This is a genomic window from Murinocardiopsis flavida (assembly GCF_003014485.1).
Classification (GTDB): domain Bacteria; phylum Actinomycetota; class Actinomycetes; order Streptosporangiales; family Streptosporangiaceae; genus Murinocardiopsis; species Murinocardiopsis flavida.
Genome location: NZ_PYGA01000028.1, coordinates 1 through 57,671 on the forward strand (window position 1 = coordinate 1; position 57,671 = coordinate 57,671).

Annotated in this window: 46 protein-coding genes and 1 pseudogene (1 of these 47 running past the window's edge); 28 read left to right on the forward strand and 19 right to left on the reverse strand. The window is 73.2% G+C overall.

Features of this window, described 5'->3' with window-relative positions:
• Positions 1–245: 245 nt before the first annotated feature.
• Together CLV63_RS28280 and CLV63_RS28285 are read right to left on the reverse strand one after the other, a co-directional pair.
• Entirely contained in the window at positions 246–896 is a 651-nt protein-coding gene (locus CLV63_RS28280; protein ID WP_106586300.1) for an HNH endonuclease family protein, read from the reverse strand.
• Between the two features lie 317 nt (positions 897–1,213).
• Positions 1,214–2,110 (reverse strand): alpha/beta fold hydrolase, encoded by an 897-nt coding sequence (locus tag CLV63_RS28285; RefSeq protein ID WP_106586301.1) that lies wholly within the window; start codon positions 2,108–2,110, stop codon positions 1,214–1,216.
• A gap of 210 nt (positions 2,111–2,320) precedes the next feature.
• Here CLV63_RS28285 and CLV63_RS34785 point away from each other — a divergent pair, with 210 nt between their 5' ends.
• Positions 2,321–3,160, forward strand: coding sequence for a hypothetical protein (locus CLV63_RS34785; RefSeq protein WP_106586302.1), 840 nt, complete (start codon positions 2,321–2,323; stop codon positions 3,158–3,160).
• A complete protein-coding gene (locus CLV63_RS28295; RefSeq protein ID WP_170134358.1) occupies positions 3,147–3,812 on the forward strand; it encodes an ArsR/SmtB family transcription factor in 666 nt (221 codons plus the stop codon). Before CLV63_RS34785 ends, CLV63_RS28295 begins: the two co-directional genes overlap by 14 nt.
• A gap of 48 nt (positions 3,813–3,860) precedes the next feature.
• Here the strand turns inward: CLV63_RS28295 and CLV63_RS28300 are convergent, their stop codons facing one another.
• Entirely contained in the window at positions 3,861–5,048 is a 1,188-nt protein-coding gene (locus CLV63_RS28300; protein WP_211301515.1) for a M20/M25/M40 family metallo-hydrolase, read from the reverse strand.
• A gap of 273 nt (positions 5,049–5,321) precedes the next feature.
• Between CLV63_RS28300 and CLV63_RS28305 the strand changes: the two genes are divergently transcribed.
• The 8 genes from CLV63_RS28305 to CLV63_RS28340 all read left to right on the forward strand — a co-directional run bounded on the left by CLV63_RS28305 (position 5,322) and on the right by CLV63_RS28340 (position 14,283).
• On the forward strand, positions 5,322–6,089 hold the full coding sequence (locus CLV63_RS28305) for a GNAT family N-acetyltransferase (RefSeq protein ID WP_106586304.1): 768 nt from the start codon (positions 5,322–5,324) through the stop codon (positions 6,087–6,089).
• Positions 6,086–6,760, forward strand: coding sequence for a MurR/RpiR family transcriptional regulator (locus tag CLV63_RS28310; RefSeq protein ID WP_106586305.1), 675 nt, complete (start codon positions 6,086–6,088; stop codon positions 6,758–6,760). Before CLV63_RS28305 ends, CLV63_RS28310 begins: the two co-directional genes overlap by 4 nt.
• A 4-nt stretch (positions 6,761–6,764) precedes the next feature.
• Positions 6,765–7,904: an o-succinylbenzoate synthase gene (gene menC, locus CLV63_RS28315; protein ID WP_211301516.1), complete on the forward strand. Its 1,140-nt coding sequence runs from the start codon at positions 6,765–6,767 to the stop codon at positions 7,902–7,904.
• Positions 7,901–9,421 (forward strand): Na+/H+ antiporter NhaC family protein, encoded by a 1,521-nt coding sequence (locus CLV63_RS28320; protein ID WP_211301517.1) that lies wholly within the window; start codon positions 7,901–7,903, stop codon positions 9,419–9,421. Before menC ends, CLV63_RS28320 begins: the two co-directional genes overlap by 4 nt.
• A gap of 61 nt (positions 9,422–9,482) precedes the next feature.
• Complete coding sequence (locus tag CLV63_RS28325; protein WP_106586306.1) at positions 9,483–11,069, forward strand: N-acyl-D-amino-acid deacylase family protein; 1,587 nt, start codon at positions 9,483–9,485, stop codon at positions 11,067–11,069.
• A 305-nt stretch (positions 11,070–11,374) separates the two neighbouring features.
• Positions 11,375–12,052 (forward strand): hypothetical protein, encoded by a 678-nt coding sequence (locus CLV63_RS28330; RefSeq protein WP_146165681.1) that lies wholly within the window; start codon positions 11,375–11,377, stop codon positions 12,050–12,052.
• A gap of 461 nt (positions 12,053–12,513) precedes the next feature.
• A complete protein-coding gene (locus CLV63_RS28335; RefSeq protein ID WP_281260775.1) occupies positions 12,514–13,437 on the forward strand; it encodes a lactate/malate family dehydrogenase in 924 nt (307 codons plus the stop codon).
• Positions 13,438–14,283 carry a DUF1275 family protein gene (locus CLV63_RS28340; RefSeq protein WP_106586309.1) on the forward strand — a complete coding sequence of 282 codons (846 nt, stop codon included), beginning with the start codon at positions 13,438–13,440 and terminating at the stop codon, positions 14,281–14,283. It abuts the gene before it with no gap.
• A gap of 349 nt (positions 14,284–14,632) precedes the next feature.
• Here the strand turns inward: CLV63_RS28340 and CLV63_RS28345 are convergent, their stop codons facing one another.
• Positions 14,633–15,181: a VOC family protein gene (locus CLV63_RS28345; protein WP_106586310.1), complete on the reverse strand. Its 549-nt coding sequence runs from the start codon at positions 15,179–15,181 to the stop codon at positions 14,633–14,635.
• A 281-nt stretch (positions 15,182–15,462) separates the two neighbouring features.
• On the opposite strand from CLV63_RS28345, the gene CLV63_RS28350 reads away from it, so the two are divergent.
• From CLV63_RS28350 to CLV63_RS28365, 4 genes are all read left to right on the forward strand, one after another.
• Positions 15,463–16,710 (forward strand): DUF6745 domain-containing protein, encoded by a 1,248-nt coding sequence (locus tag CLV63_RS28350; RefSeq protein WP_211301518.1) that lies wholly within the window; start codon positions 15,463–15,465, stop codon positions 16,708–16,710.
• A gap of 100 nt (positions 16,711–16,810) precedes the next feature.
• Positions 16,811–17,257, forward strand: coding sequence for a hypothetical protein (locus CLV63_RS28355; protein ID WP_106586369.1), 447 nt, complete (start codon positions 16,811–16,813; stop codon positions 17,255–17,257).
• A gap of 141 nt (positions 17,258–17,398) precedes the next feature.
• Complete coding sequence (locus tag CLV63_RS28360; RefSeq protein WP_106586311.1) at positions 17,399–19,201, forward strand: HSP90 family protein; 1,803 nt, start codon at positions 17,399–17,401, stop codon at positions 19,199–19,201.
• Positions 19,198–21,747 carry a hypothetical protein gene (locus tag CLV63_RS28365; RefSeq protein WP_106586312.1) on the forward strand — a complete coding sequence of 850 codons (2,550 nt, stop codon included), beginning with the start codon at positions 19,198–19,200 and terminating at the stop codon, positions 21,745–21,747. The genes CLV63_RS28360 and CLV63_RS28365 overlap by 4 nt, the downstream gene beginning before the upstream one ends.
• Positions 21,748–23,643: 1,896 nt before the next feature.
• Here CLV63_RS28365 and CLV63_RS28375 read toward each other — a convergent pair.
• Complete coding sequence (locus CLV63_RS28375) at positions 23,644–24,249, reverse strand: TetR/AcrR family transcriptional regulator (protein ID WP_245929129.1); 606 nt, start codon at positions 24,247–24,249, stop codon at positions 23,644–23,646.
• Positions 24,250–24,526: 277 nt separating this feature from the next.
• On the opposite strand from CLV63_RS28375, the gene CLV63_RS28380 reads away from it, so the two are divergent.
• Together CLV63_RS28380 and CLV63_RS28385 are read left to right on the forward strand one after the other, a co-directional pair.
• Positions 24,527–27,103: a molybdopterin-dependent oxidoreductase gene (locus CLV63_RS28380; RefSeq protein WP_245929131.1), complete on the forward strand. Its 2,577-nt coding sequence runs from the start codon at positions 24,527–24,529 to the stop codon at positions 27,101–27,103.
• Positions 27,100–28,059 (forward strand): FAD binding domain-containing protein, encoded by a 960-nt coding sequence (locus tag CLV63_RS28385; protein WP_106586316.1) that lies wholly within the window; start codon positions 27,100–27,102, stop codon positions 28,057–28,059. Before CLV63_RS28380 ends, CLV63_RS28385 begins: the two co-directional genes overlap by 4 nt.
• A gap of 36 nt (positions 28,060–28,095) precedes the next feature.
• Here the strand turns inward: CLV63_RS28385 and CLV63_RS28390 are convergent, their stop codons facing one another.
• The 3 genes from CLV63_RS28390 to CLV63_RS28400 all read right to left on the reverse strand — a co-directional run bounded on the left by CLV63_RS28390 (position 28,096) and on the right by CLV63_RS28400 (position 32,608).
• Positions 28,096–30,690, reverse strand: coding sequence for an outer membrane protein assembly factor BamB family protein (locus CLV63_RS28390; protein WP_146165683.1), 2,595 nt, complete (start codon positions 30,688–30,690; stop codon positions 28,096–28,098).
• Positions 30,691–30,975: 285 nt separating this feature from the next.
• The gene (locus CLV63_RS28395; protein ID WP_106586318.1) at positions 30,976–31,839 is read right to left on the reverse strand and encodes an alpha/beta fold hydrolase; all 864 of its coding nucleotides are present in this window, start codon (positions 31,837–31,839) and stop codon (positions 30,976–30,978) included.
• A gap of 154 nt (positions 31,840–31,993) precedes the next feature.
• Positions 31,994–32,608: an HAD-IA family hydrolase gene (locus CLV63_RS28400; protein WP_106586319.1), complete on the reverse strand. Its 615-nt coding sequence runs from the start codon at positions 32,606–32,608 to the stop codon at positions 31,994–31,996.
• A 313-nt stretch (positions 32,609–32,921) separates the two neighbouring features.
• Between CLV63_RS28400 and CLV63_RS28405 the strand changes: the two genes are divergently transcribed.
• The 3 genes from CLV63_RS28405 to CLV63_RS28415 all read left to right on the forward strand — a co-directional run bounded on the left by CLV63_RS28405 (position 32,922) and on the right by CLV63_RS28415 (position 36,392).
• Positions 32,922–34,118 carry an acyl-CoA dehydrogenase family protein gene (locus tag CLV63_RS28405; protein ID WP_245929133.1) on the forward strand — a complete coding sequence of 399 codons (1,197 nt, stop codon included), beginning with the start codon at positions 32,922–32,924 and terminating at the stop codon, positions 34,116–34,118.
• Positions 34,115–35,311 (forward strand): acyl-CoA dehydrogenase family protein, encoded by a 1,197-nt coding sequence (locus CLV63_RS28410; protein WP_106586321.1) that lies wholly within the window; start codon positions 34,115–34,117, stop codon positions 35,309–35,311. Before CLV63_RS28405 ends, CLV63_RS28410 begins: the two co-directional genes overlap by 4 nt.
• Before the next feature lie 259 nt (positions 35,312–35,570).
• Complete coding sequence (locus tag CLV63_RS28415; RefSeq protein WP_106586322.1) at positions 35,571–36,392, forward strand: SDR family oxidoreductase; 822 nt, start codon at positions 35,571–35,573, stop codon at positions 36,390–36,392.
• Between the two features lie 97 nt (positions 36,393–36,489).
• Here CLV63_RS28415 and CLV63_RS28420 read toward each other — a convergent pair whose 3' ends face one another.
• The 3 genes and pseudogenes from CLV63_RS28420 to CLV63_RS35325 all read right to left on the reverse strand — a co-directional run.
• On the reverse strand, positions 36,490–36,675 hold the full coding sequence (locus CLV63_RS28420; RefSeq protein ID WP_394339817.1) for a DUF397 domain-containing protein: 186 nt from the start codon (positions 36,673–36,675) through the stop codon (positions 36,490–36,492).
• Positions 36,662–37,231, reverse strand: a complete 570-nt coding sequence (locus CLV63_RS28425) for a DUF5753 domain-containing protein (protein ID WP_245929135.1) — start codon at positions 37,229–37,231, stop codon at positions 36,662–36,664. Before CLV63_RS28425 ends, CLV63_RS28420 begins: the two co-directional genes overlap by 14 nt.
• A gap of 48 nt (positions 37,232–37,279) precedes the next feature.
• Positions 37,280–37,483, reverse strand: a pseudogene (locus CLV63_RS35325) (helix-turn-helix domain-containing protein); the annotation flags it as partial.
• Between the two features lie 374 nt (positions 37,484–37,857).
• On the opposite strand from CLV63_RS35325, the gene CLV63_RS28430 reads away from it, so the two are divergent.
• The 5 genes from CLV63_RS28430 (at position 37,858) to CLV63_RS28455 (ending at position 45,506) form a co-directional block, all read left to right on the forward strand.
• Positions 37,858–38,289 carry an ATP-binding protein gene (locus tag CLV63_RS28430; RefSeq protein ID WP_170134359.1) on the forward strand — a complete coding sequence of 144 codons (432 nt, stop codon included), beginning with the start codon at positions 37,858–37,860 and terminating at the stop codon, positions 38,287–38,289.
• Positions 38,290–38,291: 2 nt separating this feature from the next.
• Positions 38,292–38,579 carry a hypothetical protein gene (locus CLV63_RS28435; RefSeq protein ID WP_106586326.1) on the forward strand — a complete coding sequence of 96 codons (288 nt, stop codon included), beginning with the start codon at positions 38,292–38,294 and terminating at the stop codon, positions 38,577–38,579.
• Positions 38,580–38,756: 177 nt separating this feature from the next.
• Positions 38,757–39,797 carry an RNA polymerase sigma factor gene (locus tag CLV63_RS28445; protein ID WP_170134360.1) on the forward strand — a complete coding sequence of 347 codons (1,041 nt, stop codon included), beginning with the start codon at positions 38,757–38,759 and terminating at the stop codon, positions 39,795–39,797.
• Positions 39,798–41,593: 1,796 nt separating this feature from the next.
• Positions 41,594–43,069: a mannitol dehydrogenase family protein gene (locus tag CLV63_RS28450; RefSeq protein ID WP_106586329.1), complete on the forward strand. Its 1,476-nt coding sequence runs from the start codon at positions 41,594–41,596 to the stop codon at positions 43,067–43,069.
• Between the two features lie 142 nt (positions 43,070–43,211).
• The gene (locus CLV63_RS28455) at positions 43,212–45,506 is read left to right on the forward strand and encodes a molybdopterin-dependent oxidoreductase (protein WP_106586330.1); all 2,295 of its coding nucleotides are present in this window, start codon (positions 43,212–43,214) and stop codon (positions 45,504–45,506) included.
• Positions 45,507–45,580: 74 nt separating this feature from the next.
• On the opposite strand, the gene CLV63_RS28460 is transcribed toward CLV63_RS28455, so the two are convergent.
• Positions 45,581–46,795: an acyltransferase family protein gene (locus tag CLV63_RS28460; RefSeq protein ID WP_106586331.1), complete on the reverse strand. Its 1,215-nt coding sequence runs from the start codon at positions 46,793–46,795 to the stop codon at positions 45,581–45,583.
• A 176-nt stretch (positions 46,796–46,971) separates the two neighbouring features.
• Between CLV63_RS28460 and CLV63_RS28465 the strand changes: the two genes are divergently transcribed.
• A complete protein-coding gene (locus CLV63_RS28465) occupies positions 46,972–47,562 on the forward strand; it encodes a TetR/AcrR family transcriptional regulator (protein ID WP_106586332.1) in 591 nt (196 codons plus the stop codon).
• A gap of 807 nt (positions 47,563–48,369) precedes the next feature.
• On the opposite strand, the gene CLV63_RS28470 is transcribed toward CLV63_RS28465, so the two are convergent.
• Together CLV63_RS28470 and CLV63_RS28475 are read right to left on the reverse strand one after the other, a co-directional pair.
• Positions 48,370–48,894 (reverse strand): SRPBCC domain-containing protein, encoded by a 525-nt coding sequence (locus CLV63_RS28470; protein ID WP_106586333.1) that lies wholly within the window; start codon positions 48,892–48,894, stop codon positions 48,370–48,372.
• Between the two features lie 235 nt (positions 48,895–49,129).
• Positions 49,130–50,002 carry an SDR family NAD(P)-dependent oxidoreductase gene (locus CLV63_RS28475; RefSeq protein ID WP_245929138.1) on the reverse strand — a complete coding sequence of 291 codons (873 nt, stop codon included), beginning with the start codon at positions 50,000–50,002 and terminating at the stop codon, positions 49,130–49,132.
• An 83-nt stretch (positions 50,003–50,085) separates the two neighbouring features.
• Here CLV63_RS28475 and CLV63_RS28480 point away from each other — a divergent pair, with 83 nt between their 5' ends.
• The gene (locus tag CLV63_RS28480) at positions 50,086–50,499 is read left to right on the forward strand and encodes a winged helix-turn-helix transcriptional regulator (RefSeq protein ID WP_106586334.1); all 414 of its coding nucleotides are present in this window, start codon (positions 50,086–50,088) and stop codon (positions 50,497–50,499) included.
• Positions 50,500–50,526: 27 nt separating this feature from the next.
• Here CLV63_RS28480 and CLV63_RS28485 read toward each other — a convergent pair whose 3' ends face one another.
• Entirely contained in the window at positions 50,527–51,696 is a 1,170-nt protein-coding gene (locus CLV63_RS28485; protein WP_106586335.1) for a homogentisate 1,2-dioxygenase, read from the reverse strand.
• A gap of 164 nt (positions 51,697–51,860) precedes the next feature.
• Between CLV63_RS28485 and CLV63_RS28490 the strand changes: the two genes are divergently transcribed.
• A complete protein-coding gene (locus CLV63_RS28490) occupies positions 51,861–52,559 on the forward strand; it encodes an IclR family transcriptional regulator (RefSeq protein WP_106586336.1) in 699 nt (232 codons plus the stop codon).
• A gap of 86 nt (positions 52,560–52,645) precedes the next feature.
• Here CLV63_RS28490 and CLV63_RS28495 read toward each other — a convergent pair whose 3' ends face one another.
• The 3 genes from CLV63_RS28495 to CLV63_RS28505 all read right to left on the reverse strand — a co-directional run bounded on the left by CLV63_RS28495 (position 52,646) and on the right by CLV63_RS28505 (position 55,852).
• Positions 52,646–53,839: an MFS transporter gene (locus CLV63_RS28495; protein WP_146165685.1), complete on the reverse strand. Its 1,194-nt coding sequence runs from the start codon at positions 53,837–53,839 to the stop codon at positions 52,646–52,648.
• Entirely contained in the window at positions 53,836–54,540 is a 705-nt protein-coding gene (locus CLV63_RS28500) for an HAD family hydrolase (RefSeq protein ID WP_170134361.1), read from the reverse strand. The genes CLV63_RS28495 and CLV63_RS28500 overlap by 4 nt, the downstream gene beginning before the upstream one ends.
• 301 nt (positions 54,541–54,841) lie before the next feature.
• On the reverse strand, positions 54,842–55,852 hold the full coding sequence (locus CLV63_RS28505) for a TetR/AcrR family transcriptional regulator (protein ID WP_106586339.1): 1,011 nt from the start codon (positions 55,850–55,852) through the stop codon (positions 54,842–54,844).
• A 251-nt stretch (positions 55,853–56,103) separates the two neighbouring features.
• Between CLV63_RS28505 and CLV63_RS28510 the strand changes: the two genes are divergently transcribed.
• Positions 56,104–57,294: a DUF418 domain-containing protein gene (locus CLV63_RS28510; RefSeq protein WP_106586340.1), complete on the forward strand. Its 1,191-nt coding sequence runs from the start codon at positions 56,104–56,106 to the stop codon at positions 57,292–57,294.
• A gap of 97 nt (positions 57,295–57,391) precedes the next feature.
• On the opposite strand, the gene CLV63_RS33820 is transcribed toward CLV63_RS28510, so the two are convergent.
• Positions 57,392–57,671 carry the 3' portion of a hypothetical protein gene (locus tag CLV63_RS33820; protein ID WP_170134362.1) on the reverse strand. It continues 224 nt past the right edge of the window, so 280 of the gene's 504 nt are visible here — the last part of the coding sequence; its start codon lies beyond the right edge, outside the window; it ends in the stop codon at positions 57,392–57,394.

A 57,671-nucleotide genomic window follows, 5' to 3' on the forward strand; every position in this document is an offset into this window, starting at 1 on the left:
GCGGTCGGCGTGAATGTCGCAATCCACACCGATACCGGAGGCCCTCTTGTGTCGTGTCGGCTGGGTGGGTGTAACCAACCTCAGTGGTCAGTACAGCTAACCCCCGGCGGCAGAGTGCGGCACCCCCGCACCGAGCGGATTCCCCGGCGCCCGGGTTGACCGTGTCGGCAGCGGGCATCGGGCTGCGGGGCGCGGGCGGTCCTTTGGGGCGGCGCGGTGGTGGGCGCCGCCCCGCAGGGTGGGTGTCAGGCCGGGTTGACCTGGATCCGCTCGTTCGGGCAGGTGGCGGCGCGCTCGGTCAGCGCGGTCTTCTCCGGCGCGTCGGCCTTCAGCTTCCAGCGGTGCTTGACCGCCGTCCATTCCGCGATGTAGCGGCAGTGCGCGCTTTGCGACGGCGGCAGCCACTGGGCCGGGTCCTGGTCCGCCTTGGACTGGTTGTGGCGGTCGGTGACCGCGACCAGCGCGCGCGGGTCGTCGAGGTCGTTGGCGTAGCGTTCGCGCTGCTTCGGTGTCCACTCGGCCGCGCCGGAGTCCCACGCTTCGGCGAGCGGGACCATGTGGTCGATGTCCAGGTCGGACGTCTTGGTCTGGGGTTTCTCGTCGTAGTAGGAGACCCACTTCCCGCCCGTGAGCTTGCAGCGGGCTCCGACGGTGGGCGCGTCGACGGCCTCCTCGATGAGGACCTCGGCGCGGGTGGTGCAGCCGTCCTTGTCGGCGTCGGTCCAGTGCTTGAACGCGTCGCGCTTGTAGCCGGTGCGGTTCTCCGTGCCGTCGGGCAGGGACGCCACTGCCTCGCGCAGTGGGATCGACGCGGGTTCGGCCCAGGCGGTTCCCGGGGCGAGCAGCAGCGGTCCGGCGACGGCGCCGGCGGCGAGAACGGGCAGGAGACGCTTCACGCGTCCTCCATTCGAGATCGGGGATACGAACAGCGCCAGAGGGCATGTCCTACGCCCTGACCTGCGAAACCGCACCCCGTTGCGCGCGGGCGCGCGCACCGCGCGCAACGCCGCAAAGCGGGACGACGCGCCGAGCGGCGATCCTGGTTACGGTCGGACCGTGACCCCCGAATGGGCCGCGCCCCGATCCCCCGACCTGGCCGGGCCGTGCCCGCTTCCGTCCGCCGCGCTCCCCTTTGTCCGCTGATGCCGACGGTGTGCCGCTCCGCGAACGCGGCGAAGCACTACCGGGCGGCACGGAGGAACGCCGCGAAGCACTACCGGGCGGCGCGGAGGAAGGCGGCCAGGCGGTCCGCCGTCGCGTCCGGGGACTCCTCGGGGAGGTAGTGGTCGCAGGGCAGGGCCTCGCCCCGCACGTCGTCGGCGTACTCGCGCCACGCGGCGAGGACGTCGTGGCTGCGGCCCACGAAGCTGTGCGCGCCCCACAGCGCCAGCAGCGGTGCCGCGACCCTGCGGCCGGCCGCCGCGTCGGCGCCGTCGTGGACCAGGTCGATCCCTGCCGCGGCCCGGTAGTCCTCGCAGGACGCGTGGACGGCGGCGGGGTCGGAGAAGCAGCGCACGTACTCGTCCAGGGCCGCGGCGGAGAACGGGGTGCCTCCGTGGTGCCGCGCGCCCATGCGGGTGCGGATCCAGAATTCCGGGTCCGCCCCGATGAGGTGCTCGGGGATGCCGTTGCCGGCGGCGAGGAAGAACCAGTGGTAGTAGCCGCGGGCGAAGTCGGCGTCGGCGTGCGCGAAGGCGTAGCGGGTGGGGACGATGTCCAGGACCGCCAGCGCGCGCACCGCGTCCGGGTGGTCGAGCGCGAGGCGGTGCGCGACCCTGCCGCCGCGGTCGTGCCCTGCGACGGCGAAGCGCGGGAAGCCGAGTTCGCGCATCACCAGCAACTGGTCGCGCGCCATCGCCCGTTTGGAGTAGGGGGCGTGGTCGGCGTCGGAGGGCGGCTTGTCGCTGTCGCCGTAGCCGCGCAGGTCGGTGAGGACGACGGTGTGCTCGGCCGCGAGGAGGGGTGCCACGCGGTGCCAGATCAGGTGGGTCTGCGGGTACCCGTGCAGCAGGAGGACCGGCGGCCCCTCCCCCGCGACGCGCACGTTGATCCGCACGCCCTCGGCGTCGACGGTCCGGCGGGTGAATTCGGCGGGCAGCAGCTGCGTCATCGGCCCATTCCAGCAGCCGGCCGTGGACGGTGGAGGGCCGACCCGCGGCACGTGGACGGCCGACCCGCGGCACGTGGACGGCCGACCCGCGGCACGTGGACGGCCGACCCGCGGCACGCCTGCCGGGCGGTGGCCGGATCCGGTCGGCACGGCCCGGCCTTTCTATTCTAATAATCGTTAGAGTTCTAGAAAAAGAAAGGCGAACCCCCTATGAGCGACCACTCCGTCTGGATCTGCCCCACCTGCGGCGGCCACCACGCCGCAGCCGACGCACCACCCCCCGCCTGCGTCATCTGCGAGGACGAACGCCAGTGGGTGCCGCCCACCGGCCAGCGGTGGACCACCATGGCCGAGCTGGCGGCAGCGGGCTACCGCAGCGACGTGCGCGAGCTCGAACCCGGCCTCATCGGCATCGGCACGCAGCCCGACATCGGCGTGGGCCAGCGCGGCCTGCTGGTGCGCACCGCAGAGGGCAACCTGCTGTGGGATCCGCCCGCCTTCCTCGACGAGCAGGCGGTCCAGGCGGTCGAGGACGCCGGGGGGCTGCGCGCCATCAGCTCCAGCCACCCCCACATGTACGGCGCGATGGCCGACTGGGCGGCGGCGTTCGACGCCGAGATCCTGCTGCCCGAGGTCGACGTCCCCTGGCTCAACCGGCCGGTGCCGCGGCTGCGCACCTGGTCGGGGTCGCTCCCCGCCCTCCCCGGGGTGACCCTGGTGCAGTGCGGCGGGCACTTCCCCGGCAGCTCCGTCCTGCACTGGGCCGAGGGCGCCGAGGGCCGCGGCGCGCTGTTCACCGGCGACACCATGCTCGTGACCCCCGGCGCCGACCGGGTGACGTTCATGTGGAGCGCGCCCAACCGCCTGCCGCTGCCGGAGCGCGACGTGCGCGGCATCGTTGCGGCGGTGCGCCCCTATGCCTTCGACCGCATCTACAGCGGCTGGTGGCAGCCGGTGCTGCCCGCCGACGCGGCGCGGGTGGTGGAGTCCAGCGCCGAACGGTACATCCAGTTCCTGCGCGGTGAGGCGGTGCCGGGTGGAGTTCGCTGAGAAGCCCATCTACGCGCAGCTCGCGCGCATCGGAAAGGAGCTGTCCAGCCCCATCCGGCTGCGCCTGCTCGACCTGCTCGACGCGCGCGAGCGCACCGTCGAGCAGCTGGCGGCGGAGTCCGGCGTCCCCCTGAAGAACACCTCCGCCCAGCTCCAGCGGCTGCACGCCGCCCATCTGGTCACCGCGCGCAAGGAGGGCACCCGGGTCTACTACCGGCTGGCGGACGACCGGGTCGCGCAGTTCCTCGACGCGTTCCAGGGCTTCGCCGAGGAGCGGCTCGCTGACCTGCGCGACACCGTTGCCGCCCACCTCGGCGACCCGGCGGAGCTGCGCCCGGTGGCGGCGGCGGAACTCGCCGAGCGGCTGGCGGACCCGGGGGTGCTGGTCGTCGACGTCCGCTCGCCCGAGGAGTACGCCGCCGGGCACGTGCCCGGCGCGGTCTCGGTCCCCATGGCGGAGCTGCGCGCGGGGACGGCCGACCTGCCGTGGGACGTGCGGATCGTCGCCTACTGCCAGGGCCCCTACTGCGTGGTCTCCCCGCAGGCCGTGCGGATCCTGCGCGCGCGCGGCCACGACGCGCGCCCGCTCGACGGCGGGTTCACCCGCTGGACCCGGTCCCGCCACGCCACCGGGCCGGCGGGCCGCGCGTAAGGGGACGGCCCTGCGCCGCTCGGGGCGGGCGGTGGGGTTAAGGCGGGGTCACACGGTGGCGATGGCGGCGGCGACCAGGGCGGCGCGTTCGGGGAGGCTGTCCAGGACGGCCTGCTCGTGGTCGGCGTGGGCGCCCGCGCCAAGAGGCCCGAACCCGTCGAGGGTCGGTACGCCGCGGGCGCCGACGGCGTTGGTGTCGGCGGCGCCCGCGGCGGGGGCCGCGCCGATGTCCTGGCCGACGGCGCGGGCCGCCGCGCGGACCGCGCTCAGCAGCGCGTCGCCCTCGTCGCCCGGTGCCCAGGTGGCGCGCCGCGACAGGGTCTCGACCTCGACGGCGGCGCCCTCCCGCACCGCGCGCAGGGCGCGGATGCCGTCGAGGACGGCGGTCTCGGCGCCGGGGTCGGCGAAGCGCAGGCCGATGTCCGCCGCCGCGGCGTCGGGGACGACGTTGGTCTTGCCCGGGGCGTCGATCGCGCCGACGTTGCACAGGACGGAGTCGGCGTGGTCGGCGACGAGCGCGCGGACCGCGATGAGCTGGTCGACCAGCTCGTCGATCGCCGAGGCGCCCTTCTCCGGGTCGAGGGCGGCGTGGGCGGCGCGGCCGCGGACGCGCAGGCGCAGCCGGGTGCTGCCGCGGCGGCCGTGCTTCAGCGCGCCGTCGCCGTGCGGCGACTCGAAGCCGAGGGCGGCGGCGACCCCTTCGGCGCAGCGCGCGACGAGCCCCTGCGAGGTCGGCGAGCCGATCTCCTCGTCGGCGACGACGACGGCGCGCACCGGGCGGTGCCCGATGCCGGTCTCGCGCAGGAGGGCGAGCGCGGTCTCCAGGACGACGAGGCCGCCCTTCATGTCGAAGACGCCGGGGCCGAACGCGGTGGTCCTGCCGTCGGCGGACTCCTCGACGCGCCACCGAACGGGCCCGGCGAGGCGCAGTTTCGGCCAGACGGTGTCGTGGTGACCGACGCACAGCAGCGGCGCCGAGTCGGCGCGCTCGCCGCTGCCGGAGAACTCGGCGACGACGTGGTCGCCGGTCGGCGCGGGTTCGCGCCGCGCGGTCGCCCCGAGCGCGGTGTAGGCGTCGATGAGGAGGTCGGCGAACGCGTTGAGGGCGGGGGCGTCGCCGGTCGGCGTCTCCAGTTCGACGTAGCCGCGCAGCCGCTCCGCCATCGTGCCGGCGCGCGCGTGCGCCGCCGTTCGCAGGCGGTCTCCGGCGTGCTCCGGGAGGGTCGGGTCGGGCATGGTTGCGGTCCCCTTCGCTGTCGCTCGCTGCCAGTACGGCAATGATACGGAACGTATAATTGCACGCGGTGACGGCCGACGCCGATCCGACCTGGCCCTGTTACCAGCAGATTTCAAGATCATATTGCGTATTGACAGCGCATGATGGGTGTTGATACCCCTAGCTCTCGACAGTCTTACGTAGCGAATATCAGTGGCAGGCGGTCCGGGGACGCTCTCAGTCGCGTCCCCCGTCGACCGCCGCCCGTCCCACCCCGGAGCACCGTGACCCACATGCAGCCACTCGGCGAGATCGTCGTCAGCCCCATCGGCACCCCCGAAGACCTCCGGTCGGCGGACGCGCTGTACCGCCTGGTGTTCCGCTACGAGGACCCCGCGCACGGCGTGAACCCGCGGCTCATGCGGTCGCTCCTCGCCTACGGCGGGTCCGTCGTCGGCGCGAAGGGGCCGGACGGCGACCTCGTGGCCTTCGCGTTCGGGTTCCTCGGGACCGACGGCGGGCGGCCCTTCCACTACTCGCAGACCGCCGTGGTCCACCCCCGGCACCAGGGCCGCGGCCTGGGCCGGGCGCTGAAACTCGCCCAGCGCGACGTCGCGCTCGAATGGGGCACCACCACCATGCGCTGGTGCTTCGACCCCGCGCTGGCGCGCAACGCCCACTTCAACCTCGACGTCCTCGGCGCGGCCGGCCGCTGGTTCCACCGCGACTTCTTCGGGCCGGGCACCGACCGGATGTTCGTCGAGTGGGAGTTGAGCCGCACCCCCGGGCCGCGCGCCGCCGACAGCGAGCCGCCGGCCGCCGCCCGCCCCGCAGCGGCGTGGGCCGAACCGGTCGAGTCCGCCGACGGCGTCTGGCTCCCGCTGCCGGCCGACATCGGGGCGCTCGCCGCCGACGAGGCGCGCGAGGTCCGCGCCGGGCTGTCCGATGCGCTGGAGCGCCTCACCGCCGCGGGGCACGCCGCTGTCTCCTGCCGCCGCCTGTCCGAGCACACCAGCGCCTACCTGCTGCGCGCGGACGCCCCCGGCGGGGGCGGGCGATGAGCGGGGACGACCCCCGCTCCGACGCCGAGCGCGGGCACGCCGAGAACCGGCGGCTCGCCAGCCCCGGCGACCGCTTCGGCGCGCGGCTGCAACGCCGGTCCTCGGCGGCAGCCCTCCAGGCGCAGCTGGTCGAGCAGGAGACCCGCAACCTCGCCGAGGCGCTCGACCGGGTCGTCGCCGACGGCTCGGTGGCGCAGGCCGCCGCGACCGTCATCGCCGCGCGCCGCCGCTTCATCACCGGCTCCGGCAAGTCGTTCGCCTACGCCTCGCTGCTCGCCACGGACCTTTCGGCCGGCCTGTCGCAGGTGACCCTGGTCGACGGCGCGGTGGTGCGGCCCCTCGACATCCTCAGCGAGGTCCGCGAGACCGACGTCCTGGTGGCGGTGTCGCTGCGCCGCTACCGGCGCGAGACCGTCGTCATGGCCGACCGGTTCCGCGCGGCCGGCGGCACGGTCGTCGGGGTCACCGACGCCGACGGCGCGCCGCTCGCCGCGATCGCCGACGAGGTGATCGTCGTGCCCACCGACAGCGCGTCCTACGCCGACTCCCCCACCGCCGTCGCCGCCGTCCTCCACCTGCTCGCCACCCTGACCACGGCCAGCGCCAAAGGCGCCCGGCGCCGGCTCGCCGAACGCGACCGGCTCAGCCGCGAACTCGGCATCTACACCTAGAAGGGTGAGACCCCTGCGCATCACCGAAGCCTCACTGCATCTCGTCCGGCTGCCCCTGGTCCACCGGTTCCAGACCAGCTCGCACCGCAAGAGCCACCTCGACCACATCCTGGTCCGGCTGGTGGACGAGTCGGGCGCGGAGGGCTGGGGCGAGATCGCCTCGCCCTCGGACCCGTTCTACTCGCCCGAGACCGTGGAGAGCTGCTGGCACATCGCCGAGCGGTACCTGCTCCCCGCGGTCCTCGGCGCACAGTGGTCGCACCCGGGCGAACTGCCGCTGCTGTGGCGCAAGGTCCGCGGCAACCGGTTCGCCGCGGCGGGGGTCGACGCCGCCGGGTGGGTGCTGTGGGCGCAGCGCGAGGGGGTTCCGCTGGCCCGCGCGCTCGGCGGCGACCGCACCGAGGTCGTGGCCGGGGTGTCCCTCGGCATCGAGCCGACGATCGACGAGCTGCTCGCCCAGGTGCACCGCCAGGCCGACGCCGGGTACCCCCGGGTGAAGCTGAAGATCGCGCCGGGCTGGGACCTGGAGCCCGTGCGCGAGGTGCGCCGCGCGTTCCCCGACCTGTCGCTGCACGTCGACGCCAACGGCATCTACGGCGGCACCGCCGCCGAGATGGACACCCTGCGCGCGCTCGACGGCTTCGGCCTCGACATGATCGAGCAGCCGTTCGCACCGCGCGACCTGCTGTCCCACGCCGAACTCCAGCGCACCACCGAGACACCGGTGTGCCTGGACGAATCGGTCGACACCGTGGCCGACCTGCGCACCGCGCTCGCGCTCGGCGCCGTGGGCGTCCTCAACATCAAGGTCTCCCGCATGGGCGGGCTCACCCCCGCGATGGCAGCCCACGACCTGGCCCGCGAGAACGGGGTTCCGGTGTGGTGCGGCGGGATGCACGAGTTCGGGGTCGGGCGCGCCGTCAACGTCGCGCTGTCGAGCCTGCCCGGGTTCGTACTGCCCTCCGACGTCTCCGCCTCCGCCAAGTACTACGCCCAGGACATCGTCGCCCCGCCCGTCACCGCGGACAGCGGTGTCGTCCAGGTCCCCACCGCCCCCGGGCTGGGGCACCGCGTCGACACCGACTTCCTCGCGGCGAACCGCCTGCGGGAGACCACCCTTCGAGCAGATCAGGATCCCCAATGAGTGCTGCACCGCCGGACGGCTCCTCCCCGGAGCGGCCCGAACCGTCCGCCGCCGCGCAGGCGACCGCCGCGGACGGCACTGCCGGCACGGCTGACTCGACCGGCAAGGCAGAGGAGAGCTCCAACGCCTACGACGTCGACATGAGCCCGGGCCGGCGCCGCCTCGTGAACGCCATCGCCGCCGTGGGCGTCCTCGCCTCGGTCGGCGCCGGCTTCCTCGGCGGCGCGCCCACACTGTGGGGCCTGCTGCCCATCGTGCTGTACGCGGTGCTGTGCCTGCTCGGCATGGACATCGTGATCGCCACCATCGTCGCCCTCGTCTCCGGCCTGGCCGTGGCCCAGATGGCGCCGCTTGAGATCGGCGAGCTGCTCGGCGCGTCACTGGCGGACCAGGTCACCGTCATCGGCCTGGTCATCGTCCTGGGCGCGGGGGTCGGCGAGGTCCTGAAGGTCACCGGGGCCGCGGGCACCATCGTGCGCGGCGTCATGCGGGTCGTCGGCGACCGCAACCGCACCGCTGTCACCTTCGGGATGATGCTGGCCTGCCTGGTCCTCGTGGCGAGCCTCGGCACCCTCGCGGGCGCGCTCGCCATCGCCGCTCCGATCCTGCTGCCCATCGCGGCCCGGCTGGAGTTCACCCGGTCGGCGACCGCGTCGGTGATGTTCATCGGCGGCTGCGCCGGGCTCGCCGTCGCGCCGTTCGCCGGGTCCAACGTCGCGATCATGGACGCGGCCGAGGTCAACTACCTGCACTACCTGGGCTACGGCGCCGGGCCGATCGCCGTCCTGTCGCTGGTCGCGGGCCTGGTCGTGGTGCCGTGGATGCAGCGGCGCACCGCGGGCACCGGCGACTACTACTCGGCAGCCGAGGTCGGCGCCGGCGACGACGCCCCGGTCAAGAACGCCGGGCGCAGCACGGCCGTGTTCCTGGTGCTGCTGCTGTGCAGCGTCGTGTACGCGACCATCACCAACGCGGGGACGAACTTCCCGCTGCTCGCCCTGCCGCTGCTGGGCTTCGCCACCGGGTTCGCCGGCGGGCTGGACGCCAAGGCGATCGCCGGGCTGATCTACCGCGGCGGCGCCCGGCTCATCAGCATCCTGCTGCTGTTCTGGCTGCTGGCCGCGCTGTTCATCCTCATCGACAAGCTCGCTCCGTTCCAGGTCATCCTGGACACCTACGGCGCCAGCCTGGCGCACAGCTCCCCGTTCGTGTTCAGCATCGCGATCGCGATGCTCGGCTGGGTGGGCGTGCCGGGGGCGACCGCCGCACAGGTGGTCCTGCTCGACAAGGTGTTCGGCGACCTCGGCGCGAGCATCGGGGTGGGCGCGAGCTCCTGGGTCGTGGTGCTGCTCTTCGCGTCCAAGGCCGACACCTACGGGCCGTTCCCCAACGGCAACATGGTCGGCGCCATGGGGCTCGCGCGCTCGTCGAACCTCAAGAACATGATGATCACCGGGTGGGCGCTGCTGATCCCCGCGTGCGTCATGTACGCGCTGATCCTGTACTTCACCACCTGAGCGGCGCACGATCGGGCGCGCGACCGCGCCGGGGCACACAACGGGAAGGGCGGGGGCACCCGTGGCAGAGTACGAGTACGTGATCAGCGGAGGTCTGCTGGTCGACGGCACGGGTGCGCCCGGGGTCGAGGGCGACCTCGCCGTGGACGCGGGGCGGATCGCGGCCATCGGCGGCACCGGAACGCTGCGCGGCCGCGACACCGTCGACGCTACGGGCCGGATCGTCGCGCCCGGCTTCATCGACCTGCACTCCCACGCCGACTTCAGCGCGGAGGGCTGGCCCGAGGCCACCACCCAACTCCATCAGGGGGTGACGACCCTGGTCACCGGGAACTGCGGCTGGTCGCCGTTCCCGGTCGGCTCGCTGGAGGGGCTGCGCGCCGCGACGGCGTTCCTGCACCCGGAGATCTCGTGGCGGTGGACCGGCGCCGGGGACTTCGCCGACGTGGTCGACGGCGCGGCGCCGGCGATCAACCTCGCCCTCCAGGTGGGCCACTCGTCGCTGCGCCTGGCGGCCATGGGCGACGCCGACCGCGCGCCGACCCCGGCCGAGTTGGACGCGATGCTGGCGCTGCTGCGCCGGTGCGCCGCCGACGGTGTGTTCGGGTTCTCCACCGGGCTCATCTACGCGCCCGGCGCGTTCGCCGCCGCCGCGGAGGTCCGCGCCCTGGTCGCCGAGGCCGCGGCGGCGGACCTGCTGTACTCCACGCACATGCGCAACGAGTCGAGCGCGCTCATCGACGCCGTCGTGGAGGCGATCGCGGCGGCCGAGGACACCGGGGCGCGGCTGGAGGTCTCCCACCTCAAGGCGATGGGCCCGGAGAACCACGGCGCGGTCGTCCGCGCGCTGGAGCTCATCGACGCCGCGCGGGAGCGGGGTGTGGACGTCACCGCCGACGTCTACCCCTACACGGCGTCGAGCACGACCCTGACCTCCCGCCTCGCGACGTGGGCGATGGACGGCGGGACGGACGGGCTGCTGCGGCGGCTCGCCGACCCCGGGGAGCGCGAGCGCGTCGCCGACGCGCTGCGGGCCCGGTTCGGGCGCGACGTCGACCCCGAGGGGGTGGTGCTGGCGGCGCTGCCCGACGGCCCGTACTCCGCCGATGTCGGCAGCAGCATCGCCGACATCGGGCGCAGGGACGGCGTCGACCCCGCCGAGGCGGCGCTGCGGGTGCTCGCCGCGCACCAGGGCGCGGTGTCGATCGTCAACCACGCCATGAGCGAGGCCGACGTCACCGCCGCACTGCGGCACCCGCAGGTGTCGGTGGCCAGCGACGGCTGGGTCATGCGCCCCACCGGCGAGGGGCGGCCGCACCCGCGCAGCTTCGGCACGTTCACGCGCGTGCTCGGGCACTACGTCCGCGACAGCGGTGTGCTCGACTGGCCCGAGGCGGTCCGCAAGATGACCGCCCTTCCAGCGGCGCGGCTCGGCCTCACCGACCGCGGGCGGCTGGCGCCCGGGCTGGTGGCCGACATCGCGGTGTTCGACCCAGCCACCGTCGCCGAGCACTCGACCTTCGCCGACCCGTGGCGGCTCTCGACCGGGTTCGACACGGTGCTCGTCGCCGGCCGCCCCGTCCTCGCCGACGGCGTCCCCACCGGCGAGCGCCCCGGCGCGGTCCTGCGCAAGTCCCGGAACCGGTAGCGGCCGCCCGTTCCATTCGTGGGCACGCGCGACGCGGCATTGTTCGCCCCATTCGCATTTGGTACAATCTTCAACATCTGCCTTTGGCAATGACCCTCCCGCGTGTCTTGAGTGCGCACCGGAAGGCGGATAGCGAAGCCGACACATTCCCGCACGTCGAATCTTCTTTCAAGAGCGTTCGATCATGAGAATCGAATGGGATCCTGTGCGAACAGGGTCGATTGTTCAGTGCGTCGCCAGCGGCGGCCCGGATCCAAACGATTGGAAAGAGACGCGCCGGATATCCCCCCTGCGCGGCCGCGATCATGCGAAAAACCAAGAATCTCACCCCCACTCTTGCAGCCACCGGCGCATTGGTACTTCTCGCCCTCACCGGATGCTCTTCTCTCGGTCAGGGCGACGTCTACGACTTCACTCGGTTCGAAGGCGAGCTGCCTTCCGAAAAGATCACCATCGGGTTCTCCGAAGAGCTCCTGGAACTCGCCAAAGCAGACGGGGTGAACCCGCTCATTACCTCCGTGACGGTGACCGGCCGTGAGCTCGAAGGGAGCATGTGCGCGGCGGACGTCGAGTTCACCTACGCCGACGGCGGTCTCGACCGACTGGCGGACGCCAGTGATGACAAGAATTCCAATAACGAGGGCAAGTCACCACAGGAGATCGTCGCCGGGCGAACCGTCCAGGGACCAGGCGACGGCTTGACGGAGGACAAATTCGACGAGTCCAAACCCGAGGAGGGCACCTACATCTCGGAAGACTTCACCACCGCCGTTCTCGTCGCCCCCTGCGCCGAGTCTCCGACCGACGAGGACAGGAACCTCAAGCTCAAATTTCCCGATGAGGAAACCTATCCCGGATACCCGGTGCACTTCGCCGAGGCATCCATAACATTCCTGAACGACGGGACGATCGGCCTCATCCAGGACGAGAGCGAAGTCAAGGAGTACCAGCCGGACAGCAACGACCAGTGGATCAGCGACTGAATTTCCCGTCGCTGCCGACACGACCCCCGAAGGGATTACCTCGGGGGTTCTCTTCTTCCGCGCGACTCCCTCTTCCGGCATATCCGGGCACCGGCCGCCCATTTCCCTGGCCCTCAGTTCCCTGCCGCGCGCGGACATCACACGGACAGGGCCCGCGCAGCCGCCGCGAACCCGCCCGCACCGACGACCGGCCGCAGCCGGATAGCGGACGGCCGGCGGCGGGGGCCGATGGGCCCGCGGTGGACCGCGCTCCCGGCCGCCGTCCCGACCGCGGTCCCACCGGCGATCCGCGGCGGCCACATGACGCCCTGATCGGCCCGGATTCCGGCGGGCGGCGGCGCACGGGCCGCGGCGCCGGTGCGCGACCCACCGCATGCGATCAGACACTATGGGTACTGGCAGATCTACTGTCGGTGATCGTCGTTGCGGTGCGGAGCCTTGGAGGCGCGGTGAAGGTGGGAGTGGTGGGGGTCGGCGCAGTCGGGGCCGTGGTGGCGGCCGTGACCATGCGCCGCGGGCTGGCCAGTGAGATCGTCCTCGTCGACGCCGACGAGCAGCGCGCGAGCGGGACGGCCCTCGACCTGGGCTACGCCGCTCCGCTGGGACCCGCCGTCGACATCCGCGCCGGGTCGGTCCAGGACCTCGCGGGCGCCCGGCTGGTGATCGTGACCGCCGGGGAGAACGAGCAGGCCGGCGGCACCACCGACCGCTCCGACCCGAAAGGGCGGCTGCGCCTGCTCGACCGCAACGCCGCCGTCTACCGCGACCTGATCCCGGAGATCGCCCGCTGGGTGCCCGACGCGACCGTCATGGTGGTCACCGACCCCCCTGACCCGCTGGCGGAACTGGCGCGCTCGCTCCTGGGCCACGAGCGGGTGTTCTCCACCGGCACGGTCATCGACGCCCTGCGCTTCCGGTCGCATCTCGCGCGCTCCTTCGGTGTCGCCCCCAACGACGTCCACGCCCAGGTGGTGGGCGAGCACGGCACCACCGAGGTCTTCCTGTGGTCCTCGGCGACCATCGCGGGGATCCCCGTGTCCTTCCTCGCCGAGCAGGAAGGGCACGACCCCGCACGGTTCCGGTCCGGCATCGAGCAGGCCGTGCGCTTCGCCAACATCGACATCATCGAGGGGATCGGCGCCAGCCGGTACGGCATCGGCGCGGCGGTGGGCGCCCTTGCCCAGAGCGTCACCCGCGACGAATGCCGGGTGTTCCCGGTCTCCGCGCACTCCACGGCGTGGGGCACCACGCTGTCCCTTCCCTCGGTGGTGGGCGCCCGCGGCGTCCTCCGGTCCTTTGAACCGCCCATGGACGACACCGAGCGCGCGGCGATGGCGGCCGGTGCGCGGGCGCTGCGCGACGCCGCGTCGACCGTCCTGGCCTGAATGCCGACCGCGCGACCGTTCCGGCGGCGGGGGCCGATGGGCCCGCGGTGGACCGCGGTGCTGCTCGCGCTGCTCACCGCCTGCGCCGGCGGGGTCGACCTCCTCTCCGTCGTGGTCCTGGGCGGGGTGTTCAGCGGGGTCATCACCGGCGACCTCATCCACGTCGGACACGGCCTCGGGACAGCGGCCTGGGGAGCCGCGGGCACGGCAGCCGCCGCCATCGGCGGATTCGGCGCCGGTGTCGCGGTATGGACCCGGATCGTGACCCCACCCCTGACCGCGCCCGCGAACACGGGCGCGGATACCGGCGCGCGCACGAGCGCAAGTGCAGGTGCAGGTCCGGGCGCGGGCACAGGTGCAGGTGCAGGCGCGGATGCGAGTACGGACGCGAGCGGGGGTGAGAACACGGCCGTGACCAGGGACGGGCAGCCGACCGCGCGGCACGTCACCGGCGCGCTGATCGCCGAGGTCGCCCTCCTTGCAGCGTTCACCGTCGGGTGGGCCCTGGTCGCGGGGCGGCCCGGAAGTACGCCCGCCCAGATCGCGCTGCTGGTGACCGCCGCTGTGGCGATGGGCGGGCAGAGCGCGCTGGCACGCGTGCTCGGCGGCTCGACCACGTACCTCACCGGGACCTTCACGGCGGCGATCGCGACCCTCGCCACCGGCGGCCCGGCCGCAGCCGTCCTGAACCCGCTGGTGCGCCCGGCGTCGCTGCTGCTGGGAGCGGTCGCCGCCACCCTGGTGCTCACCGCCGCACCGTGGGCCGCAGCCCTGGTACCCATGGCATGCGTTACGGCAGCCCTCCTATGGCGCTGCGCCCGCCCCCGCCAAGAAGGCGGCGATTGAGCAGGGCCACGGTCGCGTGGCCAGCCTCCGCAAACGAAGGAAGCACCAACGGCAGGCGGAGAGCCGAGCCCCGGCGGGGCCGAACCGCATTCTCGGTGGCGAACAGCACCACCAGCGGGGGCGAGGGGCCGGGGCCCGGTTACTTCGGACCGGATTCTGGGTTCGGTCCGCTCGCTTAGCGGCCTTGCCGCAGTGCCGCGTACGGGCGGTCAGTGGTCCTTACCTTGGTGATCGGTTCGGTCCAGCCGTTCGTAGGGTTGGACCGTCCGAGGTTGTAGGTGTTCTGAGCGGCGTAGACGGCCCATTGGGTGCCCAGGTGGGGATCGGGCCGGGTGGCGACGTCCGCCGATCAGGTTCCCGGAGCCGGCGGTGTGGCGCCCCGCGGGTCGGTCAATGTGCGCATCGCCTCGACCAGTGTCGTATACACCGGGTCAGGTTCTGTGCTCTCCCAGTCCCCGTCGCTCTCATCCCAGTTCTCATCGGGATCGCCGGGCTTGGCCGGTGCGAACAGCCACCACAGGTTGTGCCACGGGTCTCGGAACCGCGCGATTTCGTAGCCGCCGTAGAAGGGGGACACGTCCGTGATGACGGTCGCTCCCCGCTCGCTTGCCCGGGTGAGCACGGCAATGGGGTCGGAAACGTACACCTGCGTGAATGCGGGGGTGAACGGCCAGTCCGCCTTCCTGTCCGCGACCATCAGGAGAGAGTTCCCGATCTTGACCTCTGCGTGGATCAGGGAGCCGTCACCTGCGACATAGTCGGGGGTCCGCGCCTCCGGGTCTTCGACGGCGTCGAAGACGTACTGGAGGAACTCGATGAGATCGGCCGCGTGGTCCGTGATCACGAAGCCGTTGACGATGTTCTGTCCTTCAGGTTCTGGCGCCTGGATGTCGTTCATGTAGGCACCGTAGGACGCCTTGTGGTCAACCGATGTCCGCAATCACGGGTCCGATACGGCATCTCTTTCACCCCATTTGGCGATGCTTTCCTCATCGGAAACCGAAACGACGATCGCGGATATGGGCCGTGGCCGAAGTGCCGACCCGTTCGCCCCCGGCGCCTACCGGGTGCGCGGTCCCGTTACCGCCGCGCGGGGGCCTTGGCGGTCTTGCGCGGTGGCGGCGGGGTCTGTCAGGATCCCGCCATGTTCGAAAGCAAAGGCGGCTTCGCCTCCGCCCGTTGAACGGGCGCAACGGGCCTTCAGACCCGATCATCGATCTCCTGGCGCTGCGCAGGGCGGTGCAGGCCCGCGATGAATGGCTCGACCATGGGCTTTCCACCGCACCCGCCGACCGCGCCACCGCCGAACACGCCATCTCCGGCCTGTACCGGCTGCTGAACCGCGAACCTCCCCGCTTCACGTGGGTCGACTCACCGGGGGCCATGCTCGCCCCCGATCCGCCCGTCGCACCGGTCGTCCCCGGCCCATGGCTGCGCGACGCCCTCGCCCTCGACCCGGATCCCGACACCGCTCCACCGGTCGCGGCGCAGCTCGCGACACTCGTGTCGTCGCTGCGCAGGACCCTCGACCGCCGAATCGACCAGCGGTTCAAGCTCTGGGCATCCCGGTTCTCGGCCCGCGACTCCGCTGCCGCACGGCTCCAACCGCCGGAGGCCGCCCTCCGCGACGGCGTCAACGGAGTCCTGCTCCTGAAGACCACCGTCGACGAGTCCCTGCACGGGTCCCTGCACGACGCCGTCCGGGCCCCGCTCCGACGCGCCTTCGCCCAGCAGGGCGGCGGGCCCAGCGACCTCGCCTGGTTCGGGCAGCACGACGCCCACTGGGTCGCCCGCTACGACGTCGTCGACCGCCTCGGCCTGCTCCCGATCTCCGGTGCGGAGCGCTACCAGCTGGACCTGTGGTGCGCGCTGGCGCGCTCGTGCGGGTGGTGGTGGCCCGGCGAGGACGTGTGCGTGATCTCCGAGCGGCCCACCGCTCTGCACTACGAGCCGGTGCCCAACGACGCCCACGGCGGCGTCCGGCTGCACCGCGACCACGGCCCGGCGGTCGTGTTCGCCGACGGCTGGTGCGTCCACGCCCTGCACGGCACGCACGTGCCGGCGTGGGTCGTCAGCGTGCCGACCGTCGAGCGGATCACCGCCGAGCGCAACGTCGAGGTGCGCCGCACGGCGATCGAACGGATCGGGTGGGACGCCTACATCGACCGGGCCGGGCTGCGCCTCGCCGCGGAAGCCCCCGACCCCGGCAACCCGGGGTTCTCCCTCCGCCTGTACGACTCGCCGTCCGAGGAGTGGGGGACGCCGACGCGGGTGCTGCTCGCCGTCAACGGATCGGTGGAGCGCGACGGGCGCCGCCGCAAGTACGGGCTGACCGTCCCCGCCTCCTTCGACGACCCGGTCGCCGCCGCGGGCTGGTCCTACGGCCTGACCGGGACGCTCTACGCGCGGCTCGCCCGCCGCACGTGACCGCCCGACGTCCCTTTCCCATGCGCGCCGCGACGGACCGCGACGGACCGCGGCGCGCGCCCTTGACCACCCGCCCCACGAGCAACCCGAGGTGATCGCCATGCCGCATAACCTGACCCTTGCCGACCTCACCGAACGTTCCGGCCTCGACGTCCTGGACCACTTGGAGCGCGCGGTGACCGTCCCCGTCATCGACGGGCTCCAGGCGCAGGGCGACCTGATCGTCGTCCCCTACGCGCTGCTCGACGCCGTCCAGACCGCGCCCGGGGCCCGCTGGCGGCCCGTGCCCGTCTCGGGGGTGGAACTGCTCCGCAGCGCGTCGGGCGGCAACCCGCACTCCCTTGTCGCCGACCCGGGCGGCTGCCGGTGGACGACCGACGTCCGCGACCCCTCGGGGCTCGCATTGGGAGTGCTGGACGCCACGGGCACCGCCTACCTGATCCACCCCGAGCACGGCGGTACCGGCATCGCGCCCGGGACCTACGTGATCCGCCGCCAGCGCGAAGGCGCCGCCGAGTCCCGGAGGCGGCGCCTGATCGCCGACTGACAGTGAGGATGTACGTGAGCGTTCCCCCATGCCGCGCGCGTGGGGGAACGGGGCCGCGGTGTGCCGACCCGCCAGGTCGAAACGGGTGCTTATGGCACCTATGATCGCTACGCCGTTCACGTCGAGAGCCGAGGAGGAGTGGTGGAGGAACGTGCGTTCCAGGTCGATTTGCGGGGCGTGGTCGACCTCCTCAGCCACCACCTGTACACGGGCCCCCGGGTGTACGTCCGGGAGCTGTTGCAGAACGCGGTCGACGCGATCAGCGCGCGCCGCCTCGCCGACGCCGGCGCGTCGGCGTCGGTGTCCATCGAGCCCAGGGAGCACACCGGCGACGGCACCCTGCGCGTCCACGACACCGGGGTCGGGCTGACGGAACCCGAGGTGCACGAACTCCTCGCGACCATCGGGCGCAGCTCCAAACGGGACGACCTCGGGTTCGCCCGGCACGAATTCCTCGGCCAGTTCGGTATCGGGCTGCTGTCGTGCTTCCTCGTCGCCGACGAGGTGCGGGTGCACACCCGCTCGGCCCGCGGCGGACCTACCGTCGCGTGGACGGGCTACGCCGACGGGCGCTACACGGTGACGCTGCCCGACGCGCAGCGCCCCGAGCCGGGCACGACCGTCACCCTCGTCCCGCGGCGCGGGATGGAGCACTGGCTCGGCGCCGAGGTGGTGACCGGGCTCGCCGCCGACTTCGGCGGCCTGCTGCCGATCCCGGTGTCGGTCGCCGGGCGCCCGGTGACGACCGACGGCGTCCTGCCGTGGCAGCGCCGGCACGCCTCCCCGGCCGACCGGGCGGCGGCGCTCGCGGCCTACTCCGAGAAGCTGTTCGGGTTCGCACCGTTCGACACGATCGACCTGAACGTGCCCGAGGCGGGGCTGTCCGGTGTCGCCTTCGTACTGCCGATGGCGGCGAACCCCGCGAGGCAGGCCGGGCACCGGGTGTACCTGCGCCGGATGCTCCTCTCCGACTCGGTCGACAAGCTCCTGCCCGAGTGGGCGTTCTTCGTCCGCTGCGTGATCGACACCAGCGAGCTGCGGCCGACCGCGAGCCGCGAGGAACTGTACGAGGACGACCTGCTCGCGGACGCCCGCGACGCCATCGGCACCCGGATCCGGGACTGGCTGGTGGAGCTGGCGGCCACCGACCCGCACCGGCTCCAGCGGTTCCTGGCGGTCCACCACCTCGGCGTCAAGGCGCTGGCGCTGCACGACCTCGCGATGCTGCGCGTGGTCGACCAGTGGTGGCCCATGGAGACCAACATGGGCCCGATGACGCTCGCCGAGTTCCGGCGCCGCCACCCCGTGGTGCGCTACACCGCCACCGCCGACGAGTTCCGCGCGCTGTCCGCCGTGGCGGCCGCGCAGGGCATCGGCGTGATCAACGGCGGTTACGCCTACGACGTCGAGATCATGAAGCGCCTCCCGTACCTGGACCCGGCGATCCAGGTGCGCGCGCTGGACCCGGGCGAGCTGACCACCCGGTTCCTGCCGCCCGACCCCGAGACCGAGCATCGGCTCCACCCGTTCCTCGCGACGGCGGCGAGCGCGCTGGAGCCGCTGGACTGCTCCCCACTGCCGCGGGCGTTCGACCCGCCGACCCTCCCCGCGCTGTACTTGGTGAGCAGGGGCGCCATCCAGGCCGAGGAGATGCGCGCGGCGCGGTCCTCGGCGAACGACCTGTGGTCCGGCGTGCTGTCCGCTGTCGACGCCGGGGCGGGCGCCGACGACCGGCCGCAGCTCGTGCTGAACCTGCGCAGCCCCGTTGTGCGCAAGGCCATCGAGCTGCCCGACCCCCAGCTCGCGCGCCTCGCGGTCCAGACCCTGTACGGCCAGGCGCTACTGCACGGGCACCACCCGCTGCGCGCCCAGGACAACGCCCTGTTGAACCAGTCCTTCCTCGGCCTGCTGGACTGGGCGATGCGAACGGACCCCACACGATGAGCCGCCCCGAGCCCGAACTCCGGGCCGCGCTGGAGAACGCCCGGCAGATGGGCCACGGCGAGGCGCAGCAGGCCCTGATGGAAGACGTCATCCGGCACGCCGACGCCGGCGGGTTCCCCCGCCTGGCGTTCTCCGCGCGCCGCAGCCTCGCCAACGCCTACAGCGTGGACCGGCAATGGGACAAGGCGTTCCCGCTGTTCTCCCGGTGCCTCAGCGAGCACGACCAGCGTCCGGAGGACTTCGGCCCCGAGGAGGACTGGTCGCTGCGCCGCTGGTACACCAGCATCACGCAGTCCATGTCGGAGTTCCCCGAGATCTCGCTCGCCCAGATCTACGGCGCGTGCGACGACATGGAGCGCCGGTTCAAGGCCGGCGGGCACAGCCTGCGCAAGGTGTACGCCGCGCGCCGGTGGATCGCCCAGCTCGCCTGCGACTGGGACGAGGAGGAGCGCTGCTACCAGGCGTGGATCACCGCGGGCGGCCCGCAGCACGGTTCGGTGTGGGACTTCGAGGAGGAGGTCGAGCGGCTGGTCCTGCGCGGTGACGACGCCTCGGTGGCCCGCGCGTTGGAGCTCGCCGAGCCCGTGCTCTCGGGCGACGTCGGCTTCACCGAGCCGGCGGCGCCGATCCAGTGCCGGATGCTGCTGCCCCTGGCGCGCGCCGGGCGGCACGAGGAGGCCGCGCTGGCGTACAAGCGGGCCGACCGGGTGCTGGAGCACGGCGTCTACCGCTACGAGTACCGGAGCATGCAGATCGAGTTCTGCGCGCTGACCGGCAACGAGGACACCGGGCTGAGGCTGGTCAAGGAGCGCATCCACGGGTGGTACAGCCTGAACCGGCCGAGCGGCAAGATGGAGTTCTCGGTGGCTGCCGCGCTGCTGCTGGGCCGCATGGCCGCGGTGGGCCGGGGCGCGGAACAGGTCACCTGCCACTGCAACGAGCACCCCCCGGTACCCGCCACGGTGCTGCGCGACCAGATGACCCGCACCGCCTTGGAGCTCGCCGCGCAGTTCGACGCGCGCAACGGGACGACAGCGCAGGGCGACCGCATCCGGGCGATGCTCGCCCAGCGGCCCGTCGCCGACTTCCTGCCCCTCACACCGACCAGCCGCAAGCCGGTCAGGGCCGCCGCCACCGAGGGCCTGGCGCCCGAGCAGCTGCTCGACCGCGCGGAATGGCACCAGCGGTGCCAGGAGGACGACACCGCGCGGGCCTACCTCTCCGCCGTCCCGGAGCCGCCCCCGCCGCACCTGGCCGGCCGGGTGGTGGAGCTCCGGGCGCTGCTGGACTGGGGTCCGGGGACCGAGGCCGCGCTGCGGTGGGCCGCCGAGGCCCACCGCCACAACGGCGACACGCGCCGGTCCCTGCTCTGCCTGTGCTGGCTGGGCCGGTGGCTGACCGAGGAGAACCGCGGCAAGGAGGGGATGGCCATGGTGAACAAGGCGGTCCGCGACCTGCGCGCGGCCGACGACTCCTGGGCGGCGGCCTGGGGCGAGCTGCGCCTGGCACAGGTGCTGGTCCTGCTCCAGAAGCCCGGGGAGTACTACGCGATCCAGCGCGCGGGCGCGCTCGCCGCCGCCAGCGGCGACCCCCTCGTCCTCGGCATGATCGCCGCGGACGAGGCGTCCTGGCTCAAGCAGGACGGCGCCGACCCCGCCCGCGTGATCAGGCTGGCCACCACGGCGCTGGACGCGCTGATCACGGCCGGTGCGGCCGAGAAGGCGGTGATCGCGCTCGACCACCTCCGGACCGCCTACGAGCGCGCCGGCGCCGACGCCGACTTCGTCACGATGGTGCGGGCCCGGCTCGCCGCCCCCCGCCCCGGCACCCCCGCTGGGGTCCACGCCCGGCTGCGCTACGAGCACGGCAGGGCGCTGCTCGGCGAAGGGCGGCCCGAGGAGGCCGTCACCGACCTCACCGAGGCTGTGGGCCAGGCCCATGCGCTCGGTCTCGACCGGGCCGAGCAGTGGTACTTCCTCGCGGTCGCCTGCCATTCCACCGGGCGGTTCGAGGAGGCCGTGCACGCCGCGGCGGAGGGCGCGAACTGGCTCGCCCACCTGCGCCGGAACGAGTGGCTGGACCACCCGGTGCTCGCCGACCACTGCCGGATGATCCTCGCCGACAGCCACCACGAGATCGGCGAGACCGAGGCGGCGCTGGAGCAGTACGTCCGGCTGGTCGAGGACGCCGGGGAGGTCGGCAACGCCCCGGTGGTCGCGGTCGGGCAGGGCAAGGTCGGCGTCGTGCTCGCCGAACTGGGCCGGTACGCCGATTCGGCCGCGATGTACCGCGAGGCGGCGCAGGGCTTCTGGGCGCTCGGCGACGTGCCCACCGCGGTCCGCTCCCGGTGCGGCGAGGCGGCGTCGTGGCTGCGTGCGCGCGACCCGCAGTCGGCACTGGCCGCGGTGGGCCTGGCCCAACAGGCCGTCCCGGCGATTCCCGCCCACTTGGCCGAGGAGCGTGCCGCCCTCCAGCAGGAGGTCGCCGAACTCCACGCCGCCATCACGGGCTCATTCGACGGCGCGAATCCGCGCGGGCGGGCGTGACCGCGGTGCCCCAGCGTCGGCGGTGAGACGCGCCCCGGTCAGCGGACCGGTTGGAGGCGGCGTGTCACGGATCCATCCCCGCGGGCGCGGGGAGCAGGCGCCCGCCTACGCCGCCGACGACCCGGCCTGGGGTCCATCCCCGCGCCCGCGGGGAGCAGGGTCTGCCGGCGGCGTCGAAGTAGGGCAGGTTGGGTCCATCCCCGCGGGCGCGGGGAGCAGATGCGCTGGAGTTCGCGCTGGTGGGGGTAGCGGGATCCATCCCTGCGGGCGCGGGGAGCAGTGCGCCCGGGTCAGTCCGCGGATGCGGTACCGGGGTCCATCCCCGCGGGCGCGGGGAGCAGTCGGAGGTGCCGCGCAACGCGGAGATCACCAAGGGTCCATCCCCGCGGGCGCGGGGAGCAGTCTTGTTGACCTCGAACGTTACCGCGCCATACCCCTGATTCTGACCACTTCTCAAAATAGGGAAAAGCGAACCAATTCCACGCTACTCGCCTGAACGGGCATGAAAACTGAGGAGCCTATCCACCAGAGAAGCGCCGGACGGTGCTCCGACCGGGCTGTGGTGCTTAGCGCCGCTCGGTGGCCGTTGGCTTTGAGGGCGGGTTTCGGCCTTTGGGCCTCGGCTTCATACCGGGGGTGAGTGCCGAGAGCGTCCTTGCCCCCAGCGGACCTGGGCAAGGCTGCCGGGCAGCCTGGCTCCTGTCCCCTGGGGTCACGGACGCCCTTGCCCCGGACTCTCGCCTTGGGACGCCCCCCGGGCGCCCTCCCCCGGGCGCCTGCGCCCGCCCCGCGTGCAGGTGATCTGTGACAACAACCCGCAGCAACGGCGGGCGGGCTCCGGGCCTCGGCGGAGTCGAACCGGGTGCGCGGTGGAGAACAGCGGCACCAACGGCGGCGAAGGGCCGGGCTCCGGCGGGGGTCGTGCCCGGGTTCTGGGGTCGGTTCGTCTGCTGGGCGGCCTTCTCGCCGTGCCGCGTGCAGGTGGTCTGTGGCAACAAGCGGCAACGACGGCGGGCGGGGTCCGGGCCTCGGCGGGGTCGTGCCGGGTGCGCGGTGGAGAACAGCGGCACCAACGGCGGCGAAGGGCCGGGCTCCGGTTGGATCGGGTCGGGTGTGCGGGGGCGAGGCGGGGGTCGGACAGCGCAGACGGTGGTGGGCCAGGGGCGCGGTCGATGGCGGGATTCCCGGGGCCGCCCGCGCCTACCCGCGTCCCCGGCAGCGAAAAGCACGGCTACCTGCGCAGATCCGCACCCGCGGCGAGTGATTAGCGGCGTATGTACCTTTTGGTCGCGTGGTTCGCGGCGAAGAGGCGCCGGTTCGAGCCCCGCGCCAAGATCATGTCCATCATGCGGACGGGTGATCGGCCGAGGCCGCTTTCGCGCGCCCGGATTGCGGCGTGGTGTCCGTTTTTCACGGGCGGGGCGGGCCCGGCGGGTGGCGGGGTGCCCATCCAGACGTCATTCGGGTGCCGTCTGGGTTGTCCCTCTCAGTGAGTTCTCACGATGTGAGACGCTCGGGGTGGTGAGGTGCAACGCCCGGACCGCTGACCTGCCCTTTTGTGCGGGGATCCGCAGAGCGGCGGCTGAACGGCCTCCGCCCGATACGGCGCGGTGGCCGATCGCGCGCCTCCGGCCCGCCACCGGCCGTCGCCGCCCCGTCGCCCGCCCCGGCCCCTGCGCACCCCTGACCGAGGCAACCGGGACCCGGCCCCTCGCCGCCGTTGGTGCTGCTGTTCGCCACCGCGCACCGATCCGATACGGCCGAGGCCCGGATCCCGCCCGCCGTTGTTGCTGCTTTTGACCGCAGACCACCGGTACACGGCCCGGCCACAAGGCCGCCCAGCGAACGGACCGGCTCCCGACGCCAACTCGATGCCGCCGACGCCCGGGCCCGCCGTCAGGCGGCGAGGCCGTGGACCACCTCGTCGATCAGCCGGTCCAGGGCCTCACGGAACTCGCCCCCCGGCTCTCCGGCGCCGCTGTCGGCGTTCAGGTGCGCCGACAGGGTGAACGTCACCAGGCCGTGCAGGAACGACCAGGTCAGCAGCGAGAAGTCGGACGGGTCGCCCGTGCGGAGCGCTCCCGCGCGCTGCCCGGATTGGATGACGGTGGCCGCGAGCCCGAACAGGCGGTCCGCCGCCTCCCGCAGCGAACCGGACTGGGGGCCCTCGGCGTGCTTCTGGGCGAGCACCCAATCGCCGAACATCATGCGGTAGTGGCGGGGCTGGTCGAGCGCGAATCCGACGTAGGCGCGGCACGCGCCGCGGAGGGCTTGGGCGGGGTCGTCCGCCGCGTCGACCGCGTCGCGCATGCGGTCGTGCAGCCGCTCGAACGCGCGCACCGCGACAGCCCGCAGGAGGTCGTCCTTGTCCTGGAAGTGCCGGTAGGGGGCGGTGCGCGAGAGGCCGGTGCGGCGGCCCACCTCGCGCAGCGTCACCGCGTCGGGCCCGCCTTCGCCCAGCAGCTCCCACGCCGCGGCCACCATCCGCTCCCTGGTCGGCACCGCAGCCCCGGCGCCCCCGGCCCCCGCGGCTCCAGTCCCCCCGGCCGCAGCCTCCGCGGCCCCGGTCCCCGCGGTCCCCCCGACTCCAGTCCCTTCGGCCCCGGTCTCCGCGGCTCCGGAGCGACGCGGACCGGGCGACGACACGCGGTCGCCTCCGTCGGATCCGTTTCCAAGGCCGTGAGCAGCGAACATGGCAGAACCGTATGCTGGTGGCGTTGACAGCGTCAACTCCTCCGTTTACGTTGACGACGTCAACATCGATCTCGGGAGTCAGGCTTTGGACACCACCGTCAACGGCGAGCGGACCACCGTCACGCCCACACCCGACACCACCGCCGCCGAGACCCTTCGCGACGAACTCGGGCTGACCGGCGCCAAGGTCGCCTGCGGCCAGGGCGTCTGCGGCACCTGCACGGTGCTCCTCGACGGCGCCCCGGCAGCCTCCTGCCTGCTGCCGAGCACGGCGCTCGAAGGCCGGTCGGTCACCACCGTCGAGGGCCTGGGCGGCGACCACCCCGTCCAGCGCGCCTTCGCCGCCCACGACGCCATGCAGTGCGGCTACTGCACCCCCGGCTTCGTCGTCGAGGCCGCCGCGTTCACCGAACGCTGGCGCGCCGAGCACGGCGACACCGCGCCCACCCGCGCCGACATCGCCGACGCACTGGCCGGGCACCTCTGCCGCTGCGGCGCCTACGAAGGGATCTACGCCGCTGTCACCGCCGCGTGCACCGGGGCGTTCGACACCGACACCGGTGTCGAGCCGACGCGCGCCGAGGCCGTCGCGAAGGCGACCGGACGCGCCCGCTTCACCACCGACGTCCGCCCCGACGGCTGCTGGGAGGCGGTGGTGGTACGCGCCCGGGTGCCGCACGCCGTCATCGGCCGCCTCGACACCGGCGGCGCCGTCCACGTCGACCTGCTCCCGGCCGACCGCACCGTCCGCTACACCGGGCAGCCCGTCGTCGCCGTCGCCGCCCCCACCCTGGCCGCGGCCCGCGCCGCGGCCGACGCCGTCGAGATCGAGTACATCGAACGCGATGCCGTCCTCGACACCGGCACCGCCCTGCGGCCCGGCTCCCCGACCGTCTACGCCGACGCCGCCGAACGCGGCGCAGCCCCGAGCAGCAGCGAAGGCGTGACGGTGCCCGGACGCTGGGACGGCAACCTGCGCGGCCCCTTGTCGCTCGGCCTGCGGCGCGGCACCGCGGTCCGACGCATCAACGACGCCCACCGCAAGGGCGACGACCGGCTCTTCGCCGCCGAGTTCAGCACCGCCGTCCAGGCCCACACCGCCCTCGAACCGCACGCCTGCGTCGCCCGCTGGGACGACGACGGCCTCCACCTGCACGTCTCCACCCAGACCGTCACCGGGGTCGCGAAAGAGGCCGCCAAGCACTGGGGGCTGGCCCCCGACCGGGTCCACGTCAGCGCCCACCACGTCGGCGGCGGGTTCGGCGCGAAAGCCGGGCTGGGCACCGAGACCATCGCGGCCGCCGAACTGGCCCGCAGCGCCGGCGCGCCGGTGCGGCTGGTCTTCGACCGCTCCGCCGAGCTCACCGACGCCGGGAACCGCCCGGGCACCCGCACCCGGATCGCCATGCTCGCCGACGCCGAGGGCCGCCTCTCCGCGCTGAGCATCGACACCTGGGGCGACGGCGGCGTCTCCGTCGGCTCCGCTGTCGCGGCGATGGGCATGCTGATCTACGGGCGCGCGCCGCGCCGCGTACGCGACTACGACGTGGTCACCAACCGCCCGCCCGGCCGCCCGTTCCGGGGCCCCGGCGGCGCGCCGATGGCGTGGGCGCTCGAACAGGCCGTCGACGAGATCGCGGTCCGGCTGGGCGAGGACCCCATCGCGCTGCGCCAACGCTGGGACGGCAACCCCAAGCGCCAGGCCCTGTACGCGCAGGCCGCGGCGCTGCCGCTGTGGCGCGACCGGGAGCGCGGGCCGCGCACCGGCCGCTTCCGCCGCGGAGTCGGTGTCGCCGCCGCCAACTGGCCCTACCTGCTCGACCCCAGCGCCGAGATCGAGCTGGTCGTCGAGGACGGCCAGGTCGTGGCGCGCACCGCCACCCAGGACATCGGCACCGGCATCCGCACGGTCATCACCCGGATCCTCCGCGCGGAACTGGAGCTGGACGCCGACCAGGTGCGGGTCGACACGGGCGACAGCGGCCCGGTCCCCGGCACCGGGTCGTTCGGCAGCCGCACCACCACCTCGCTGGGCCCCGCGACGACCGAGGCGGCGCGCGAGTTGGCGTCCCTGCTGCGCGGCGGCGCCGCGTCGGGCGGGCCGCCGTCCCGGGAGGCGCTGAAAGCGGCCGAAGGGCTGCGCGCGACCGGGCAGCGCAAGCGCGACCGCCGCGGGTTCATCACCCCGGTGCCGCGCAGCTCCGAAATCGCGCTCGGGCGCGGCATGGCCGGGGCGGTGCACATCATGGAGGTCGAGGTCGACACCCTCCTCGGCTCGGTGCGCCCGCTGCGCTGCTGGGCGGGGGTGGCGTCCGGCCGCATCTACGCCGAAGTGCCCGCCCGCAACCAGGCGGTGGGCGGCGTGGTGCAGGGCATCGGCTACGCCCTGTACGAGCAACGGGTGACCGACCCCGCGACCGGCACGGTGCTCAACGACAACCTGGAGGACTACCGGCTGCCGGGCATCGGCGACGTCCCCGAGGTCGACGTGTACTTCCATGAGCAGGGGTGGGAGCACGTGCCCGGCGGCGGCGTCGGGCTGGGCGAGGTGAGCACCGTCGGCGTCTCCGCGTCGGTCGCCAACGCCGTGCGCGACGCCGTCGGCTGGCGGCCGCTCGACCTGCCGATCCGTCCCGACCGACTGCTTGAGGGGATCCGATGACGACGACCATCCCGACGGACATCGCCGAGGCGGCCGCCGCGCTGCGCGAGAACGGCGGGGAGGCGCGCGCCGGCGGCACCGACGTCATGGCGCGGGCCAACGCCGGGCTGGCCGCCGGCCCGTTCACCGACCTGGCCCGGGTGCGCGCCCTGGGCGGCATCGCCTGGGGCGCCGACGGCGGCGCCCGGATCGGCGCGACGGCGACCATCGCCGAGATCGCGTCCGACCCGCTGCTGGCGGCCGCCTACCCCGCGCTCACCGCGACCGCCCGCGCGCTCGCCACGCCGCAGGTGCGGGCGGTGGGGACGCTGGGCGGCAACCTGCTCCAGCGCAACCGCTGCTGGTACTTCCGCAACCCGGCGTTCTCCTGCCACCAGGACGGCGGCGACGGCTGCCCCGCGCGTGCGGGCGACCACCGGAACGGGACGGTGTTCGACACCGCCCCGTGCGTCGCGCCGCACCCGTCCTCGATGGCCCTGGCGCTGCTGGTCTACGACGCCGAGGTGGTCGTCGCCGGTGCCGACGGGGCCGAGTCGGCGCCCCGGCCCGCGCGCGACCTCTACGACGCCGCTGACCCGACGCGCGACCACGTGCTCGCGCCCGGCGAGCTGCTGACCGGCGTCCTGCTGCCGCCGCCGTCGCCCGGCGAGACGGCGGCGTACCGCAGGGCCACCGCCCGCTCGCGCGCCGAGTGGCCGCTGGTGGAGGCGGTCGCCCGGGTGGTGCGGGAGGACGGCGCGGTGACCCGGGTCGCCGTCGCGGCCGGCGGTGTCGCGCGGACCCCGATGCGGCTGGCCGCGGTCGAGGACGCCCTCAGCGACGGCCCGGCCCCGTCCGACGCCGCCGATGCCGTCGCCGGGATCCCCGGACAGTGCACGCCGCTGCCCGGCACCGCCCACAAGGCCGAGCTGATGCGCGGCACAGTCCTGGACGTGCTGGAACGCGCACTGGCCTGACCGGTGGCGGTCCGTCGCACCGTCCGCCGCCCGGGCTCAGCCCCGGCGGTGGACGGTCAGTGTCGCGTCCTGCCCGGCCCAGTCGCCGAGCCTCCCGGCGAGCAGGACGACGTGATCGTCGTCGGCGGCGATCGCCGCCCCGGGCAGGCCGCCGCCGACCGGGCGCCCGCGAGCGTCGAGCATCTGGAACGGGCCGGGGTGGCCGCCCCAGGTCTTCGCCCCGCCGGGTTCCGGCTCGTACCGCGGGTACTGCGCGAAGGCCCACTCCTGGAATCCCCGGTACTGCGAATGCCCGGAGAGGGCGGGCAGCAGGCGGATGGTGGCGCGCCCGTCGGCGACCTCGACCGTGGCGGGGAACGGGGCCTCGTTGGGCGACTCGTCCTCGCCGACGCCGCAGACCAGCAGCGGATCGGCCGATCCCGAGCAGTTGTGGAGGCGGGCGGGGGTGCCGTCCAGCTCCTTGCCGGTGGCCGGGTCGAGCACCGCCGTGCCGTCGGCGTGCGCCAGCACGAGGGCCGACCCACCGGCGGTGCGGGAGATCCGCGGATCGGTGTAGCGGTCGCCGAGCGCCCACTTCTCCTTGCCCGAGCGGGCGTCGAACGCGACGATGTCGGCGGGATCGGCCCGGTACAGGTCCTTGGCGGGGAGGTCGTAGCGTTCCGCGACGACGGTCCCGTCGAACTGGGTCGCGGGATCCGTCCCCGCCACCGTCCGGAGCTTCCGCCGGGTCTTCAGGTCATAGACCTCGGTGCGCTGCTCGACCGTGCGGTCGCCCTCGTTGGTCGAGACCTCGACGGTGAACGTCGTCTCGTCGGCGGTCGCCAAATGGCTGAAGGTCCGCTGACCCGGCGCATCGGGGCGCTTCCAGCGCACGTCGCCGTCCTTGACGGAGACCGCGGCGATGCCGCCGGAGTCCCCGTCCGAATACTCCACGAGCAGCAGCTCGTCGTCCTTGCCCGCGAGCTCTCTGCCGCTGAACTCCGAGATCTCGGCGCCGCCGCCGAGCCCTCGGTCGCCCTCGATCTTCCAGTGCTGCTTGCCGGTGGCCGGATCGAGCGCGGCGAAGCGCGTTCCGTTGTCGGTCTCCCCCGAGTACAGCAGCTGGCCCGCCGCCATCTCGACGCTGTAGAGGCGGTCCAGGTCGACGTCCTTGAGCTTGCCGGCGGGGGGTTGCTCGTCGCCCGTGGCCAGCCCCCACAGCGGCCGCTTCGCAACGGGCAGCGGCGGCTGCTCCGGCCTGCCCGGGCGCTCGGCGGGGGGCGGTTCGGTGCCCTCGGCGACGCGGTGGACCCGCACCGTGCCGCCCCCGCCCTCCGGCCCGGTGCGCACGGCGACGTGCCGCTTCGAGGCGGCCACCACCGGGCCGGAGAACCCGTCGCCCAGTTCCGCGCCCGACCTGTCGACGGCGGTGTAGCGGGTCTTCGGCTCTTCGCCGTCGCCCTCCTCGGCGCCGCTGAGGTAGATCCGCCCTTGGCCGACGGCCTCCAGGTCCACCTCCTCGGGGTCGTCCCCGAATCCCGCCACCTCCGCCCGCATCGACTTGTCGCGCTTGCCCGCCCGGATGGTGACGAGGAAGGGCTCGCCCAGGTCGAGGCAGGCGAGCAGGCCGCGGCCGTCGGTGGCGCAGTCGAAGAACCCGGCGTCGGTCTCCAGGTCGCCGAACCCCTCGGCCTTCCGTCCGGTCTCGGTGTCGATGACGATCCCGCGCGTGTCGGTGTAGCTTCGCCCCTCCTCCTTGCTGCCGACCTGCACCACGGCCTTGCCGTCGACCGCGCCTTGGAGCGCCGAGCCGTCGTAGCGGCCGTCGAGGTCCCACTTACGCTTCCCGGTCGCCGCGTTGAGGGCGAACAGCGCGTGCCCTTCCCGCACCGAGTCGACGCCCGGCTCCCAGTACTCCGGGCCGCTCTTCTCCCCCAGGGCCGTGTCGCCCGCGAGCGCGTACACCCAGTCGCCCTCGTGCTTCCACAGTTCGCGCCCCTCGCGTCGGGCGTCGAGGGCGTAGGAGGTCACGGGGCCCTTGTCGGTGCCGTCCTTCGACTTCGTCGCGCCCACCAGCACTTTCCCGCCGTCGGCCGCCAGGGGGCGCGGATGGCCGGGGAGCTTCTTCTTCCACTGGACGGTGCCGTCGCTGACCGAGAGCGCGGCGATACCGCGCTCGCGCACGTCGTCGAGCGTCGGGTCGAAGTCGCCCTGATCGTCCTTTGCCGGGACGCTGTAGCCGACGATGACCGACCAGTCGCCGCCCGACTCGGCGATGATGGGCGGCGCGGTGCCGCCGGTGTCATGGCGCGCGGGGAACCCGACCTCGTCCAGGTAGGCGGTCGAGTCGATGCGCATGCCGGAGTCGAAGACCCAGCGCAGGGCGCCGCTGTCGGCATCGGTGACGGCCAGCCGGGTGCCCAGGTCGTCGGCCCCGCTGCCGACGAGGACGGCCGAGTCGCCGCGCAGTTCGGTGCCGACGACCTCTGCCATGCCGAGCTGCCGCTTCGCGCTCCACTGCGCCGTGTCGCCGACCGCGACCGCGCCCTCCGGGGCGGGCGCGAACACCTTCAACGCGACGATCGACGCCGCGACGACGACCGCCACCGCCAGCACGGCGCCCACCCAGTACACCGTCCGCACCCTCGACATGCAGCCCCCGTCCAATGGGCCCGCCGCTACTGCGCGGCCCCGTTCCGTTCCCCCAGGGGGGCGACACTACGGCTGGGAGCATGTTCGCTGGTAGCCGCGCGGCGGCCCGGGCCGGTTCCGGCCAGCCGCGGCGGCCGAGGGGTTTCGCCCGGCCGGGCGGGGCAGAGGCCGCCCAGGGCAAAGCTCCCCGCCCGGCTGTTCGGAGCCAAAGGTCCCCCGCCCGGGCCATGGGGACCGGCGCGGCGGCGGTGTCCGGCCGCCCCCGCCGGCTCCCCTCTTAGCCTCTTAGCCGTCCTGGGCCGCGGCGAGGAAGGCGCCGATGCGGGCGGCGATCTCCGGGTAGTCCGCGCCGAACCAGACGAGGTGGGTGTCGGCCCGGCTCTCGACCAACTCCGCGTCGGGGAGCGCCGCCACCAGCGATTCGGCCTGCGCGAAGGGGACGGCGCCGTCCTTGCGGGTGGCGACGACCAGTGTCGGCTGCGCGGGGACGGGCCGGAGCACGTGCGTCCCCCGCCGCAGGTCGTTGCGGAAGCCGCGCCCGGAGCGCATCCCGCCGAACAGGGCCGCCAGCGCCGCCCGCTGCCCGCCGTCCAGGCGGGCGAGCACCTCCCCCGCCGGTTCGGTGGACAGCGACCCCAGCATGGCGCGCAGCCCGATGCCGGGTGCCAGCCGCATCAGCAGCCGTGTGGCGGCCCAGGTCATGCGCTCCACATCGGGGTCGAACACGATCCGGCCGGCGGCCCGGGTGCGCGGGTCGGGCCATGGGAGCAGGCCCACGGCGCTCTCCAGGACGATCCTGCGCACGAACCCGGGGTGGCGGGCGGCGAGCGCGAGCGCGGTCGGCCCGCCACCCGAGGTCCCCGCGACGGCCGCGACGTGGTCGATGCCGAGGCGTCCGCCGAGTTCGCGGACCGCGTCGGCGAAGCCTTCGGGGGTGGTCCCGGTGGTGATGGGTGTGCGTCCGTAGCCCGGCCGCGAGACGGCGAGCACCGTGTGGGCGGCGAAGGCGTCCTCGCCCACGGGCAGGCCCGCCCGCATGTGCCCGCCATGCAGCACCACCACGACCGGCGCATCGCGGCGTTCCAGTCGGTACTCGATCGGCCCGGCACCGAGGAACACGGTCGTGGTGGGGAGGTCCGAAGCGAGCATGAGACGTCACCCTCCGTTGTTCCACGTGGAACAATCGCCTGATCAGTGCGGCGGGAGGGGGTCTCCAACCGCAGAGGCGCCGCCCCCGGCGCACGGCCCGCGCAGCCGGGTCCCGTCATCCTAGGCCGTCCGGAATCGGGCGGGCCCGGGGCCCTCAGAGCAGCGGCCCGAGCGCGCGGCGCAGGTCGTCCGGGCGGCGGAAAAGCACGGCGGGCATCCCGGCGGCATGCGCCGCCCGGACGTTGCGGGGCGCATCGTCCAGGAACAGGCACCGCCCGACCGGGACACCGGCCAGCGCGGCGGCCGCCCGGTAGACGCGCGGGTCGGGCTTTGCCGCACCCAGCCGCGAGGAGTTGAGCACGCCGTCGAACGCGTCCGCGATCCCCAGGGCCGCCAGGTCGGTGTCGAGCCGGCTGGTCGCGTTGGTCACCAGGACGACGGGGACGCGGGCGCGCGCCCGCGTGAGCAGGTCGAGGACCTCGGCGTCGATACTGCCGCTGCTCGCGGACCACGCCCGCACCAGCGCGCGGGAGCGGTCGGCCGAGCCGCAGGCGGCGGCCAGCGCGGCCGCGACACCGGACCGCCACTGCTCGTCGGTGACCACGCCGGTGATGGCGGGGACCAGGCGCTCCGGGGCGAACGCGACGGACGCGACCGTGCCCGGCGGCAGGCCGTTGGCGGCGTCCAGGCTGCTGAACTGGTCGGCCGCGAAATGCCGGAGGACCCCGTCGAGGTCGCACAGCACCGCGCGCGGAATAGGCTCGTCCATGGCGGGTACAGTGCCACACCGGCCGGGGCCGCCATCGCGCGGCCCCGCGGCCCGCAGTCCGCTCGCCCGCTGGGGCACAGTTGTCGACGCAACGGGCAGGCCCACGGCCCTGGCGCCCCGGGGCCGTGCAGGCACCCTCGCCCCCGGCGGACCACCGGCGCCGGGCGGGCGGCGCTCCGTGCGTCGACGCCACCGCGCGCCCTGGGGCGCGCGAACGTTGCCCGGATCACATACCATCTGGTCGGTACACCTCGGTCGCGCCCTGCGGCCAGGACACCGGAGGCACGCAGCATCCCGGCCCCAGGGAGGACCCGTGACCGACCCCGCGCCCCTCGACGCCGCCGCGGCACGGGCCCGTGTCGCCGAGTTCGTCGCCGCCCACGATCCGCGCACCACCGACCCCGCCGCGTTCCTCGGCGCACGCTTCGACGCCGGTCTCGCCTGGGTCCACTTCCCCGAAGGCGCCGGCGGCCTGGGCGCACCCCGCGCGCTCCAGCCGACGATCGACGCCGAGTTCGCCCGGCTGGGCGCCGCACCCGTCCAACGCGAGGGCCTTGTCATCGGCCTCGGCATGGCGGCACCCACGATCCTCGCCTTCGGCACCCCCGCGCAGCGCTACCGCTACCTCCGCCCGCTCTACACCGGCGAGGAGGTGTGGTGCCAGCTCTTCAGCGAGCCGGGGGCCGGGTCGGACCTCGCGGCGCTGGGCACCCGGGCGGTCCGCGACGGCGACTCCTGGATCCTCAACGGGCAGAAGGTGTGGACGTCGCTGGCGCACCGGGCACGCTGGGCGATCCTGATCGCACGCACAGACCCCGACCTGCCCAAGCACCGCGGCATCAGCTACTTCATCTGCGACATGCACTCCCCCGGTGTCGAGGTGCGCCCGCTGCGCCAGCTCACCGGCGAGGCGGAGTTCAACGAGGTGTACCTGACCGACGTGCGCATCGCCGACTCCCAGCGGCTCGGCGAGCCCGGTGAGGGGTGGCGGGTCGCGCAGACCACCCTGATGAACGAGCGGGTGTCCATCGCCGGCCACGCCGAGCCCCGCGAAGGCGGCGTCATCGCCCTGGTCACCGAACTGTGGCGGACCCGCCCCGAATTGCGCACCCCCGGTCTGCACGACACCCTGCTGCGGCTGTGGGTGGACGCCGAGGCCGCGCGCCTGACCAAGGAGCGGCTGCGCCAGCAGCTCGCAGCGGGGCAGCCCGGCCCCGAGGGCTCCGCGGCGAAACTGTCGTTCGCCCGCATCAACCAGGAGGTCGCCGGGCTGGAACTCGACCTGCTCGGCGGCGAAGGACTCACCTACGACGACTGGTCGTTCCGCCGCCCGGCGGGGATCCCGTTCGCGGAGCGGGTGCCCGGCTTCCACTACCTCCGGACCAAGGGCAACTCGATCGAGGGCGGGACCTCCGAGATCCTGCGCACCATCATCGCCGAACGGGTCCTCGGCCTGCCCGCCGAACCCCGCACCGACAAGGACACCGCCTGGAAGGACCTCCCCCGATGAGCGCCGACCCCGTCCCCGCCGACCTCGACCTGCTGTACGACGACGTCGAGGAAGGGCTCCGCGCGAGTGTGCGGTCGCTGCTGGCCGACCGCTGCCCGTGGTCGGCCGTCCTGGAGCGGGTCGAGACCGACGCGCCCACCGACGTCGCGCTGTGGAAGGAGCTGGCCGCCATGGGGGTGGCCGGGCTGCCCGTCCCCGAGCGCCTCGGCGGCGCGGGGGCGACCCTGCGCGAGACCGCCGTCGCGGCGGAGGAGCTGGGGCGCGCGGTCGCGCCCGTCCCGTTCCTCGGCAGCGCGGTGCTCGCCACGACGGCACTGCTGGCAGCGGGCGGCGAGGCCGCTGACGGCGCACTCGCGCGCCTCGCCTCGGGGGAGGTGTCGGCGGCGCTGGCCGTTCCGCTGGCGACCGCGCCCGACACCCCGTTCCCGCAGACGGTGCGCTACGCCCCGGGTGCGCCCGGCAGCACCAGTTCCCCGGACAGTCCCGCTGATGGACGCGCGGCGTCCGGCACCCTCACCGGCGAGGTAGGCGGGGTCGCCGACGCCAGCACCGCGGGGATCCTCGTCGTCCCCGCGGTCGGCGCCGACGGCCCCGGCCTGTACCTGGTCGAAGCCGACTCCTCGGTCCGCCTCCCTGTGACCTCCCTCGACCTGACCCGCCCCTTGGCGACGGTACGGTTCGACGGCGCCGCGGCCCGCCCGGTCGCCACCGGCCCCGCGGCGGCCGACGCGCTGCACACCGCCCTGGTGAGCGGCGCGGCGGTCCTCGCGTCCGAGCAGTTGGGGGTCGCCGAATGGGCGCTGACGACGACCGTCGACTACCTCAAGACCCGGTACCAGTTCGGTCGGCCAGTGGGGTCCTTCCAAGCGGTCAAGCACCGCCTGGCCGACCTGTGGGTGGCGGTGTCCCAGGCCCGTGCTGTGGCGCGCAACGCGGCGAGCGCCGCCGTCCACGGCGGTCCCGAGGCGGCGCTCGACGCCGCGCTCGCGCAGGCGTTCGTGTCGGACACGGCGGTGCTCGCGGCCGAGGAGGCGGTGCAGTTGCACGGTGGAATCGGCTTCACCTGGGAACACCCCACCCACCTCTACCTCAAGCGGGCGAAGGCCGACGCGCTCGCCCTGGGGTCGGCCGACCGCCACCGCATGACGATCGCCCGCCTGGCCGACCTGCCTCCCGCCCAGTGGGAGGCGTGACCCCGGCGGCCGCCCGCGAGACGGCCCCGCCCGCTCCGAAACGCCCACGGCACGCGGCGCGACACCGGAGCGACGCGCACACGCGTCCGGACGAACACGCAGGTCCGGGCGAGTACGAGTCGGGTAAGCGCGCGGGACCGGACACCCGCACTGTTCCTGGTGAACACATCGGACCGGGCGGACACACGTGCCAGCGTCCGTGCCACGGTGAGCACCGGCCGGCCGGTCGGTGTGCCGCACCCACTGCACGGAGGAACTGATGCCCGATCCCTTCTCGCCCGACGGCGCAACGATCGTCGTCACCGGCGGCGCGAGCGGGATCGGCCGCGCCCTTGTCGAGCGGTTCCTCTCCGAAGGGGCCGCGCACGTGTTCGTGGCCGACCTCGACCCCGAGCACTGCGCCGCCGTCGCGTCCGCGCTCGGTGAGCGCGCGCACGCCATCGCCCTGGACGCCACCGACCCCGCCGCCGTCCGCTCGGCCGTCGACCGGATCGACACGATCGCGGGACCGATCGACCTGTGGTGCTCCAACGCCGGTGTCGCGCGCGGCGACGGGCTCGGCACGGACGCCGACTGGGAGGCGTCCTGGCGGATCCACGTCCTCGCGCACCTGCACGTGGTGCGCGCGCTGTTCCCGCGCATGGCCGAGCGGGGACGCGGGCACCTGCTCGTGACCGCGTCGGCGGCCGGGCTGCTCACCCAGCTCGACTGCGCCCCCTACACCGTCACCAAGCACGGCGCGGTCGCCCTCGCCGAATGGCTTGCCATGAACCACGGCGACGAGGGGATCGGCGTCTCGTGCCTGTGCCCGCAGGGGGTCAACACGCCCATGACAGCGGATGACGGGCCCGGCGCGGCCACCCGGCTCGGCGGCGACTACATCGAGCCGGCCGACGTCGCGTCCGCCGTGGTCGACGCGCTCGCGGAGGGCCGGTTCCTGATCCTGCCGCACGCCCAGGCCGCCGAGTTCGAGCGGAACCGCGCCGCTGACCGCGACCGCTGGCTCGCCGGGATGCGCCGAGCCCGCGCCCGCCTGCACACCCAGGAAGCCGCCCGCGAAAGCCCCGAGTCGCGCGCGTAGACAATTCGCGCGTTCTAATCACCTTCATCCCCGCGTGCGCGGTGCTTGGCAGCAGACCCCGTCGCGCTGTGGCTGGTCTCCAGTTCGTGCACGAGTGCTACAGGGCGCCGGTCTTCACTGCGGCGAGCACAGCAGCCCACTGGGCGGACGGCGCCACGATGCACCCGGCCTCACGGTTCTGGGTGTCACGCACCGCTGAGAGTTCAGGGACACTGGCCACTTCAACGCAGTTGCCCCCGTGGTCGCCGCTGTAGCTGGACTTCCGCCACTCAAGAGCGCTCACTTTCAAGCCCCTTCCGTGTCACATGTAGCAGGTCCAGTGATCTCGCTGGAGAAAGCGCTACACCTTGAAGATCGCCAAACGTTAGAGCCAAGCGCCGAACTTGGCTCGTGTCGTGCACCATCGTGCCACCAACAGCATCCTCCACATACAGCAGATCCTGATCACTGGGCAGCGTCAACAAGGTGAAGGACCCTGTCCGACCCGGACGGCGCTGAGCATCGTTGGGGATGACCTGCACTCTCACTGAGTGAGTTCCTGTCATCCCGATCAACTTAGTCAGTTGATCGATCATGATCTGGGCTGAACCCACCTGAACGTTGACAGTCCACTCATTGAGGATTGCAATCATGGCCGGAGATGTGGGCGCATCCCAAATCATCTGACGCTTCATTCGTCCTTGGACGCTTTCCTCGATCCGATCGGCTGTAGCAACGCTGTTCCCATCCTGAAGGATGGTTCGGCAGTACTCCTCTGTCTGCAAGAGCCCGGGGATTGGAGCGAGCGAGTACTCGCGAACCACGGACGCCTGACGCTCCGCCTCGATCAGGTCAGCCATCCAGTTTGGATACATCTGACGCTGGCTGATTTCGGCCCATGCCCGTATGAGTTGACCACCGGCCTCAAGCGTCCGGTCGAGACTCTCGACCATGTCGCGTTTCGGCTTTCGGGTGCCCCGCTCATACCCACTTATCAGTGGGCGCGAAGCATGAATTGCAGAGGCTAGTTCGCCCTGGGAGAGGGCCAGATTCGTCCGTAGGCGCCGGACTTCGGCCCCGAACTTGGACCATGCTGCGGTCGGTTGACTCATGCTGCCAACTTCCTGCTACAGATACGTAACCAAATGGTACTTACCGTTCGCGAATATTCACAACGCAATGAAACAACTGGCTTGGGATTCTTTGTAGCGCGAATGTTGGTGGAGCACGAGGAAGTCCAAGAAGGTCGTACACATTCGGCTGGCCAGGAAGCCAAACCCGAACGGACGCCCTGACATAGGAGCGGCCCTGTCCGGTGCGTCACCACCGAGCAGGGCCTTAGCTCCTCTACCTGATACGCCCAGGAATGAGGAACCATGTCGAACCTTACCGAGCGGCACATTGTGCACCGCGTCCGGGATTCCCGGCGTCGGAGGCGCTCCCGGATCCGCCCTTACCTGCCCCGCCGGACCGGGGTGGTGCAGCCGTGAGCACCGCTGCCCCCGCCCTCGCCGTGGTCCACACTGCGGTCTTCGCCGCCGTGCCCGCCCAGGTGGGCTCCGCCCGCGCCTGGGCCGTCACCACTTCCGGCCTGCCCGACGATGCTGCGGCCGATCTCGCCCTCATCACCTCCGAACTCGCCACCAATGCCTGCCGCCATTCGTGCTCGGCGCGGCCCGGCGGCGCCTACACCCTCACCCTCACCCGCCACGAGGACCGGGTGCGCATCACCGTCACCGACGCCGGCCCCCGAGCGGTGGGCGCAGGACGCCGACCCCAACCCGCGACCGGAGCGGAGGAGTCCGGGCGCGGCCTGGCCCTGGTCGCCGCGTTCGCTCACGCCTGGGGCGTGGACAACGACACCGGCGGCACCCGGGTCTGGGCCGAGGTCCGCACCGCCCCGGACGCCGGGGCCTAGCGGTGGCCGCGCTGACCCGGGCCCGGCTCTCGCGGGAGTGGGGCCACGCCTGGCTGATCACCGGCCCCACCCCGGGGCGGATGTACACCGCGAGTCGGCTGCGCCCCCGCGCGGGCGGCCCGAACCACCTCTCGGTGCACACGCTGCGGGGGCTGCGCACCCGGCTGGAGCAGATCGACACCGACGAGCGCGACCCGGTCCTGCCCCGGCTGCGTCCCGCGCTGCCCCGGCGCGACCGCACCACGCGCTACTTCCGCGTGCCCCCGGGCACCGCGCACCACCCTCGCTGATCGCAGACCGCGCCCGGCCACACCACTGGCTAACCCCAGCTGGACACTCCCGGCTGATCGCAGACCGCGTCCGGCCCCGCCGCCACCCCTCCCACGCGGGGCCGGGCGCCCACGACCCGTACCAACCCACGCCCCGACCCCCGCAGGTCCGGGCGCCCACACCCCCGGGAGACCGGCATGCCCCCGCCCACCGGCACCCCGCACACAGCACTCGCGGACCCGGCCGAACCCACCGACACCGCCGAACCCACCGACGCCGCCGACCCCGCCGACCCCGCCGACCCAGGCGAGACCACCGCCCGCACGCCCGCCGCCCGCGCCGACTCCGGTGCCCCCGCCAAGCCCGGAGATCCCGGAGAATCCGCCGAGCCCAGCGGCCCGGAGGACCAGCCCTTGCGCCACGGCTACACCGCCCGCGCCCTCGCCCGCCTGGCCAACTACGCCGCCACCCAGTACCGCTACCCCACCCCGCTGCCCTGGGAGGAGCGCCGCGACGCCGCCTGGTCGGCCATCGCCGAACACCTCTACACCGCCACCGAACCCCCCGCCTACTGGGACCTCATCCGCGCCGGGTGGAACACCATCACCGCCCACACCCGCAGGCACCGCTCCACCCACGGCCAAACCGCCCACGGGTCGGCCCCGCAGTTCCACCGCTACTGGATGCTCGCCGCCACCCCCACCGCAAGCCCCGAAGACCGCGTCGTGGAACGCCTGGCCCTCGACCAGATCTGGGCCGCGCTATCACCCCGCAACCAGGAACTCATCCGCGCCCTCGACGACCACGGCGACTACACCACCGCCGCCGAATCCCTCGGCCTGCCGGTGTCCAGCTTCTACTCCCTGATCTCCCGCGCCCGGCGCGCCTTCACCGCGCTGTGGCTGGAAGGCGAAACCCCCACAAGGGCGTGGGGCAACGACGTTCGCACCGGACGCGACCGGCCCAAGCACGTCACCACCACCGCCCGCCAACGCACCCGCAAACGGCACCGCGACCAGACCACCGACACGACGTCCGGAACCCCGGCCCCCGCACGGGCGCCCCGCAACCGCCGCGACATCGGCACCACCGACACCGAACTCCTCACCCGCCACGCCAACGGCGAGAGCTACCGCGAAATCGCCGACACCCTGCCCATCGGCCCCACCGCCGTGCGCACCCGCATCCTCAACGCCTTCAAGGCCACCGCCGAGCCCCGCCAGCACCCACCCCACTGACCAGACCACCCATGCTCGCCTGCGCGGGGAGCACTCTCGTTGACCTCGAAACGCTACCGCGACACACCCCCGATTCTGACCACTTCTCGAAAATAGGAAACCCGAAACCAAACGACGCCAATCGCCCACAGAAGGACAAAGTCGAGAATGCGCACGACGGAAGAATCCGAGGGCGGCGCGCGCCCTCCGGATTTCCCACAGGCGACGCCGGCTTGCGAGGCGGCCTTCTCGCCGAAGCGGATACTCGTGGCCTGTGGGGAAAGCAGCAACGACGGTGGGAGGGGCCCGAGGTGGGCGGTTGCCCACACGCCCCGGGGCGTGGAGGAGAAGCAGCAGCAAGGACGGCGGGGCCCGGGCTTCGGCGGAATCGAGCCGGTGTTTGGAGTCGGTCCGTTCACTGGGCGGCCTTGTGGCCGGGCCGTGTATAGGCGATCTGTGGCCAAAAGCAGCAACAACGGCGGGCGGGCTCCGGGCCTCGGCGGTATCGGATCGGTGCGCGGTGGTGAACCGCAGCACCAACGGCGGCGAGGAGTCAGGCTCCGGTTACCTCGGTCGGAGTGCGCGGCAGTTCGGGGTGGGCGACGGGGCGGCGACAGCCGGTGGCGGCCTGGGGGTGCGCGACAGGCCACCGCTGCGCATGGGGCGAGGGGCTTTCAGCCGCCGCGGTGCGAAGCCCTGCACAAAAGGGCAGGTCAGCGGTTCGGGCACAGCACCTCGTCACTGCGAACGTCTCACATCGTGAGAACTCGACGAGAGGGACAACCCAGACAGCACCCGCATGACGTCTGGGTGGACACCCCGCCACCCGCAGGGCCCGCACCGCACGCAAAATCGGACACCAAAGTGCAATCCGGGCGAGTGAAAGCGGCCCCGGCTGATTGCTCGTCCGCATGATGGACATGATCTTGGCGCGGGACCCGAATCAGCGCCTATTTGCCGCGAAACACGCGAGGGAAAGGGACATACACCCCTAATCACCCTTCGCAGGTGGAGCTCTGCGCAGGTAGCCGTGCTTTTCGCTGCGGAGGGACACGGGTACGCGGGCGGCCCTGGGAAACCCCGCCGTCGACTGCGCAACCCGGCCGCCGCCCCGTCGCCTGCCCCGACTCCCGCACGCCCCGACCGATCCAACCGGAGCCCGGCCCCTCGCCACCGTTGGTGCTGCTGTTCACCACCGCGCACCCGGCTCGACCAAGTTGGGCCCGGCCCCCTCCCGCCGTCGTTGCTGCCTTTCACCACAGACCACCGGCACGCGGCGCTGCGGCAAGGCCGCCCCGCGAACGGGCCGACCCCAGACGCCGGTTCGATACCGCGGGGGCCCGGCCCTCCGCCGCCTTCGGTGCCTCTGTTCCCCACCGCGCACCCTGCTCGGCACAGCCGAGGCCGGACCCCGCTCACCGGCCGGTGCTGCTTTTTCCAACCAGGGACCGGGCGCCGACAGCGGACAGGGCCACCCAACGAGCCGGGATCGCCTTCCAATAACAACAGACGCGCGCGTGCCACCCCAGGATTTATGGGAGTACTCGCGCTTCGCTGCGCCCCGCGCACTCGGCCCGATCCAGACGGGGCCCAGACCCCCGCCCGCCCTCGTTGCTGCCTTCCCCGCAGGCCGCCTGCACGCGGCACTGCGGCAAGGCCGCACAGCAGGCGGACCGACCCCTAACAGCCGACAGTCCACCTGCTGACGTCGACGGCGATTCACGTGGGACCGGGCGCCGCTCCGTCCCGCACCGCTCGGCACCCCCGTGGGTGGCGGGGGCTAGGGTGGCGGGCGTCGTCGGATGGGAGTTGCGCGCATGACCGCACTGAACACCAAGAACCTTGCGTCGTTGGGCCCCGACGTGCCGGTGCCCGGCTACGACCGGTCGGCGCTGACCCCGGGCATCGTGCACTTCGGTGTGGGCGGGTTCCACCGCGCGCACCAGGCCATGTACCTCGACCGGCTGATGAACGACGGAACGGCGCTGGACTGGGCCATCCGCGGCATCGGCGTGCTGCCCGGCGACCGCGCGATGAAGGACACGCTGGACGCCCAGGACGGCCTGTACACCCTGGTGCTCAAGCACGCCGACGGACGCCGCGAACCGCGTGTGATCGGCTCCATGGTCGACTACCTGTTCGCGCCCGACGACCCCGAGGCCGCCGTCGAGGCCGTTGCGGACCCGCGGATCCGGATCGTGTCGCTGACGGTCACCGAGGGCGGGTACAACGTCCACCACGTCACCGGCGAGTTCCTGGCCGACTCCCCTGACGTCGCCCATGACCTCGCACCGGGCGCGGCGCCCCGCACGGTGTTCGGCATCGTGACCGAGGCGCTGCGGCGCCGCAGAGCGCGCGGGGACGCCCCGTTCACCGTGATGTCCTGCGACAACATCCAGGGCAACGGGCACCTGGCGCGCACGGTGTTCACCGCGTTCGCCTCCCTTGTCGACCCCGATCTCGGTGCCTGGGTGGCGGAGCGGGTGGCGTTCCCCAATTCGATGGTCGACCGCATCACCCCGGTGACCACCGACGCCGACCGCGCCGAGGTCGAGGCGCGCTTCGGGGTGGCCGACCGCTGGCCCGTCGTGTGCGAACCGTTCACCCAGTGGGTGCTGGAGGACGCGTTCCCCGCCGGACGCCCGCCCCTGGAGGACGCCGGTGTCCAGGTCGTCGCCGACGTCGAGCCGTACGAGCTGATGAAGCTGCGCCTGCTCAACGCGAGCCACCAGGGCATCGCCTACTTCGGCCACCTCGCCGGGTACCGGATGGTGCACGACGCCGCCCAGGACCCGCTGTTCGCCCGTTTCCTGCTGGACTACATGGAGCGCGAGGCGGCGCCGACGCTCGCCCCCGTTCCGGGCGTGGATCTGGCGGAGTACCGCCGCACGCTCATCGAGCGCTTCGCCAACCCGGAGGTCGGCGACACCATCGCCCGGCTGTGCGCCGAAAGCTCCGACCGGATTCCCAAATGGCTCGTGCCGGTCATCCGCGCCCAGTCGGCCGCGGGCGGGGAGCTGCACCGGTCGGCGGCGATCGTGGCGAGCTGGGCTCGCTACGCCGAGGGCACCGACGAGCAGGGCGAGTCGATCGATGTCGTGGACCGGCTCGCCGCCGAACTCACGGCGACCGCCCGCACCCAGCGGGCTGACCCCTTGGCGTTCGTCGCGGCCCGCGACCTCTTCGGCGACCTGGTCGAGGACCCCCGGTTCACCGCCGCGTACACGTCCGCGCTGGCGTCCCTGCACGCGCACGGTGCCCGCGCGACCCTCGAAGGGCTGGTCGGCGGCTGACCGGCGGCCCCTGACAGGCGCGCGACCCCACCCAACGGCCACCCCGCCACCGGTCGGCCGATGGGGGCTTTCCTACCCTTGGCTGGTCGGGCCGGGTCCTGGTTGCGCCCGGTTCCCGTGCCCACTGGAGGAAAGGCCCGCCTTGACCACCCACCTCACCCACTGGGGCGCGCTGGAGGCCGTCAGCGACGGGCGGCGGCTGACGTCGGTGCGGCCCTGGCGCGGCGACCCCGACCCGAACCCGCTGATCGACAACGTCGCCTCGGCGCAGCACCACCCCACGCGCGTCGACCGGCCGCACATCCGCCAAGGGTGGCTCGACAACGGGCCGGGCCCTGCCGCGCGCGGCGGCGAACCGTTCGTGCCGGTGTCGTGGGAGACCGCGTTCTCGCTGCTGGCGGCGGAGCTCGGCCGGGTCTACCGCGACCACGGCCCGCAGGCGGTGTACGGCGGCTCCTACGGCTGGTCCAGCGCCGGACGCTTCCACCACGCGCAGAGCCAGGTGCACCGCTTCCTCAACGCCCTCGGCGGCTACACCCGTTCGGTGAACAGCTACAGCTACGGCGCCTCTCAGGTGCTGCTGCCGCACGTGGTCGGCCCCGCCGAGCAGCTGATGGCGGCCTCGACCTCGGGCCGGGTGATCGCCGAGCACACCGAGCTGTTCGTGGCGTTCGGCGGCCTGTCTCCGAAGAACTCCGCGGTGGGCCCCGGCGGTGTGGGACGGCACGAGCAGGCGTCGTGGAGCGCCGCTGCGCGCACGCGCGGGTGCCGGTTCGTGTCGGTCAGCCCGCTGCGCGACGACACCGCCGCCGACCTGGACGCCGAGTGGATCGCCGCGCGGCCCGGCTCGGACACCGCCCTCATGCTGGCGCTGGCGCACGTCCTCGACGACGAGGGCCTGGCCGACCACGCGTTCCTGCACCGCTGCACCGTGGGCTACGACCGCTTCGCCCGGTATCTGCGCGGCACGGACGACGGCCGGCCCAAGACACCGGAGTGGGCCGCCCCGCTGACGGAGGTGCCGGCGGAGCGGATCCGCGGCCTCGCCCGCGACATGGCCCGCTCCCGCACCATGATCGGGTTGAGCTGGTCGTTGCAGCGCACCCGGTTCGGCGAGCAGCCGCTGTGGATGGGCGTCGTCCTCGCGGCGATGCTCGGCCAGATCGGGTTGCCCGGCGGCGGATTCGGCCACGGCTACGGGTCGACCGCCGACGTCGGCAAGCCGCTGCGGGTCGCCTCGGCGCCGTCGCTCCCGCAGGGCGACAACGCGGTCGACTCCGCCATCCCGGTGGCGCGGATCGCCGACATGCTGCTGTCGCCCGGCGAGGACTACGACTACAACGGCGAGCGCCGCGCCTACCCCGACATCCGGCTGGTGTACTGGGCCGGCGGGAACCCGTTCCACCACCACCAGGACCTCGCCCGGCTGCGCGAAGCGTTCGCGCGCCCCGATTCCGTCGTGGTCAACGAGTCCTTCTGGACCGCGACCGCCCGCCACGCCGACATCGTGCTGCCCGCCACAATGTCGATCGAGCGCGACGACTTCGGCGCCGGCCGCAACGACCCCACCCTGTTCGCGATGCCTGCGCTCACCCGCCCCTTCGCGCAGGCCCGCGACGACTACGCGATCTTCGCCGAGCTGGCGCGCCGCCTCGGCGCCGAGACCCGCTACACCGAGGGCCGCGGCACCATGGGCTGGCTGCGGCACCTCTACGACGACTGGCACGGGCGGCTCGCCGCCAAGGGCCACCGGCTCCCGGCGTTCGCGGAGTTCTGGGACGCCGGGTCCGCGCGGATCCCGGTTCCGGACCCCGACCAGGTGCTGCTGCGCGACTTCCGCGCCGACCCCGAACGCTTCCCGTTGAGCACCCCCAGCGGGCGCATCGAGATCTTCTCCGCGACGATCGACGGGTTCGGCTACGCCGACTGCCCGGGCCACCCGGTGTGGCGCGAACCCGAGGAATGGCTCGGCGGCGAGCGGGCGCGCACCTACCCGTTGCAGCTCATCGCCAACCAGCCGCGCGCGCGGCTGCACAGCCAGCTCGACGTCGGCGCGCACAGCCGCGGCAGCAAGGTCGCCGGGCGCGAACCGGTGCGGCTGCACCCCGACGACGCCGCGGCGCGCGGGCTGCGCGACGGCGACACCGCGCGCCTGTTCAACGACCGCGGCGCCTGCCTCACCGGAGTCACCGTCAGCGACGCCGTGCGCCCCGGTGTCGCGCAGCTCTCCACCGGCGCCTGGTACGACCCCGACCCCGCCGACCCGGGCTTCTGCCGGCACGGCAACCCCAACGTCCTCACCGCCGACGTCCCCACGTCCGCACTGGCGCAGGGCTGCACCGGCCAGCACGCGCTCGTGCAGGTCGAGCGCTACGACGGCGCCGCTCCCCCACTCGCGACACTGCACGCGCCGCCCACGGTCGCCGCCGCGGAGTAGTCCACCGCCGGGTCGGGCGGGCGGCTGCCGTTCGCCCGGAACCGGCAGAGGGGCGGCCCCCTGCCCGGAACCGGTCAGGGTTCGGTCGTCCGAGGGCCGGTCCGGCGGGTGCGGGCGAGCAGGGCCGAGGGGCGCCGGCGTCCGTTCAGCCACCGTCCCAGCCACGTCGGCCGCACCAGCAGGTCGTAGCTGATGAGGAGGACCGCCGTGGTGGCCGCCCCCGCCACCGCCAGTTTGCCCACGATCGGCCAGTGCAGGTCGCGCAGGCCGAGTTCGACCAGTAGCAGCAGCGGCAGGTGCATCAGGTACATCCAGTACGACGCGTCGGCCAGGTAGCGCACTGCCGGGCGTTCGCGGTGCAGCGTGCGCGTGCACAGGCCGAGCAGGCCGAACGTCCACGTCCACCCGGCGGCGGCGGTCACGGCCGCCTCGGCGGGGCCGGACAGGACCTCGGGGTCGAGCAAGCCGAGCGCGGAGAGCCCGGCGGCGGCCGCCAGGTGGACCGGCCAGCCGCGGCTCAGCCGCGTCAGCGCGTCGGGCCGGGCGTGCAGGAACCACCCGGCCGCGTACGCGCCGAGGTAGGCCGTCAGGGCTGCGGCCTCCGGCAGGACGGTGACGGGCTCCTGGATGCCGTGAAAATCGTCCGGCCCCTGGAGCAGCAGGCCGGCGAGGTAGGGCAGGGCCGCCACGAGCACACCGGCGGGCGAGGCGAGCAGGGACCCGATGCGGTCGGCGATCCGCCCGCTCCGATCGGGACCGAGGATCCGCAGCGCGGCGAACCGGACCAACGCGGTGATCAGCACGCACTGGAGCAGCACCACCAGGAACCACATGTGGGCCGGTGCGAACACCTGGAGCGGGTCGGTGACCTCGGTCTCGTCCGCCGGGGTCGCACCGTCCAGGGTCCCTGCGACGGCGGCAATGACGCCGAGCGGGAGCACCGCCACCGGCCAGAAGGCGAGCACCGGCAGGCCGATGCGCAGCGCCCGGTCCCGCACGTAGCGGCCGGAGCCGCGGCGCTGCACCACCATGCGGCCGAAGTAGCCGGCGAGCAGCATGAACAGCGTCATCCGGAACAGGTGGATCACGGAGACGGCGGCCGTCGCCGAATCGGCGCTGTACCGGTCGGTGACCAGCCAGTAATCGTCCGGCAGGAACGGCATCAGGCCGTGCAGCACGATGCCGAGCAGCAGCGCGCCGCCGCGGAGTGCGTCCAGTCCGTGCTGCCGGTCGGCCGGGGCCGCCCGTTCCGGTGGTGGTCGGTGGGGGTCCGTCTGCACGTCGGTCATTGCGGTGGGCCTTTCGGGCGGGTGGCCCGGCGCGCGCGTCGGTGCGGGCCGGGCAGGGGACACGGGACGGGGCCGCCGCGTTTCGCGCGGGCGGTGCGGCCCGACTGCGAGCCTAGCAAAAACTTCGACCGCTCAGTCGAATTTTCGACTTACCAGTCGAACATTAGACTCCGACCATGCCATCGGACGCACTCACCCGCACCCGCAGGGCCCGCCGCGACGACCTGGTCGCGGCCGCCATCCGCCTCATCCACCGCGACGGCGTCCACGCCGCGTCGGTGGAGCGCATCGCGGCCGAGGCCGGGACCAGCAAGGGAACGGCCCTCTACCACTTCGCCAACAAGGAAGAGCTCTACGGCAGCGTGGTCGACACCCTGTTCGAGGCGGGGCGCGCCTACATGGGCGAACGCCTCCAGGCCGCGACCACCCCCCGCGAGCGGCTGGCAATCTACGTCGAATCCAACCTGCGGTTCGTCCTGGAGAACGGCGAGCACGTCGTCGCGACCCAGCGGATCCTGGAGCAGATCGGAGTCGGCGACGCCGACCCGTCGATCCCGCCGCTGCGGGCGATGCTCGAAGACGGCCAGCGGGAGGGGGTGTTCGTCGCGTTCGACTCCGAGGTCATGGCGATCGCGATCCGCGCGCTGATCGACACGGCGGCCTACCACCTGCCCGGCCGCGCGGGCGGCGACGGCGAGCACTACGTCGCCGAGGCGGCCGCCCTGGTCCTGCGCGCCGTCGGCGCGGCACCGCCGGATGCGCGATGACCGGCGCCCCGGCCCGGTGCCACCGCGGGAACCGGCCCCGCGTAGCGCGGCGGCACCGGTAGGGGCGCGGTCCGCGCTCCCCCGCCCTCCCGGCCGCCTCCGCCGGACGCGGGTCCGTCGGGTGACCAGCGGCAGGCGCCTCCAGCAGACGAGCGGGTCAACCGGTCACCGGGCTGTGTCGGTTTCCCCACCTCAGCGGGCCCCTCCCTACTCGTTCCACCACCGGCTCTTTCAACACAGCGCAGCCGAGGACTCGCGGGCAGAGCCCCCGAGTTCACTGTAGGTTCCGAATGGAGGTGTCATCCGGTGGACTTCGGCCTGGTGTGTTGTGCGCCAGTCCGGATGATTCGTCGGCGTTCTGGTCCAGTTGATCTGTCGTTACCTGCACTCGGTCAGCATGATGGCGCCCGGCCATGCCGAACAGGTGCACCCACAGCGACCTCCGCGGCTCACTCTGGAATCAGGATCCCCGAGACGGACTGTTCGCGGACAGGAATGGCTGACAACGGCCGACTTCATCGGCAACGGACATGTCCGGACCACACCCGCGGTGGATTCAGACCGAGAATGTCGATGAGAATCAGTAGCAGCAGGGACGACGAAGGGCGGAGCCTATGGCCCCGCCCTCGCTGCCGAACGAACCCGGCGATCGACCCGCAACCGGCATGCAGCCTGTGATCCCCCGACAGGTCCTCGCCCGCAGAGGCGTCGTTCTTCGTCAGGGAATCGAGAATCCTATGGAGAACTTCAGCGCCGCCGCCTCGCCCGCGACAGTCACACAGGCCGAGCTCATCCTCTTCGCTGCGCTCAGCCTCGACCAGCGGGCAGGTTTTCCGCCGCCCAACGCCGTCCCGGCTCCGGGTCGATGCCGAAGCGCTCCGCATAGCGTTCGTGGATGTCCGTCCATGGCTTGTGCGCCTCCTCGTCGGACAAGTACTCGCCGGCGAGATGCGGTTCGAGCCGCGAAAGGTAGATCTGCCAGCCGGTTGCGGTCTGAGCCGCCGGCAGGTCGTCGATGACGTGCGTAAAGATCAACCGGCATCCGCCTTCTGTTGAGATCAGCTCGAAGCTTTGCGGCTGGCCGGCGATCGTCCACGCCAGGCGGTGCGGTACATCGACCTCGGTCACTTCGAGGCTTGCACCGCCGCAGTCGACGGTCTCGCCCGTCGCCGGTGTCCAGTCGGCAGCGGCGGGGAAGAAGCGTTCAAGCTCAGCCGGCACACTGACCGCTTGCCACACACGCTCGATCGGATACGCAAGCGAGCGCACGAAACGCAACCCTGGGCGCCCGTCGATTGTTTCCAGGGTTCCGTAAGCCACGGTGTCGGTCATGGGGCGTCCTTAAATGTCGGTGTCTGCGACCGGCGATCCGCGATGGTCTGAGCGGTATGGCGTCGGTCGAGCCGACAATAGGCAAGTGTTCACTTGCATGTCAAGTACGGCATCCTTCGGTTGAGCGCTGCACCTCTCTGCTTGGCGGCTTCCCGTGGTTGCAGGAGTCGCGGACCGGGTCAGCCCGCGGCGCCCCGTTCGGCACGGTCGGCGCAGTGCCCGCCGCCCCGGGTGCTCAGCCGGGGCACCTCGCGTGCAGGAGGGCCTCGGTCGCCTCGGCGAGCCGCCGCGCGTCGCCGGGGTCGAGCGTCTTCAGGGTGAGCGGGACGGGCCTGCCGCGGTCGATCGCCGTCAGCGGCGCCTCGGGCGGGTGGTCGATGAACCCGTGGACGGGCGCGATCGCGTCCGCGACGGGGCGGGCGGCCACCCGCGCCGCCACGCGGAGCAGCACCCGGACCGGGGCGGGCAGCGGACTGAGGTCGCCGCTCCTGGTGAAACCCGGGTGGTAGAGGACGTAGCGGATCGGGTTGTCGGGGCGGGCGGCGAACGCCACACCGAGAAGGTCGTTGGCGCGGCCCGCCTGGAGTTGGGCGGCGACCGTGCTGTAGCGGCGCTCCAGTTGCAGGTCGTCAAGGTGGACGCGGCCCTGCACGGTGCCGGTGCCGGAGACGTTGACGATCACCGGGTCCGCGCTGCGGCGCAGGAGCGGGGCGAGGCCGTCGCCGAGCAGGACGCGGCTCAGGTAGTACAGGGCGAAGGTCCGCTCCAGCCCTTCGGCGGTGACGGTGCGCCGGGTCGCGTGCCGGTTCGCGAACAGGGCGAGCGCGTCGACCACGCGGTGGCGTTCGGCGATCCGCTCGACCGCCGCCCGCGTCGCGGCGACGCCGGACAGGTCGACCTGGATGAAGTCGATCCGGCCGGCCGCGCCGACCCGCTCGGCCTCGGCGCGGAGCCGCCGCCCCTTGTCGGGGTTGCTGCCGAGGACGACGACGCTGTCCCCGCGCTCGGCGCGCGCAAGGGCGAGGGCGCGCCCCATGCCGTCGGTGCCGCCGCTCACGACCACGACGCGGCGGCGGCCCGGATTCCGGGGGCTGGGATCGGTGGGCACAGGAATGCTCCTCTTCGGTGGGTGCCGGACGTGCGCACTACGATCATCAGTACGCACCCGGCCCCGCGGAAGGACGCAGTTCGATGTCCGGTACCCACACGGATGTTCCTTCGGTGGTCAGCGCGCCGCTGCCCAGCCCGGTCCCCGCAGAAGAGTACGAGCAGTGCCCGGTCACCGACATCGTGCGGCGCGTCGGCGACAAGTGGTCGGTCCTGGTGATCGTGCTGCTCGGCAGGCGCCCCCACCGGTTCAACGAACTCCACCGCGGCATCGAGGGCATCAGCCAGCGGATGCTGACCCGCACCCTGCGCGGTCTGGCGACCGACGGGCTGGTGCGCCGCGAGGTCTTTCCCACCGTCCCGCCGGGCGTCGAGTACAGCCTCACCCCGCTCGGACACTCCCTGCTGGGGCCGCTCTCGGCTCTCGCCGACTGGGTCGTGGCGCACCGGGACGACGTCGCCGCGGCGCGGCGGGCCGCCGCCGCGGCGGACACCTGAGCGTCCGCCGCGCGGCCCCGATGCCGCCTACCGGGCCCAGGTCCAGGCGTAGCCGGGGTCCTCGCAGGCCAGCGCCGCCGGGCCCAGGTCGAGCGGGCGGAAGGTGTCGATCATGACCGCGGTCTCCGAGGTCTCCCGCGCGCCCAGCGCCGCCTCGACCGCACCGGGCTGCGGGCCGTGGGTGAACCCCGCCGGGTGCAGCGAGATGGACCCGATGCCGATGCCGGACCCCTTGCGCGCCGCGTAGTCGCCGCCCACGTAGTACATGAACTCGTCGCTGTCGACGTTGTGGTGGTTGTAGGGGATGGGCACGGCGTCGTCGTGGAAGTCCAGGACCCGCGGGCAGAACGAGCACACCACGAAGTTGGGGCCCTCGAAGGTCTGATGTACCGGCGGCGGGGCGTGCGTCTTCTTCACGATCGGCTCGAAGTCGGCGATGTTGAACGCGTAGGGGTACAGGTGGCCGTCCCAGCCGACCACGTCGAAGGGGTGGTGGGCGAACGTCATGCGGGTGAGGCCCCCGCGGGTGCGCACCAGCACCGGGGTCTCGGCGCGGGACTCCGGGCCGTCGACCAGCAGCGGCTCGGACGGGCCCCGCAGGTCGCGCTCGCTGTAGGGGGCGTGCTCCAGGAACTGGCCGGCGGACGACAGGTAGCGCTTCGGCGGGCGGATGTGCCCCGACGCCTCGATGACGAGCGCGCGCACCGCGCCACGCGGCAGCCACCGGTGGATGGTGCCGGTGGGCACCACCACGTAGTCGCCCTCGACGGCGTCGATGGCGCCGTAGCTCGACTCGAACCGGGCGTCGCCGGACTGGAGGTAGACGACCTCGTCGCCCACGGAGTTGCGGTACAGGCCGCTCGCCGCGGCGGTGGCGGCGTAGGAGATGCGCACGTCGCCGTTTGCGGCCAGCACCTGGCGGCCGGTCACCAGGTCGCCGCCCGCGGCGAGGTCGTGGGCGCGGAAGTGCCGGGGGGTGAGCGGGACGTTGGGCACCGGGTCGGCGGCGACGGCGGGTTCGGCGACCGGCTCGGCCGCCACGATGGCCGTGGGCAGGTAGCGGTGGTACAGCAGCGAGGAGTCGGCGGAGAACCCCTCCTCGCCCATCAGCTCCTCGGCGTAGATGCCGCCGTCGGGCTTGCGGAAGACGGTGTGGCGCTTGCGCGGCATCGCACCGACCGCGCGGTAGAACGGCATCGCAGGATCACAGCCCCTCGGGTCGCGGCGCGCGGCCCGCGCACGCGGATAGGGCCGGGGCGCCGGGTTGGCATCAGAGCGTTTTTGTCCGATAATCGGATATCGTTTGTCCGCTCACCGATCAGCATGACTCCGGCCGCGGAGCCCGTCAAGAGGAGTCGCCGATGGCCGAGGGATCCAAGACGGTCGATCAAGCGCTGCGCCTGCTCAAGGAGATCGGCCGCGGCTCGGGAACCGTGTCCGAGCTCGGCACGCGCCTCGAACTGCCCCGCACCGTCGCCAACCGGCTCATCACCACCCTGCACGAGCACGGGTTCGTGCGCCGCGGGCACGACGGCCGGTTCGTCCTCGGCGAGACCCTGTTCGCCATCGCCTCCGACGCAGACTCCCGCCTGCGCGAAGTCTGCCTGCCCCTGCTGCGCGACCTCGCCGCGCGCACCGACGAGACCGCCGTCCTGACCGTCGGCGACGGCGACCACGCCGTCGCCCTCGACCAGCACCGGGCCGGGGCGCACCTCATCGCCATCGACTACCGGCCGGGCACCCGCCACCCCATGGCGCAGGCCGCAGCGGGACGCGCCATCCTCGCGTGGTCGCCGCGCCGCCTCATCGACCGCTGCGCGGCGCGCGAGGCCGACCCCGGCGCCCTGCGCGCCGAACTCGACCGGGTCCGCGCGGCCGGATACGCGGTGTCGGTCAACGAACTCCAAGCCGGCGTCGCCGGGGCCTCCGCCCCGCTGTTCCACAACGGGCGGGTGGTCGCCAGCATCGGCCTGGTCGTCCCCGCCCAGCGCTGGCCCGACCCCGCCCTCCTCGCCGAGCCGGTCCTCGCCGCGGCCAGGTCGGCCTCCGCCGGACTCTGACCGCCCGGCACGCGGGAGCGCCAACGACGTGCGGACCCGGCTGATCCGCGACCATCACTGACCGCCCTGGCACGCGGGGACGCCCCTCACCCGTCCCGGCGGAACGGGGCCGCGACGAGCACGACGGCGGCGCAGCCCGCACCCGCGGCGATCGCGAAGACCACAGCGGGCACCGACAGGTCCAGCACGGTGCCCGCGAGCGCCGAGCCGACAGCGTTGCCCACCCCGAACGACGTGATCATCCAGGCGTGCGCCTCGGTCAGCGTACCTTCGGGGGCGATCCGCGCGACCAGGGCGAAGGACGACGCCAGGACCGCCGGCAGCGCGCACCCGCTCAAGAACGCCAGCGCCGCCATCGGCCCGAGTCCCGGCACGAGCGCGAGCGGCAGGTACCCGGCGGCGAGCAGCGCCATCAGGAGCAGCAGCCGCCGGTCCTCGCGCCGCGCCGCACGGACCCCGGTGTAGGCCACCCCGGCGACCAGCGCGCCCCCGGCGTTGGCGGCGATCAGCCACCCCGCGGCGCCGGACGCCCCGCTCGCCTCGGCGTAGCCGGTGATCCCGACGGTGAACGCGCCGATCGTCGTGCCCACGCACGCCAGCGCCGCGAACAGCCGCACCATGCCGCGGGCCCGCAGCGGGCCCAACCAGTGGCGTCGCACGGGACTCCCCCGCCAGGCGCGGGCCGGGCGCGCCGCGGCGAACCACAGCGTCCCGGCGAGGCCGACGGCCCCCGCCGCGGCAAGGCCCACCTGCGGCCCGCCCACCGCGGCGCAGCCCAGCACGATGAGCGGGCCGAAGACGAAGATGAGCTCCTGCGTGGCGGCGTCCAGCGAGAACCCCGCGCGCACGGTCCGCTCGTCGTCCAGCACCACCGGCCACAGCACCCGCAGGCACGGTTCGAGCTGCGGGGTCGTGGCGCCCGCGAGCGCGGCCGCCACGGCGGCTACGAGCGGGAACCGCACCGGGTCGATCGCTGCCAGCAGCAGGAACCCCGCCGTCGACAGCGCACCGCAGGCCAGCAGCACGGGGACCTGGCGGGTGCGGTCGATGAGCCGGGCAAGCACCGGGCCGAACCCGGCCGCACTGGCCGCATAGACCCCCGTGAGCAGCCCGGCGAGCCGGTAGTCCCCGTCACCGGCACGCACGCTCAGGATGATGGCGAGCGGCGCCATCCCGGTGGGCAGCCGCCCCACAATGGAGGCTGTGAGCAGCCGGGCCGCGTGGCGGCTGCGCAGCACGGCGACGACGGGCGGCACCGGGCGCCCCGCTATCCGCGTCATCGGACCGCCCCCTCGGCAAAGCCCATGGCCAGCGCCTCACTCAGCGTGGACCCGACGGGCACCCGCTCGGCCCGCAGTGCCTCCACCGTGTGCAGGCCGCTCGCGACGAGGACGCACCGAGCGCCGGCCGCCGCAGCGGCGCGTGCGTCGTCCACGCTGTCGCCGATGAGCAGCACCCCCGCGCCGCCGGTGCCGAGCGCGCCCAGGTGCTCGGCGAGGTGGCGGGCCTTGCGTCCGGCGTCGGAACCGCGCTGCCCGTCGACGCGCGCGAACCGGCCGGCGATGCCGAAACGGTCCACCAGCGCCATGAGGCGGTCGTGCGGGTGCATCGACAGCAGTGACTGGGTGCCTCGGCCCGCCACCAGGTCCAGGCAGTCCAGCGCGTCGGCCGCCAGCGCCAGGGCGGGCCTGCGCCGGGCGTAGGCGGCATCGAACGCCGCGTTGAGAGCCGTGTGGACGTCGCCGGGCAGGGCGCGGCCCGCCAGCGCCGTGTAGTAGTCGGAGATCGGCTGGGTGTGGCTGCGTCGGCAGTGGTCGGCCGTGACGGGTGGCAGGCCGACCGCTGCGAACGCCTCGATGGTGGAGTCGACCATGGCGGCGGCGTCGTCGAACAGGGTCCCGTTCCAGTCCCAGACGACGTGCGCGATGGCGGCGCCGTCGGGGTTCAGGGGGTCGTTCGCGAGCGGAGAGGGGGGTGGCATCGTCTGCTTTCGGGCTCTGGGGCGGCGGCCGGACGGCACGCCGCCCATCGGCCCGTCGGTCGTAGAGAGACGCCGAGCCGCTGGTCACACGGACGCCAACACGCTAAGAAGCCCCAACAGGCCGCGTCCAGAGATCAGACCCCCTTCTGACACGGAAATGTCAGCTTGCCGCCGAACACCCCCCCGGGACGAACCGCCACGGCCCACGCCGGGCGCCGCGGGCACGGGTTCGTACTCCGCCACCGCCCCTCAAGGCGGACTTGTGCCCGGGGTGCGGGCTCGAAGTGGACCATGGTGACTCCTACCCGGCCCGGGACCGGTAGGCGCGCTGGCGGCACGCCGGGGAGCAGTAGTCGCGCGGGCGGCCGGTGGCACCGCGGGCGACAGGGACGCCGCAGGACAGGCAGTGCCGCTCCGCGGGCTCGGCCGCAGGGCTGGAGTCGACCAGCGCCTGAATGCCGTCGCAGATGCGCTCCATCCCGAAGGCGAAGCTCGCCTCCGGCGAAACGTAATCCCCCTCGGCGACCAGCCGGGCGAGAGCGGGGTAGCTTCCGGACGCCGCGCGGCGGGCGAAATCGGGGTAGCGCTCGGTCCACCACTGCTCGATGTCCATCCCGGACTCGGCTTCGAGCCGCGCCTCCTCGATGGAGTCGTACGCGGCTCCTCGGACGAAGTGGTTGATCAGGGAGAGCGCGGCGGACCGCTGCGAAGCGCCGAGCCCGCTGCCGTCGAGCGCGGCTAGCGCGGCGTCGAAGGCCGCGAGCACGTTGGGGCCCAGCGACGAACGGCTCTCCGGAACCTGGAGCAGCCAAGGGTGGCGGTGGTAGACGCGCCAGTCGGCGCGCGCCAGCTCCCACACCCGTTCGCGCCAATGCGTCCCGATGAAGGACACGGCCTCGCCAGAGGCGGCCGCGCCGGAAGACGCGCCGCCGTTCGCGGCGCCACCGTTGGCCGTCCTGCCGTAGGCGGCGTCGACCATGAGGCCGACCAGTTCGGTCTTGGTGCGGACGTAGCGGTAGAGCGACATGGTCGTGACACCGAGGCGCTCGGCCGTGGTGCGCATGGTGAGGGAACCGAACCCGTCGGTGTCGGCGATCTCGATGGCCGCGGCGACGATCCGCTCCGCAGTGAGGCGGCGCTCCGGCCTCCGGCGCGGGCCGCCGGTGGTCCTATCGCCACTGGCCGAGCCGTGCGGACCGCCCGCAGCCCCATCGACACCGGCCGAGCCGTGCCGACCGCCCGCAGGCCCAATGGCAGCCGCGGAGCCATGGGGGCTGCCGAGGCCGTTGCCGTTGTCCTTTTCCGGCACCATCGCCTCCGAGCCGTGCGCTTGCTATATTACGTACACTCATGCGCGCTGCGCGACACGATCGCCGGCATAACGCCACAGCACCACAACACACGCCCTACCGGACACTACGCACAGCAGACCCGTGCAGCTCTCGACCACCGCCCCCACGACGGCCGACCACTCACCCCACGTTCCGTAACATAGATGCTAGTTACGCAACACCCTCTGGTCAAGCGCGCCGACGGCGGGAGCACCCGACGGAAGGAACGCCCATGCCATCCCCGCCGCCCGATGCCGCGGAACACCGGGGCGGGACCGCCGCCGCGCCGCGCCACCTCACCCCCGACCTCGCCCGCGGCTTCATGCTGCTCCTCATCGCCATGGCGTATGCGCCGCTGTACGTGGCCGGCGCGGAGTACGGGCTCAACTACCACCCGACCGACGGCGGCACGGCCGACCGGGTCACCAACTTCCTGCGCCTCGTCCTGCTCGACAACCGCTCCTACCCGATGTTCGCGGCCCTGTTCGGCTACGGCCTCGCAACGGTCGCGGCCCGCAGGAGCGCGGCAGGCGACGGCCCCGGCGAGGTCCGCCGGCTGCTGCGGCGCCGCGGCCTGTTCCTGCTGCTGTTCGGGTTCGCGCACGGGGTGCTCGTCTTCCCCGGGGAGATCCTGGGCGCCTACGGGGTGGCGACGCTGCTCGTGGGGTGGCTGATGGTCCGGCCCGAACGGGCGCTGCTCCGGGCCGCCGCCGTGCTGGTCCCGATCCACGTGATCCTGGTCCCCATGTTCACGCTGATCGCGTCTCACTACATGTACGCCGAAGCCGAGCACGTGGTGCCCGGGTACTCCCCGGCCGAGATGGTGGGACGGGTCGCCGAGTACCCGGTCGTGCCCTTCTTCTCCCTCCTCGCGTACCCCGTCCTCCTCGCGATGGTGCTGGGCGCCTGGGCGGGGCGGCGGTCCCTGCTCGCCGACCCCGCGGCGCACCGGCGCCTGCTGGTGCGGACCGCCGCCATCGGCATCGGGGTGTCGGTGGCGGGGGCGCTGCCCGCGGGGCTGGTCGCCGCCGAACTGTGGCAGACCACGGCGACGCTCGACGGCGTGCTGATGGCGGTCCAGGTCCTCACCGGCGTGGCCGGGGGTATCGGCTACGCGGCGCTGTTCGGGGTGATCAGCGCCCGCACCGGGGACCGGCCCGGCCCTGTGGCACGGGCGCTCGCCGCCGCGGGGGCGCGCTCGCTGAGCTGCTACCTGTTCAACTCGATCGTGCTGGCGGTCCTGCTCTCGCCGTCGCTGCTGGGCCTGGAAGCGGGGCTGACCAGCACCGGCGCGGTCTTCGTCGCCGCCGGGGTCTGGGCGGTGGGGGTGGCGCTGGCCGTGCTCCTGCAACGGTCGGGGCGCGGCGGACCGGCCGACGTCTTCCTGCGCCGACTGGTCAACCGGCCCGCCCGCGGACGCTGACGCCCGTTGCCGACCCGCCCGCAGGCGCGGGCCGACAGGGCAGGGGTGCTCCCGAATGGCGGCGCCGCGGGGCGCGGTCGCCGCGCGGCCCACCGGGTCAGTACGCGGTGGCGAGGAAGTAGCCGAGGGCGACGAAGGCGACGACGTAGCAGACCCCGACGAGGCCGAACGCCACCCAGGCGAGGATCATCATGACCTTCGCGGCTCCGGGGCTGTTGGAGTTCATCGCGGCCCCGACGATGCCCAGCACCATCCCGGCGAGGCAGCCCAGTGCGAGCGGCCACAGGATGACGAAGGAGGCGAACATGCCGAGCCCGTTGAGGACCGCCGCGATGATGGCCGAGGCGGCGACCCCGGCACTGCCCTGCTGCGTCGGG

What these genes read in the sequence shown, in the direction of transcription:
- CLV63_RS28285 (WP_106586301.1), bottom strand. Translation starts at nt 2,110, where the DNA reads ATGACGCAGCTGCTGCCCGCCGAATTCACCCGCCGGACCGTCGACGCC.
- CLV63_RS34785 (WP_106586302.1), top strand. Translation starts at nt 2,321, where the DNA reads ATGAGCGACCACTCCGTCTGGATCTGCCCCACCTGCGGCGGCCACCAC.
- CLV63_RS28300 (WP_211301515.1), bottom strand. Translation starts at nt 5,048, where the DNA reads ATGCCCGACCCGACCCTCCCGGAGCACGCCGGAGACCGCCTGCGAACG.
- CLV63_RS28305 (WP_106586304.1), top strand. Translation starts at nt 5,322, where the DNA reads ATGCAGCCACTCGGCGAGATCGTCGTCAGCCCCATCGGCACCCCCGAA.
- CLV63_RS28310 (WP_106586305.1), top strand. Translation starts at nt 6,086, where the DNA reads ATGAGCGGGGACGACCCCCGCTCCGACGCCGAGCGCGGGCACGCCGAG.
- CLV63_RS28320 (WP_211301517.1), top strand. Translation starts at nt 7,901, where the DNA reads ATGAGTGCTGCACCGCCGGACGGCTCCTCCCCGGAGCGGCCCGAACCG.
- CLV63_RS28330 (WP_146165681.1), top strand. Translation starts at nt 11,375, where the DNA reads ATGCGAAAAACCAAGAATCTCACCCCCACTCTTGCAGCCACCGGCGCA.
- CLV63_RS28340 (WP_106586309.1), top strand. Translation starts at nt 13,438, where the DNA reads ATGCCGACCGCGCGACCGTTCCGGCGGCGGGGGCCGATGGGCCCGCGG.
- CLV63_RS28345 (WP_106586310.1), bottom strand. Translation starts at nt 15,181, where the DNA reads ATGAACGACATCCAGGCGCCAGAACCTGAAGGACAGAACATCGTCAAC.
- CLV63_RS28355 (WP_106586369.1), top strand. Translation starts at nt 16,811, where the DNA reads ATGCCGCATAACCTGACCCTTGCCGACCTCACCGAACGTTCCGGCCTC.
- CLV63_RS28365 (WP_106586312.1), top strand. Translation starts at nt 19,198, where the DNA reads ATGAGCCGCCCCGAGCCCGAACTCCGGGCCGCGCTGGAGAACGCCCGG.
- CLV63_RS28385 (WP_106586316.1), top strand. Translation starts at nt 27,100, where the DNA reads ATGACGACGACCATCCCGACGGACATCGCCGAGGCGGCCGCCGCGCTG.
- CLV63_RS28390 (WP_146165683.1), bottom strand. Translation starts at nt 30,690, where the DNA reads ATGTCGAGGGTGCGGACGGTGTACTGGGTGGGCGCCGTGCTGGCGGTG.
- CLV63_RS28395 (WP_106586318.1), bottom strand. Translation starts at nt 31,839, where the DNA reads ATGCTCGCTTCGGACCTCCCCACCACGACCGTGTTCCTCGGTGCCGGG.
- CLV63_RS28400 (WP_106586319.1), bottom strand. Translation starts at nt 32,608, where the DNA reads ATGGACGAGCCTATTCCGCGCGCGGTGCTGTGCGACCTCGACGGGGTC.
- CLV63_RS28410 (WP_106586321.1), top strand. Translation starts at nt 34,115, where the DNA reads ATGAGCGCCGACCCCGTCCCCGCCGACCTCGACCTGCTGTACGACGAC.
- CLV63_RS28415 (WP_106586322.1), top strand. Translation starts at nt 35,571, where the DNA reads ATGCCCGATCCCTTCTCGCCCGACGGCGCAACGATCGTCGTCACCGGC.
- CLV63_RS28425 (WP_245929135.1), bottom strand. Translation starts at nt 37,231, where the DNA reads ATGGCTGACCTGATCGAGGCGGAGCGTCAGGCGTCCGTGGTTCGCGAG.
- CLV63_RS28445 (WP_170134360.1), top strand. Translation starts at nt 38,757, where the DNA reads ATGCCCCCGCCCACCGGCACCCCGCACACAGCACTCGCGGACCCGGCC.
- CLV63_RS28450 (WP_106586329.1), top strand. Translation starts at nt 41,594, where the DNA reads ATGACCGCACTGAACACCAAGAACCTTGCGTCGTTGGGCCCCGACGTG.
- CLV63_RS28460 (WP_106586331.1), bottom strand. Translation starts at nt 46,795, where the DNA reads ATGACCGACGTGCAGACGGACCCCCACCGACCACCACCGGAACGGGCG.
- CLV63_RS28465 (WP_106586332.1), top strand. Translation starts at nt 46,972, where the DNA reads ATGCCATCGGACGCACTCACCCGCACCCGCAGGGCCCGCCGCGACGAC.
- CLV63_RS28470 (WP_106586333.1), bottom strand. Translation starts at nt 48,894, where the DNA reads ATGACCGACACCGTGGCTTACGGAACCCTGGAAACAATCGACGGGCGC.
- CLV63_RS28480 (WP_106586334.1), top strand. Translation starts at nt 50,086, where the DNA reads ATGTCCGGTACCCACACGGATGTTCCTTCGGTGGTCAGCGCGCCGCTG.
- CLV63_RS28485 (WP_106586335.1), bottom strand. Translation starts at nt 51,696, where the DNA reads ATGCCGTTCTACCGCGCGGTCGGTGCGATGCCGCGCAAGCGCCACACC.
- CLV63_RS28490 (WP_106586336.1), top strand. Translation starts at nt 51,861, where the DNA reads ATGGCCGAGGGATCCAAGACGGTCGATCAAGCGCTGCGCCTGCTCAAG.
- CLV63_RS28495 (WP_146165685.1), bottom strand. Translation starts at nt 53,839, where the DNA reads ATGACGCGGATAGCGGGGCGCCCGGTGCCGCCCGTCGTCGCCGTGCTG.
- CLV63_RS28500 (WP_170134361.1), bottom strand. Translation starts at nt 54,540, where the DNA reads ATGCCACCCCCCTCTCCGCTCGCGAACGACCCCCTGAACCCCGACGGC.
- CLV63_RS28505 (WP_106586339.1), bottom strand. Translation starts at nt 55,852, where the DNA reads ATGGTGCCGGAAAAGGACAACGGCAACGGCCTCGGCAGCCCCCATGGC.
- CLV63_RS28510 (WP_106586340.1), top strand. Translation starts at nt 56,104, where the DNA reads ATGCCATCCCCGCCGCCCGATGCCGCGGAACACCGGGGCGGGACCGCC.